At 73.5% G+C, this 56,837-nt stretch carries 49 protein-coding genes (2 of these 49 cut by a window edge); 27 read left to right on the plus strand and 22 right to left on the minus strand.

Annotated features, from left to right (window positions below; all coding sequences use genetic code 11):
• Window positions 1-1,189 carry the 5' portion of a DUF6986 family protein gene (locus AAW13_RS27800; protein ID WP_046729317.1) on the minus strand. It extends 116 nt beyond the left edge of the window, so 1,189 of the gene's 1,305 nt are visible here — the first part of the coding sequence; it begins with the start codon at window positions 1,187-1,189; its stop codon lies off the left edge, out of view.
• A gap of 193 nt (window positions 1,190-1,382) precedes the next feature.
• On the opposite strand from AAW13_RS27800, the gene AAW13_RS27805 reads away from it, so the two are divergent.
• On the plus strand, window positions 1,383-2,327 hold the full coding sequence (locus AAW13_RS27805) for an endonuclease/exonuclease/phosphatase family protein (RefSeq protein ID WP_046729318.1): 945 nt from the start codon (window positions 1,383-1,385) through the stop codon (window positions 2,325-2,327).
• Between the two features lie 61 nt (window positions 2,328-2,388).
• Here the strand turns inward: AAW13_RS27805 and AAW13_RS27810 are convergent, their stop codons facing one another.
• From AAW13_RS27810 to AAW13_RS27825, 4 genes are all read right to left on the minus strand, one after another.
• Window positions 2,389-3,351, minus strand: coding sequence for an electron transfer flavoprotein subunit alpha/FixB family protein (locus AAW13_RS27810; RefSeq protein ID WP_046729319.1), 963 nt, complete (start codon window positions 3,349-3,351; stop codon window positions 2,389-2,391).
• Window positions 3,352-3,403: 52 nt separating this feature from the next.
• Window positions 3,404-4,192 (minus strand): electron transfer flavoprotein subunit beta/FixA family protein, encoded by a 789-nt coding sequence (locus tag AAW13_RS27815; protein ID WP_046729320.1) that lies wholly within the window; start codon window positions 4,190-4,192, stop codon window positions 3,404-3,406.
• 218 nt (window positions 4,193-4,410) lie between these two features.
• Window positions 4,411-4,920, minus strand: a complete 510-nt coding sequence (locus AAW13_RS27820; protein WP_046729321.1) for a flavin reductase family protein — start codon at window positions 4,918-4,920, stop codon at window positions 4,411-4,413.
• Between the two features lie 207 nt (window positions 4,921-5,127).
• Complete coding sequence (locus tag AAW13_RS27825) at window positions 5,128-5,541, minus strand: TlpA family protein disulfide reductase (RefSeq protein ID WP_046729382.1); 414 nt, start codon at window positions 5,539-5,541, stop codon at window positions 5,128-5,130.
• Between the two features lie 106 nt (window positions 5,542-5,647).
• Here AAW13_RS27825 and AAW13_RS27830 point away from each other — a divergent pair, with 106 nt between their 5' ends.
• Entirely contained in the window at window positions 5,648-6,064 is a 417-nt protein-coding gene (locus AAW13_RS27830; protein ID WP_046729322.1) for a DUF4395 domain-containing protein, read from the plus strand.
• Window positions 6,065-6,252: 188 nt separating this feature from the next.
• Window positions 6,253-6,981 carry a lysophospholipid acyltransferase family protein gene (locus AAW13_RS27835; RefSeq protein ID WP_046729323.1) on the plus strand — a complete coding sequence of 243 codons (729 nt, stop codon included), beginning with the start codon at window positions 6,253-6,255 and terminating at the stop codon, window positions 6,979-6,981.
• A 3-nt stretch (window positions 6,982-6,984) separates the two neighbouring features.
• On the opposite strand, the gene AAW13_RS27840 is transcribed toward AAW13_RS27835, so the two are convergent.
• The 5 genes from AAW13_RS27840 to AAW13_RS27860 form a co-directional block, all read right to left on the minus strand.
• Window positions 6,985-7,686 (minus strand): B3/B4 domain-containing protein, encoded by a 702-nt coding sequence (locus tag AAW13_RS27840; protein ID WP_046729324.1) that lies wholly within the window; start codon window positions 7,684-7,686, stop codon window positions 6,985-6,987.
• Between the two features lie 10 nt (window positions 7,687-7,696).
• Window positions 7,697-8,290: a transglutaminase-like domain-containing protein gene (locus AAW13_RS27845; RefSeq protein WP_046729325.1), complete on the minus strand. Its 594-nt coding sequence runs from the start codon at window positions 8,288-8,290 to the stop codon at window positions 7,697-7,699.
• A 75-nt stretch (window positions 8,291-8,365) separates the two neighbouring features.
• Window positions 8,366-9,436, minus strand: a complete 1,071-nt coding sequence (locus AAW13_RS27850; RefSeq protein ID WP_046729326.1) for a threonine aldolase family protein — start codon at window positions 9,434-9,436, stop codon at window positions 8,366-8,368.
• Window positions 9,433-10,182 carry an SDR family NAD(P)-dependent oxidoreductase gene (locus AAW13_RS27855; protein WP_046729327.1) on the minus strand — a complete coding sequence of 250 codons (750 nt, stop codon included), beginning with the start codon at window positions 10,180-10,182 and terminating at the stop codon, window positions 9,433-9,435. Before AAW13_RS27855 ends, AAW13_RS27850 begins: the two co-directional genes overlap by 4 nt.
• A gap of 38 nt (window positions 10,183-10,220) precedes the next feature.
• On the minus strand, window positions 10,221-11,618 hold the full coding sequence (locus tag AAW13_RS27860) for a DUF6421 family protein (RefSeq protein ID WP_046729328.1): 1,398 nt from the start codon (window positions 11,616-11,618) through the stop codon (window positions 10,221-10,223).
• A gap of 412 nt (window positions 11,619-12,030) precedes the next feature.
• On the opposite strand from AAW13_RS27860, the gene AAW13_RS27865 reads away from it, so the two are divergent.
• A complete protein-coding gene (locus tag AAW13_RS27865) occupies window positions 12,031-12,714 on the plus strand; it encodes a glycerophosphodiester phosphodiesterase (RefSeq protein WP_046729329.1) in 684 nt (227 codons plus the stop codon).
• A 3-nt stretch (window positions 12,715-12,717) separates the two neighbouring features.
• Here the strand turns inward: AAW13_RS27865 and AAW13_RS27870 are convergent, their stop codons facing one another.
• Window positions 12,718-13,257: a GNAT family N-acetyltransferase gene (locus AAW13_RS27870; protein WP_046729383.1), complete on the minus strand. Its 540-nt coding sequence runs from the start codon at window positions 13,255-13,257 to the stop codon at window positions 12,718-12,720.
• Between the two features lie 118 nt (window positions 13,258-13,375).
• On the opposite strand from AAW13_RS27870, the gene AAW13_RS27875 reads away from it, so the two are divergent.
• On the plus strand, window positions 13,376-13,768 hold the full coding sequence (locus tag AAW13_RS27875; protein WP_046729330.1) for a VOC family protein: 393 nt from the start codon (window positions 13,376-13,378) through the stop codon (window positions 13,766-13,768).
• Between the two features lie 58 nt (window positions 13,769-13,826).
• Here the strand turns inward: AAW13_RS27875 and AAW13_RS27880 are convergent, their stop codons facing one another.
• A complete protein-coding gene (locus AAW13_RS27880) occupies window positions 13,827-14,495 on the minus strand; it encodes a MarR family winged helix-turn-helix transcriptional regulator (RefSeq protein ID WP_240528758.1) in 669 nt (222 codons plus the stop codon).
• Window positions 14,492-16,138: an FUSC family protein gene (locus tag AAW13_RS27885; protein ID WP_046729331.1), complete on the minus strand. Its 1,647-nt coding sequence runs from the start codon at window positions 16,136-16,138 to the stop codon at window positions 14,492-14,494. The genes AAW13_RS27880 and AAW13_RS27885 overlap by 4 nt, the downstream gene beginning before the upstream one ends.
• Before the next feature lie 198 nt (window positions 16,139-16,336).
• Here AAW13_RS27885 and AAW13_RS27890 point away from each other — a divergent pair, with 198 nt between their 5' ends.
• The 7 genes from AAW13_RS27890 (at window position 16,337) to AAW13_RS27920 (ending at window position 23,295) form a co-directional block, all read left to right on the plus strand.
• Window positions 16,337-16,882, plus strand: coding sequence for a DUF5134 domain-containing protein (locus AAW13_RS27890; RefSeq protein ID WP_046729332.1), 546 nt, complete (start codon window positions 16,337-16,339; stop codon window positions 16,880-16,882).
• Between the two features lie 95 nt (window positions 16,883-16,977).
• Window positions 16,978-17,913, plus strand: a complete 936-nt coding sequence (locus AAW13_RS27895; protein ID WP_046729333.1) for a M56 family metallopeptidase — start codon at window positions 16,978-16,980, stop codon at window positions 17,911-17,913.
• A 56-nt stretch (window positions 17,914-17,969) separates the two neighbouring features.
• The gene (locus AAW13_RS27900; RefSeq protein WP_063777060.1) at window positions 17,970-18,632 is read left to right on the plus strand and encodes a phosphatase PAP2 family protein; all 663 of its coding nucleotides are present in this window, start codon (window positions 17,970-17,972) and stop codon (window positions 18,630-18,632) included.
• A gap of 10 nt (window positions 18,633-18,642) precedes the next feature.
• The gene (locus AAW13_RS27905; protein WP_046729334.1) at window positions 18,643-19,365 is read left to right on the plus strand and encodes an HAD family hydrolase; all 723 of its coding nucleotides are present in this window, start codon (window positions 18,643-18,645) and stop codon (window positions 19,363-19,365) included.
• 137 nt (window positions 19,366-19,502) lie between these two features.
• The gene (locus AAW13_RS27910) at window positions 19,503-20,171 is read left to right on the plus strand and encodes a TetR/AcrR family transcriptional regulator (RefSeq protein WP_046729335.1); all 669 of its coding nucleotides are present in this window, start codon (window positions 19,503-19,505) and stop codon (window positions 20,169-20,171) included.
• A 184-nt stretch (window positions 20,172-20,355) separates the two neighbouring features.
• Entirely contained in the window at window positions 20,356-21,726 is a 1,371-nt protein-coding gene (locus AAW13_RS27915) for an FAD-dependent oxidoreductase (protein WP_046729336.1), read from the plus strand.
• Window positions 21,727-21,939: 213 nt separating this feature from the next.
• Window positions 21,940-23,295 (plus strand): nucleobase:cation symporter-2 family protein, encoded by a 1,356-nt coding sequence (locus AAW13_RS27920; protein WP_046729337.1) that lies wholly within the window; start codon window positions 21,940-21,942, stop codon window positions 23,293-23,295.
• Window positions 23,296-23,311: 16 nt separating this feature from the next.
• Here AAW13_RS27920 and AAW13_RS27925 read toward each other — a convergent pair whose 3' ends face one another.
• Window positions 23,312-24,637 (minus strand): SGNH/GDSL hydrolase family protein, encoded by a 1,326-nt coding sequence (locus AAW13_RS27925; protein ID WP_046729338.1) that lies wholly within the window; start codon window positions 24,635-24,637, stop codon window positions 23,312-23,314.
• A gap of 261 nt (window positions 24,638-24,898) precedes the next feature.
• Between AAW13_RS27925 and AAW13_RS27930 the strand changes: the two genes are divergently transcribed.
• Complete coding sequence (locus AAW13_RS27930) at window positions 24,899-25,699, plus strand: pectate lyase (protein WP_046729339.1); 801 nt, start codon at window positions 24,899-24,901, stop codon at window positions 25,697-25,699.
• Window positions 25,700-25,779: 80 nt separating this feature from the next.
• Here the strand turns inward: AAW13_RS27930 and AAW13_RS27935 are convergent, their stop codons facing one another.
• Window positions 25,780-26,661, minus strand: a complete 882-nt coding sequence (locus tag AAW13_RS27935; RefSeq protein WP_046729340.1) for an alpha/beta fold hydrolase — start codon at window positions 26,659-26,661, stop codon at window positions 25,780-25,782.
• A gap of 93 nt (window positions 26,662-26,754) precedes the next feature.
• Window positions 26,755-27,510 (minus strand): PaaX family transcriptional regulator C-terminal domain-containing protein, encoded by a 756-nt coding sequence (locus AAW13_RS27940; RefSeq protein WP_046729386.1) that lies wholly within the window; start codon window positions 27,508-27,510, stop codon window positions 26,755-26,757.
• Between the two features lie 72 nt (window positions 27,511-27,582).
• Here AAW13_RS27940 and AAW13_RS27945 point away from each other — a divergent pair, with 72 nt between their 5' ends.
• Both AAW13_RS27945 and AAW13_RS27950 read left to right on the plus strand, forming a co-directional pair.
• Window positions 27,583-29,292 carry a DNA alkylation response protein gene (locus AAW13_RS27945; RefSeq protein ID WP_079178998.1) on the plus strand — a complete coding sequence of 570 codons (1,710 nt, stop codon included), beginning with the start codon at window positions 27,583-27,585 and terminating at the stop codon, window positions 29,290-29,292.
• A 127-nt stretch (window positions 29,293-29,419) separates the two neighbouring features.
• A complete protein-coding gene (locus tag AAW13_RS27950; protein ID WP_046729341.1) occupies window positions 29,420-31,399 on the plus strand; it encodes a hypothetical protein in 1,980 nt (659 codons plus the stop codon).
• 278 nt (window positions 31,400-31,677) lie between these two features.
• Here AAW13_RS27950 and AAW13_RS27955 read toward each other — a convergent pair whose 3' ends face one another.
• A complete protein-coding gene (locus AAW13_RS27955) occupies window positions 31,678-32,271 on the minus strand; it encodes an Rv1733c family protein (RefSeq protein WP_046729342.1) in 594 nt (197 codons plus the stop codon).
• A gap of 272 nt (window positions 32,272-32,543) precedes the next feature.
• Between AAW13_RS27955 and AAW13_RS27960 the strand changes: the two genes are divergently transcribed.
• A complete protein-coding gene (locus tag AAW13_RS27960) occupies window positions 32,544-33,629 on the plus strand; it encodes a WD40/YVTN/BNR-like repeat-containing protein (RefSeq protein ID WP_046729388.1) in 1,086 nt (361 codons plus the stop codon).
• Between the two features lie 205 nt (window positions 33,630-33,834).
• On the opposite strand, the gene AAW13_RS27965 is transcribed toward AAW13_RS27960, so the two are convergent.
• A complete protein-coding gene (locus AAW13_RS27965; RefSeq protein WP_046729343.1) occupies window positions 33,835-34,512 on the minus strand; it encodes a uracil-DNA glycosylase in 678 nt (225 codons plus the stop codon).
• 287 nt (window positions 34,513-34,799) lie between these two features.
• Here AAW13_RS27965 and AAW13_RS27970 point away from each other — a divergent pair, with 287 nt between their 5' ends.
• Together AAW13_RS27970 and AAW13_RS27975 are read left to right on the plus strand one after the other, a co-directional pair.
• Window positions 34,800-35,819, plus strand: a complete 1,020-nt coding sequence (locus AAW13_RS27970; protein ID WP_240528759.1) for an N-acetylglucosamine kinase — start codon at window positions 34,800-34,802, stop codon at window positions 35,817-35,819.
• 142 nt (window positions 35,820-35,961) lie between these two features.
• Window positions 35,962-36,885: a sirohydrochlorin chelatase gene (locus AAW13_RS27975; protein WP_107483420.1), complete on the plus strand. Its 924-nt coding sequence runs from the start codon at window positions 35,962-35,964 to the stop codon at window positions 36,883-36,885.
• Between the two features lie 176 nt (window positions 36,886-37,061).
• Here the strand turns inward: AAW13_RS27975 and AAW13_RS27980 are convergent, their stop codons facing one another.
• The gene (locus AAW13_RS27980; RefSeq protein WP_046729345.1) at window positions 37,062-38,093 is read right to left on the minus strand and encodes a lactonase family protein; all 1,032 of its coding nucleotides are present in this window, start codon (window positions 38,091-38,093) and stop codon (window positions 37,062-37,064) included.
• 104 nt (window positions 38,094-38,197) lie between these two features.
• The gene (locus AAW13_RS27985; RefSeq protein ID WP_046729346.1) at window positions 38,198-39,685 is read right to left on the minus strand and encodes an FUSC family protein; all 1,488 of its coding nucleotides are present in this window, start codon (window positions 39,683-39,685) and stop codon (window positions 38,198-38,200) included.
• Window positions 39,686-39,899: 214 nt separating this feature from the next.
• On the opposite strand from AAW13_RS27985, the gene AAW13_RS27990 reads away from it, so the two are divergent.
• The 4 genes from AAW13_RS27990 to AAW13_RS28005 all read left to right on the plus strand — a co-directional run bounded on the left by AAW13_RS27990 (window position 39,900) and on the right by AAW13_RS28005 (window position 45,511).
• Window positions 39,900-40,376 carry an Lrp/AsnC family transcriptional regulator gene (locus AAW13_RS27990; protein WP_046729347.1) on the plus strand — a complete coding sequence of 159 codons (477 nt, stop codon included), beginning with the start codon at window positions 39,900-39,902 and terminating at the stop codon, window positions 40,374-40,376.
• 16 nt (window positions 40,377-40,392) lie between these two features.
• Window positions 40,393-41,070, plus strand: a complete 678-nt coding sequence (locus tag AAW13_RS27995) for an HAD family hydrolase (RefSeq protein ID WP_046729390.1) — start codon at window positions 40,393-40,395, stop codon at window positions 41,068-41,070.
• 103 nt (window positions 41,071-41,173) lie between these two features.
• Window positions 41,174-43,957 carry a beta-L-arabinofuranosidase domain-containing protein gene (locus AAW13_RS28000; RefSeq protein WP_046729348.1) on the plus strand — a complete coding sequence of 928 codons (2,784 nt, stop codon included), beginning with the start codon at window positions 41,174-41,176 and terminating at the stop codon, window positions 43,955-43,957.
• Between the two features lie 90 nt (window positions 43,958-44,047).
• Window positions 44,048-45,511, plus strand: coding sequence for an MFS transporter (locus AAW13_RS28005; RefSeq protein ID WP_046729349.1), 1,464 nt, complete (start codon window positions 44,048-44,050; stop codon window positions 45,509-45,511).
• On the opposite strand, the gene AAW13_RS28010 is transcribed toward AAW13_RS28005, so the two are convergent.
• Together AAW13_RS28010 and AAW13_RS28015 are read right to left on the minus strand one after the other, a co-directional pair.
• Window positions 45,508-46,539, minus strand: coding sequence for a methyltransferase (locus AAW13_RS28010; RefSeq protein WP_240528760.1), 1,032 nt, complete (start codon window positions 46,537-46,539; stop codon window positions 45,508-45,510). The genes AAW13_RS28005 and AAW13_RS28010 overlap by 4 nt on opposite strands.
• Window positions 46,540-46,801: 262 nt before the next feature.
• Complete coding sequence (locus AAW13_RS28015; protein ID WP_046729351.1) at window positions 46,802-47,581, minus strand: LysR family substrate-binding domain-containing protein; 780 nt, start codon at window positions 47,579-47,581, stop codon at window positions 46,802-46,804.
• Window positions 47,582-47,673: 92 nt separating this feature from the next.
• Between AAW13_RS28015 and AAW13_RS28020 the strand changes: the two genes are divergently transcribed.
• The 5 genes from AAW13_RS28020 to AAW13_RS28040 all read left to right on the plus strand — a co-directional run.
• Window positions 47,674-48,066, plus strand: a complete 393-nt coding sequence (locus tag AAW13_RS28020) for a DUF5997 family protein (protein WP_046729352.1) — start codon at window positions 47,674-47,676, stop codon at window positions 48,064-48,066.
• 178 nt (window positions 48,067-48,244) lie between these two features.
• Complete coding sequence (locus AAW13_RS28025; RefSeq protein ID WP_046729353.1) at window positions 48,245-49,099, plus strand: DUF4132 domain-containing protein; 855 nt, start codon at window positions 48,245-48,247, stop codon at window positions 49,097-49,099.
• On the plus strand, window positions 49,096-54,030 hold the full coding sequence (locus tag AAW13_RS28030) for a hypothetical protein (RefSeq protein ID WP_046729354.1): 4,935 nt from the start codon (window positions 49,096-49,098) through the stop codon (window positions 54,028-54,030). Before AAW13_RS28025 ends, AAW13_RS28030 begins: the two co-directional genes overlap by 4 nt.
• Window positions 54,027-55,229, plus strand: coding sequence for an ATP-binding protein (locus AAW13_RS28035; protein WP_046729355.1), 1,203 nt, complete (start codon window positions 54,027-54,029; stop codon window positions 55,227-55,229). Before AAW13_RS28030 ends, AAW13_RS28035 begins: the two co-directional genes overlap by 4 nt.
• Window positions 55,230-55,332: 103 nt before the next feature.
• Window positions 55,333-56,837, plus strand: the start of a protein-coding gene (locus AAW13_RS28040; RefSeq protein WP_079179000.1) for a vWA domain-containing protein. The gene runs 2,047 nt beyond the window's last position; the window shows 1,505 of its 3,552 coding nt (coding positions 1-1,505); its start codon is at window positions 55,333-55,335; its stop codon lies beyond the right edge, outside the window.

Genomic DNA, 56,837 nt, shown 5'->3' on the forward strand with positions numbered 1-56,837 from the left:
GTCCGCGCAGCAGATAGCCGCTGAGGGCCTTGGCGGTGGCGGGCTCGTCCATGACGTCGCCGCCGGCCCGGTTGGCGTACCGGGCGAGCCGGCCGGCTGCCTGGTCCAGACCCTCGCGGTAGAAGGCGAACACGGCCGCGTACCGGGTGGGGAGGTGGCCGGGGTGCATGTCCCAGCCCTGGTAGTAGGCGCGGGCCAGGGCGCGCCGGGTGAGGCCGTAGTGCAGCCGCCAGGCGTCGTGCACCTTGGCCGTCGGGCCGACCGGCAGCACGTTGGTGGAGCCGTCGGACACCCGGACGCCGGTGCCCGCGGCGGCGACCTGCATGATCGCCTTGGCGTGGTCGGCGGCCGGGTGGTCGCTGGCCTGATGGGCGGCCGACACGCCGAGGCAGGCGCTGTAGTCGAAGGTGCCGTAGTGCAGTCCGGTGGCGCGGCCCTCGGCGGCCTGGATCATCCGGGCGACGGTGGCGGTGCCGTCGGCGGCGAGGATGGCCTGGCTGGTCTCGATCTGGATCTCGAACCCGATCCGGCCGGGCGTCAGGCCGTACACCTTCTCGAAGGCCTCCAGGAGCCGGACCATCGCGGTGACCTGTTCGGGGTAGGTCACCTTCGGCAGGGTCAGCACCAGGCCGTCGGGCAGCCCGCCGGCCCGCATCAGCCCGGTGAGGAAGACGTCCAGGGTGCGGATGCCCCGGTCGCGCACCGGGGCCTCCATGCACTTCATCCGGATGCCCATGTACGGCGGCGCCGTGCCCTTCTCGTACGCCTCGGCGACGAGCCGCGCCGCCCGGGCCGCCGTCTCGTCCTCCTCCGCGTCGGGGCGGGGGCCGTAGCCGTCCTCGAAGTCGACGCGCAGGTCCTCGACCGGCTCGCGCTCCAGCTTGGCGCGGACCCGGGCGTGGACTGGCTCGGCGAGGTCGTCCGGCAGGCCGAGCACGGCGGCGAAGGAGGCCGCGTCCGGGGCGTGTTCGTCGAGGGCGGCCAGCGCCCGGTCGCCCCAGGAGCGGACGGTGCCGGCGTCGAAGGCGTCGCCCGGGACGTACACGGTGTGGACGGGCTGGCGGGTCCCCGGGTCACCCGGATAGCGGCGCCCGAGCTCGGCGTCGACGGGTGCGAGGGAGGCGCTGACCTCCTCGCTGACGGCGCCCGCGAGGCTCGTCGCCACCTGCTCCTGCTGGCCCTGGCCCATCCCGCACCCTCCTGTTTTCCACTGTACGGAATCAACAATCCGTTGAATGAAGTTATCGGGGAGCTTCGGGGCGGTCAACACCCTGTCCACGGGGCGACACGCCCCCATCTGGGCATGTTCACGCTCATCTCACACCTGGGTATCACACTGCTCAACGCCCGCCCGTCCGGCTTGTGCCCCTGAAGGAGCCGCCGTGCCGAACCAGCGCCGAGTCACCCGCCGGCTGGGACTGAAGGCCTTGTTGGCCGCAACGGTCACCCTGCCCCTGTCCAGTGCCGCGATCATCCCCTCCGCCGCCTCCTCAGCCGCCTCGCGTAGCCGCCGGGCGTCCACCCTGGCGGCGCCGTCCCGGCCGGCGCCCCGCCTCGACGTCATGACCTTCAACCTCCGCTACGCCAGCAGCGCCGAGCCCAACAGCTGGGCCGACCGCCGGCCGGTGATGCGCGAACTGCTGCGCCGCGCGCGCCCCCAGGTCATCGGCACCCAGGAAGGCCTCTACCAGCAGCTGCGCGACATCGACACCGACCTCGGACCGCACTACGACTGGATCGGCACCGGCCGCGAGGGCGGCAGCCGGGACGAGTCCACCGCCGTCTACTACGACATCAGGCGCCTGGCCCCCGTCGAGCACTACACCTTCTGGCTCTCCGACACCCCGGAGGTCGTCCGCTCCAACACCTGGAACGCCGCCTTCCCCCGCATCGTCACCTGGGTCCGCTTCCGGGACCTCGCCGACGACGGGCGGGAGTTCTACGTCGCCAACACCCACTTCGACCAGAGGAGCCAGTACGCGCGCGAGCGCAGTGCCGCGCTCCTGGTCCGGCGGATCGCGGAGTTCGACCGGGCGCTGCCCGTCGTGGTGACCGGTGACTTCAACGCCTACGCCCACAAGAACCCGGCCTACGACACCCTGGTGGACTCCGGGCTCGTCGACACCTGGGACGCGGCGAAGCACCGCGGCCCCCGGTACGCGACCTTCCACGGCTACCACCGCCTCAGGCCGGACGGCGACCGCATCGACTGGATCCTGACCTCGCCGGGGGTGACCACCCACCGGGCGACGATGGACACCTTCTCGATGCAGGGCCAGTTCCCGAGCGACCATCTGCCGGTGCAGGTCTCGCTGAGCCTGCGCTGACACGCCGAGGCCCCCGTGACCGGTACCGGTCACGGGGGCCTCGGACAGCCCGGCGGGGAGATCAGCCCTTGCGGGCCTTGACCTCGTCGGTGAGCTGCGGGACGACGTCGAAGAGGTCGCCGACCACACCGAAGTCGACCAGCTCGAAGATCGGGGCCTCGGCGTCCTTGTTGACGGCGACGATCGTCTTCGAGGTCTGCATGCCGGCGCGGTGCTGGATCGCGCCGGAGATGCCGTTGGCGATGTACAGCTGCGGGGAGACGGACTTGCCGGTCTGGCCCACCTGGTTGGTGTGCGGGTACCAGCCCGCGTCCACCGCGGCACGCGAGGCGCCGACGGCCGCGCCGAGGGAGTCGGCGAGGGCCTCGATGATCGCGAAGTTCTCGGCGCCGTTGACACCGCGGCCGCCGGAGACCACGATCGCGGCCTCGGTCAGCTCCGGACGCCCGGTCGACTCACGCGGGGTACGGCCGGTCACCTTGGTGCCGGTCGCCTGGTCCGAGAAGGTCACGGACAGGGCCTCGACCGCACCGGCGGCCGGGGCGGCCTCCACGGCGGCCGAGTTGGGCTTGACCGTGATGACCGGGGTGCCCGTGGAGACACGGGTCCTGGTGGTGAAGGACGCGGCGAACACCGACTGGGTCGCGATCGGGCCCTCGTCGCCGGCCTCCAGGTCGACGGCGTCGGTGATGATGCCGGAGCCGATGCGCAGCGCCAGACGCGCGGCGATCTCCTTGCCCTCCGCGGAGGACGGGACCAGGACGGCGGCCGGGGAGACGGCGGCGACGGCGGCCTGGAGGGCGTCGACCTTCGGGACGACCAGGTAGTCGGCGTACTCCGAGGCGTCGTGGGTGAGGACCTTGACCGCGCCGTGCTCGGCGAGCGCGGCGGCGGTGTCGGCGGCGCCGTTGCCCAGCGCGACGGCGACGGGCTCGCCGATGCGGCGGGCCAGGGTCAGCAGCTCCAGGGTGGGCTTGCGGACGGCACCGTCCACGTGATCGACGTAGACGAGGACTTCAGCCATGGGATTGCTCTCCTGCGAAACGAAGTTGAGGGGCGGTCGGCGACTGCGGGGCTCAGATGAACTTCTGGCCCGCGAGGAACTCGGCGAGCTGCTTGCCGCCCTCGCCCTCGTCCTTGACGATCGTGCCCGCGGTGCGGGCCGGGCGCGCGGTGGCGTCCTCGACCTTGGTCCAGGCGCCCTCCAGGCCGACCTCCTCCGCCTCGATGTCGAGGTCGGACAGGTCCCAGGACTGAACCGGCTTCTTCTTGGCGGCCATGATGCCCTTGAAGGACGGGTAACGCGCCTCACCCGACTGGTCCGTCACCGACACGACGGCCGGCAGGGCGGCCTCCAGCTGCTCGGAGGCGGCGTCGCCGTCGCGGCGGCCCTTGACCGTGCCGCCCTCGACCGAGACCTCGGAGAGCAGGGTGACCTGCGGGACGCCCAGACGCTCGGCCAGCAGGGCCGGGACGATGCCGGCGGTGCCGTCGGTGGAGGCCATGCCGGAGACCACCAGGTCGAAGCCGGCCTTCTCGATCGCCTTCGCCAGCACCAGCGAGGTACCGATCGCGTCGGTGCCGTGCAGGTCGTCGTCCTCGACGTGGATCGCCTTGTCCGCGCCCATCGACAGCGCCTTGCGCAGCGCGTCCTTGGCGTCCTCGGGACCGACGGTCAGGACCGTGACCTCGACGTCGTCGTCCGAGTTCTCAGAGATTTGCAGCGCCTGCTCCACCGCGTACTCGTCGAGCTCGGAGAGCAGACCGTCCACGTCGTCACGGTCGACGGTCAGGTCATCGGCGAAGTGCCGGTCGCCAGTGGCGTCGGGCACGTACTTCACAGTGACAACGATCCTCAAGCTCACGCCGGCTCTCCTACTGCATCGTCTTTTCTGGGCTGCCTCTTGCAGGCAGCATAGGCGCCTGAAGCGGCCGATTCCGGTCGGGGCGGCCGTGCGCTCCGAACGAAATATTACTCGTCAGTACACCCAGTCTGTTCCCGCTAAGCAAGCGCTTTGAACTGTGACCTTCGCAACGCAGCGTAACCGGAACTCGACGCCCTCGCGGAACCGGGGGCCCGTGATCAATCCCGCAGGCCGTTGAAGCCGCCCTGGTGGTAGAGGAGCGGCCGGCCGGCCCTGGAGGGGTCGCCGAGGACCACCTCGGCCAGCACGATGCGATGGTCCCCGGCCGGGACCCGGGCGACGATCCGGCACACCAGCCAGACCAGGACGTCGTCGAGGACGGGGACCCCCGCGTGCCCCTCGCGCCATTCGGTCGGCGCCGCGAACCGGTCGGCGCCGCTGCGCGCGAAGGTGGCCGCGAGCTCCGCCTGGTGCTCGCCGAGGATGTGGACGCCGATGTGCTCGGCGGTGGATATCGCGGGCCAGCTGGAGGCGCCCGTGCCGACACCGAAGGAGAGCATCGGAGGCTCGGCGGAGACGGAGACCAGGGAGGTGGCGGTGAAGCCGACCGGGCCGTCGGCGCCGGGCGCGGTGATCACCGCGACTCCGGCCGCGTGCCGTCGGAAGGCGGAGCGGAGCAGGTCGGGAGAGGCGAGCTGGGGCGTGCCGAGGTCGGGCGTGGCCGTCATGGAGTTGTCCTTCTGGGGAGGCGGTCCTGGGGTCCGAGGCTGCTCAGCAGCCCGGACAGCGCGCGCTCGCGGTGCGGGCCAGGTCCACGTGGACCCGCCCGAAGAGAAGGAGTTCCTGAGGCATACAGTCAGGCTGACGATAGGTGGTGCGCCCAGTCAAGTACGTTCCGGCATGTGAAAGCTGCCTCACCGTCATCCTCACCTCCGTCAGACCGCTTCTCCCAGCGCCGCGATGACGTCCGCCCGGCGGGGCTGGCCGGTGGCCCGGCGCACCACCCGTCCGTCCGCGTCCAGCACCAGTACGGTGGGCGTCCTGAGGATCTCCAGATCGCGTACGAGGTCGAGGTGCGCCTCCGCGTCGATCTCGACGTGGGTCACTCCGGGGACCATTCCCGCCACCTCGTCCAGGACGCGCCGGGTGGCCCGGCAGGGGGCGCAGAACGCGCTGGAGAACTGCACCAGTGTGGCCCGTTCGCCCAGTTCGCCGCCGAGTTCGGCCGCTCCGAGCCGTTTGCCGTCGTCCCGCCCGCGCACGCGTACCCTCCCGCTCCGCCGCTTGTGCAGCACTCCGAAGACGCTCGCCGCCGCGAGCACCGCCACGCACACCACCAGTCCGGTCATCACCCGCACAAGCTCTCACGAGGCCGCACCTCACCGGCATGAGCGTTCACGAGACTGCAAAGATTCCCGGCTCCCCCTGCGGCCTTCGGGGCGGAATCCTTGGTTCATGGACATCGACGCACGTGGCCCGCGGTTCGGCGCGGCCGTGACGACGGTCGTGCTGGCCGTCGCACTGATCACCCGCAGCCCCTGGATCCTGGCCTGGCAGACGCTGGCGTTCGCGTTCGGCGCGGCCGGCGGGGTGGGGCGCTCGCCGTACGGGCTGCTGTTCCGGACGGTCGTACGGCCCCGGCTCGCTCCCCCGACCGAGTTCGAGGCGCCGGAGCCGCCCCGGTTCGCGCAGGCGGTGGGGCTGGTCTTCGCCGGCCTGGGTCTGGTCGGATTCACCGTCGGCCCGGAGTGGCTGGGTCTCGGGGCGACCGGGCTCGCGCTCGCCGCGGCCTTCCTCAACGCGGCGTTCGGATACTGCCTGGGGTGCGAGATGTTCCTGCTCCTGCGGAGGCTCGCGGTACGCGCGGACTAAAGGCGCATTAAAAGTACGAGGTGGATCAATAGGCCAACGTGACGAGGATCTCGCCGCTCCCGGGCACCAGGGCTGGCCCCCTGTCCGTTCTTCGGGCACGATCTGCGAGACGCCGTAAACCTACGGCTGCGTAACTTTCCCGCCGGGAGCCCCTTTCCCAGGCAGAGCAGAAAGGGTCCGCCCCGCCCATGGCAGAGCTGGTCTACCGTCCCGTCATCGGTTTCGCCAAGACGCTGTTCAAGGTCTGGGACCTGAAGATCGACTGCCAGGGTTCGGAGAACATCCCGCGCTCGGGCGGTGCGGTGCTGGTGAGCAATCACATCAGCTACCTGGACTTCGTCTTCGACGGCCTGGCGGCCCTTCCGCAGAAGCGCCTGGTGCGGTTCATGGCGAAGGAGTCGGTGTTCCGGCACCGGATCTCCGGTCCGCTGATGCGCGGGATGAAGCACATCCCGGTGGACCGCGCCCAGGGTGAGGAGGCGTACCAGCACGCGCTGGACTCGCTCAAGTCCGGTGAGGTCGTGGGGGTCTTCCCGGAGGCCACCATCTCGCAGTCCTTCACGCTGAAGAGCTTCAAGTCGGGCGCCGCGCGTCTCGCCCAGGAGGCCGGCGTCCCGCTCGTGCCGATGGCGCTGTGGGGCACCCAGCGCATCTGGACCAAGGGCCAGCCGCGCAACTTCAAGCGCAACCACCTGCCCGTCACCATCCGGGTCGGCGAGCCGGTCGAGGCGCCGCGTGACCAGTACGCGGGCGCCATCACCCGCCGCCTGCGCGGCCGCGTCCAGGACCTGCTGGACGCCGCCCAGCGCGCCTACCCCGCCCGCCCGAAGGACACGACGGACTCCTGGTGGCTCCCGGCCCACCTCGGCGGCACCGCGCCCACGCAGGAGCAGTTGAAGGCCGCCGAGGCGATCTGACCCTCAGCCCGCCGACTCGGGCGCCCGCACCTCGACGCGTGCGCCCGGACTGAACTTCTCCAGCAGTTCGGCGAGTTCGGCGCCCGCCGCCGCAACCTCCGGGACCGGCATCGGGGCGAGGCTCTCCAGCAGGAAGACACCCGAGGTCGTCTCTTCGGTGAGCCGGGTGCGCGGGCCCTGGCGCCAGTTCCAGCGGCGGCAGGTGACGCCTGCGCCGTCGCACCACACGACCTCGCCGGCATCCGGGTGCTCGACGGTCTCCGCGCCGCCCGCGACCGTCACGAAGTCCTCCTGACCCGTGGCCCGCACCAGGCGCATCCCGCCCTCGACGCGGTCCAGGTCCTCGCCCCCGACGGGGATGAGACGGGCGACACTGACGGCGTTGTAGAGGTCCACGAGCAGGTTGATCCGGGGCAGCCCGCCGTCCGCGAGGGCCCGCCTGGCCAGTGCCTCCGCCGAGTTGCGGGTGCGCGACGGCTTGGACCCGAAGGCCGTGTAGACCGCGCGCCAGGCCGCCATGTGCGGGTCCTCGTGCGGGGCGCGCCCGTCGAGGCGTACGGCGAGACGGCGGGCCGCGTCGTCGAGGAGGGCCGAACTCGCCTCGGTGCTGGGGCCGTTGACCAGGCCGTGGGCCTCGATCGCGAGGTGCGTGAGGCCGGGCGCGAGGGCACGCACCTCGTCGGACACGGTGAGCGGAAGAGTCATCTGGCTTGCCTCAGAGTGCGGTGGGGAGCGTCTTCCAGAGATACCGGCGGTCGGGCGCCGCTCTGAGCACGCCGAGCACGACCGGATGAGGTTCAGCGTACAGGACCGGATAGTCCACCTCATTGGACTCGGGGTCGGGGACCCAGGCCAGCCGCTCGCCGTCGAGGGAGAACCGGGCGTCGACGCCGGGCTTGTTGCCCCGCGGGTCCTGCCGGTGCCAGGCGCCGTTGAACCGGACCGCGACCAGGCCGTGCACCACGTGACCCGTGCCGTCGTCGTGCGCCAGCCGCTGGTAGCACAGGGCGGTGGGGATGTCCTCGGCCCGCAGCAGGGCGGTGAGGGCGTGGGCCTTGGCGAAGCAGATGCCGGTGCGCCGCTCCAGCACGTCCGAGGCGCGCCAGGTGACGCGCGGATCGCCGGAGTCGGCGGAGTGCGGGATCCCGTCCCGGACGAACTCGTAGGCAGCCCGCGCATAGGCATACGAGTCCTCGACCTCGGCCGCCAGCCGTGCGGCCACCTCGCGGACCACCGGATGATCATGGTCGATGACCTCGTCAGCCGCTAGATAGGCGGACAGGTCGACGGTGTTCTGGATCAGCTCCATGTCCGCAGAGCATAGAAATGCGATCACCCAAGAGTCAATGACTTTTCAGGTGACCGCATATCTATGCACAATGCGCTACCGCGCCATCTCCTCCTTGAGCGCTGCCACGAACGCGTCCACGTCCTCCTCGGTCGTGTCGAAGGCGCACATCCAGCGGACGTCGCCGGCGGCCTCGTCCCAGAAGTAGAAGCGGAACCGCTTCTGGAGGCGCTCGCTCACGTCGTGCGGGAGACGGGCGAAGACCCCGTTGGCCTGCACCGGGTACAGGATCTCCACGCCGTGCACGGCACGGACGCCCTCGGCGAGCCGCTGGGCCATCTCGTTGGCGTGCCGGGCGTTGCGCAGCCACAGGTCCTTGGCGAGCAGGGCCTCCAGCTGCACCGACACGAAGCGCATCTTCGAGGCGAGCTGCATGGACAGCTTGCGCAGGTGCTTCATGTGGCTCACGGCGTCCTGGTTGATCACCACGACCGCCTCGCCGAACAGGGCGCCGTTCTTGGTGCCGCCCAGGGAGAGGATGTCGACGCCGACGGCGTTGGTGAACGTGCGCATGGGGACGTCCAGGGAGGCCGCCGCGTTGGCTATCCGGGAGCCGTCCAGGTGCACCTTCATGCCGTGCGCGTGGGCGTGCTCGCAGATCGCGCGGATCTCCTCCGGCGTGTAGAGGGTGCCCAGCTCGGTGCTCTGGGTGATCGACACCACCTGCGGCATCGCCCGGTGCTCGTCGTCCCAGCCGAAGGCCTGCCGGTCGATGAGCTCCGGGGTGAGCTTGCCGTCGGGGGTGGGCACGGTGAGCAGCTTGAGGCCGCCCATGCGTTCGGGGGCGCCGCCCTCGTCGACGTTGATGTGGGCGCTCTCCGCGCAGATCACCGCGCCCCAGCGGTCGGTGACCGCCTGGAGCGCGACGACGTTCGCGCCCGTGCCGTTGAAGACCGGGAAGGCCTCGGCCGTGGCCCCGAAGTGGCCGCGGACGATCCGCTGGAGGTTCTCCGTGTAGTCGTCCTCGCCGTACGCCACCTGGTGGCCGCCGTTGGCGAGGGCCAGGGCGGCCAGCACCTCGGGATGCGCACCGGCGTAGTTGTCACTGGCGAAACCGCGGACCTGCGGGTCGTGGTGGCGACGCGCGTCGGTCCTCGGAGGGTTCACGGCTTCTCGGTCAGCCACAGACGGTTTCCGTTCACTTCGGCGGCGGACTTGCTCCAGACGCCCTCGATGGCCTCGGCCAGGTCCTTGACGTCGGTGAAGCCCGCGAATTTCGCGTTGGGCCGCTCGGCGCGCATCGCGTCGTGCACCAGCGCCTTCACCACCAGGATGGCAGCGGCGGAGGTCGGGCCCTCGGGCCCCCCGGACTTGCGGAAGAAGTCGGCGAGGGCGAGGGTCCACGCCTCCGCGGCGGCCTTGCCCGCGGCGTACGCGGCGTTGCCCGCGGTCGGCCTGCTCGCGGCGGCGGCGCTGATCAGGACGTACCGGCCGCGCTCGCTGCGCTGCAACGCCTCGTGGAAGGCCAGGGAGGTGTGCTGCACGGTCTTGACCAGCAGCAGCTCCAGGAAGTCCCAGTCGTCGAGGCTGGTCTTGGTGAAGGTCTCACTGCCGCGCCAGCCGCCCACCAGGTGCACCAGGCCGTCGACGCGGCCGAAGTCCTTCTCGACGTGCGCGGCCCAGTCCCGGGTGGACTGGAGGTCCAGCAGGTCCACGGTGTCACCCGTGACGCTCGCGCCGCCGGACGCGTAGCGGGCCGCGTCCACGGCCTCCGAGAGCCGCTGCGGATCGTTGTCCGCGCCTACGACGGTCGCGCCCGCCTCCGCGAGGCGCAGCAGTGCCGCCCGGCCGGCGGGTCCGCCCGCCCCGGCCACCGCGATCACCGCACCACTGAGAGACCCGTTGCCCGTCATGTGCTTCCCCTCTTGAGCAGTGTTCCGGACTCCGCCGCTCACGCGGCGACCGGCTCGGCGCTGTCCGCCGTGATGCCCTTGGTCTCGGCGATCACGTTCTTCAGTTTCTTGGACAGGGCCTCATAGAACATGCTCAGCGGAAACTCGTCCGGAAGCACGTCGTCCACGAGCTTGCGCGGCGGCAGGGTCAGGTCGAGGGCGTCGGGGCCCTTGGCCCACTTGGAGCCGGGGTGCGGGGCGAGGTAGGTGGCGACCAGGTCGTAGCCGGCGAACCAGTGGACGAGCTTCGGGCGGTCGATGCCGTCCTTGTACAGCTTCTCGATCTCGGCGCACAGCTGGTTGGTGACCTGCGGGGCGCGCTCCCAGTCGATGGCGAGCTTGTTGTCGGTCCAGCGCACCACGTCGTGCTTGTGCAGGTAGGCGAAGAGCAGCTGGCCGCCGAGACCGTCGTAGTTGCGGACCCGGTCGCCGGTGACGGGGAAGCGGAACATGCGGTCGAAGAGCACCGCGTACTGCACGTCACGGGCCTGCGGGACGCCGTCGGCCGCCAGCTTCACGGCCTCCTTGAAGGCGGTGAGGTCGCAGCGCAGCTCCTCCAGGCCGTACATCCAGAACGGCTGGCGCTGCTTGATCATGAACGGGTCGAACGGCAGGTCGCCGTGGCTGTGGGTGCGGTCGTGGACCATGTCCCACAGCACGAAGGCCTCCTCGCAGCGCTTCTGGTCGTGGACCATGGCGGCGATGTCCTCGGGCAGGTTCAGGCCCAGGATGCCGACGGCCGCGTCGGTGACCCGGCGGAAGCGGGCGGCCTCGCGGTCGCAGAAGATACCGCCCCAGGAGAATCGTTCCGGCGCCTCGCGCACGGCAATGGTCTCCGGGAAGAGAACGGCGGAGTTGGTGTCGTAGCCCGCCGTGAAGTCCTCGAACTTGATGCCGCAGAACAGCGGGTTGTCGTAGCGGGTGCGCTCCAGCTCCGCCAGCCAGTCCGGCCAGACCATGCGCAGCACGACCGCCTCCAGGTTGCGGTCCGGGTTGCCGTTCTGCGTGTACATCGGGAAGACGACCAGGTGCTGGAGACCGTCCGCGCGGCCCGCGGCGGGCTGGAAGGCCAGCAGCGAGTCGAGGAAATCGGGCACCTGGAAGCCGCCCACGGCCCAGCGCCGCAGATCCGTCACCAGCGCGTGGTGGTAGTCGGCGTCGTGCGGGAGCAGCGGCGACAGCTCCTCGACGGCGGCGATCACGTCATCGACGGCCTGCCCGGCGTCAGCGCGCCCCGGCGCGCCCTCGGCGTCGAAGTCGACGGACCCGTCCTTGGACTGCCATGGCCGGATCCGTTCCACGGCATCCTTGAGCACGGGCCACGCCGGGTGCTCGACCACCCTGGTCACGGGAGGAACCTGCTCCTCCGAGCCCACCTGCACAAGAATTTCCGTCATGACCCATCCTCCACGGGAGATGCTTCCGTTAGGACACCGTATGCATACGGGCTTTCTCCCAGCAAGGGGGGCCTCAGGAAATTATCCTGCGACATCGCGTCTTCGCCGCGCTTTTTCCTGCGTGAAACCGTGAATGCGGTCACATCCACTACGGGTGGTGAGGGATCGTCAGCTCCGGGGCACCGTAGGGATCCGGCCGGTCAACGCACGGCGGGACGCGCCCACCCCCGGGTGACCGCCAGTGGGGGCACGGACCAGGCGCCGGGCGCCCGGCGCCGCAATCGCCCCGTGTAGGTACGGGTTCATCGCGACGGACGGCCATTAGGCTGCGCCCAGCCGCGTGGACAGCGACGTCCCGTCGTACGGTCCGCGTGCACCCCCACCGCCGCCGTCGACGGAAGCGAGATGAATCTTGAACTTCCTTACCATCGGTCACCGCGGAGTCATGGGCATCGAGCCCGAGAACACCCTCCGTTCCTTCGTCGCCGCGCAACAGGCCGGCCTTGACCTGATCGAACTCGATCTGCACCTCAGCAAGGACGGCGCCCTGGTCGTCATGCACGACGCCGAGGTGGACCGCACGACCGACGGCACCGGCCCGATCGCCGAGAAGACCCTGGAGGAACTGCGCACGCTGGACGCGGGCCGGGGCGAACGGGTGCCGGTGTTCGAGGAGGTCCTGGAGGCGGTGCAGGCCCCCCTCCAGGCCGAGATCAAGGACGTCGCGGCGGCCCGGGCGCTGGCGGAGGTCATGCAGCGGCGGGACCTGGTGTCGCGGGTGGAGGTGTCCTCGTTCCACGACGAGGCGGTCGCCGAGATCGCCAGACTGGTACCGGGGGTACGGACGGCCCTGATCGCCAGCCGGTACGGCACCGACGTGGTGGAGCGGGCGCGGGAGGCGGGGGCGGCGACCGTCTGCCTCAACATCCGGCGGCTGACCCTGGAGGTCGTCGAGCACGCCCGCAAGGCGGACCTGCGGGTGATCGGCTGGGTGGTGAACACCCAGGACCACCTGCGGCTGGTGCGCGCCCTCCAGCTGGACGGCGCGACGACCGACTACCCGGAGATCAAGCGCACCGCCCGCTTCACCGCGTGAGGGTCACACCAGGGGCTTGACCAGCAGCTCGAACTGCAAGTCGTCGCGGAGCGGGACACCGAAGCGCTCCTCGCCGTACGGGAACGGACTCATCTCTCCCGTACGGCGGTAGCCGCGCCGCTCGTACCAGGCGATCAGGTCACCGCGGACGGAGATCACCGTCATGTGCATCTCGGTGGCCCCCCAGTCCTCCCGGGCCTGGCGCTCCGCCTCCGCGATGACGACCTTGCCGAGGCCGGCGCCCTGGAGGGCGGGACTGACCGCGAACATGCCGAAGTAGGCGTGGGCGCCGCGGTGTTCGAGCTGGCAGCAGGCGACGGTCCGGCCGTCCCGCTCGACGGTGAGCAGCCTGCTGTCCGGCGACTTGATCACCTGGAGGACGCCCTCGGGGTCGGTCCGCTGACCGTCCAGGATGTCCGCCTCGGTGGTCCAGCCGGCCCGGCTGGCGTCGCCCCGGTACGCCGACTCGATCAGCGCCACCAGCACGTCCACGTCGGCGTCGGTGGCGGCGCGGAAGGTCAGTGCGGTGGCGGCGTTGTCCATGGACTCCATGGGCGGGGTCTCCGATCTCGGGCGCGGTGAGCCGGACACGAGCCTAACGCCGCTGGTCGGGTGCCCGTTTCCGGGGATCGCCGGCGGCCGGGCACTACGCTCCGGATCCATGGTGCACGTACTCAGCAGCCGTACCCTGGTCCACCCCACCGATCCCGAGCGCTCTCGTGCCTTCTACGGTGAGCGGCTCGGCCTTCCCGTCTACCGCGAGTTCGGTACCGGCCCGGAGCGGGGCACGGTCTACTTCCTCGGCGGCGGCTTCCTGGAGGTCTCCGGGCGCTCGGACGCCGCCGCCGCGCCGGCCGTGCAGCTGTGGCTCCAGGTCGCGGACGCGGCGGCGGCGCACGAGGAGCTGGTGGCGCAGGGCGTCGAGATCGTACGGCCGCCGGTGCGGGAGCCATGGGGCCTGGTCGAGATGTGGATCACGGACCCGGACGGGATCAGGATCGTGCTGGTGGAGGTACCGGCCGACCACCCCCTGCGTTACCGGCCGGGGATCTGACCGCAGGGCCTTCACCACGGCTGCGAAAAGCCCTGCGCGGGCTCACCGCACCGGTGTCTCAGGCCCGCAGGGCGCCCATCCTGCCCTCCAGCCGGCCCAGCAACTCGGCCAGCAGACCCGCCAGTTCGCCCTGCCCCTGCGGAGCGAGCACGGACAGGACGGCCGTCTCGTAGCCGAGTTGCTCCGGCAGGATGCCGTCGACGAGGTCACGGCCCGCGTCGGTGAGGCGCAGGTGGGCGACCCTGCGGTCCCGGGCGTCGCCGCGCCGCTCGACCAGACCGCGCTCGGTGAGCTGCTTGAGGCGTTTGGTGACGGCGGCACCGGAGGAGAAGGTCTCCCTGGCGAGTTCGCTGGGTGTCAGCTCGTGTCCGGTGCGGCGCAGCGCGCCGAGCAGGTCGAACTCGGGGCGGCTGAGTCCCGCCCGGCGCAGCGGCGCGTCCTCGGCCTGCTGGAGGAGGGCGGCGCAGCGGTTGATCCGGCCGATGACCTCCATGGGACCGGTGTCCAGGTCGGGATGGACGGTCTGCCACTGCCGCACGACCGCGGCCACGGTGTCGTGCCGGCCCGCACCACCGCCCACGACCCCTTCGGAGTCCCGGCCCGCACCACCGCCCACGTCCCCGCCGGCCTCCCGGCTCACGCCCGTGTCCGGGTCCCTGTCGGCGTTCCGGTCCGTGTCCCTCCCCGCTCTGTCGTCGGCCGCCGGTCGTCCGCTGGTCGCCGTCATGGCCGTGCGTCCTCCGTTGTCCTCGTGCCGTCCCAGGTGTGCGGTCCCTGGCGTCGTACCGTCGCGGCGAGCGTACGGTGTCCGGACTGTTCGGCGAGCACGACCCGCTCCTGGGGCAGTGCCCGTTGCCACCACTCGCCGGACGCGGCGTCGGTCGTGGCGCGCAGCTCGGCCAGGGTGGCGGCGAGGGCGCGGCGGGCGGCCTCCAGGGCACGCGGGGCCGGTCGCGGCTCGGCGAGCACGCGGGCGGCCTGTTCGCGGGCCCGTTCGACGGCGGTCAGGGCGTGTTCGATGCCGTCGCCGGCCCGGCGGTTGGTGACGACGACGGCCGTGCCGAAGCCGACGAGCGCGCCGACCACGGTGTCGACGACCCGCTCGGTGATCAGCTGTCCGGCGTCCTGGGTGCGGGCGAACTCGGTGATGAGCAGGGCCATGGGGGTGACGCAGACGCTGCCGAGCCAGTAGTTGCGGCCGATCAGCGCCTCGGCACCGAAGTTGAGGGCGAGGCAGCACAGCACCAGGGCGGCCGGGTGCAGATGGGCGAACGGCACGACGGCGGCGAAGACGAGGACCCCGAGGAGGTTGCCGACGACGCGCTGGACGCCCCGGCTCCAGGTCAGGGTGACGTTGGCCTGGTAGAGGGAGGCCGCGGTGACCAGCGCCCAGTAGGGGCGTCCGACGCCGAGGGCCAGGGAGGCGTAGCCGGCCAGGGCGCAGCCGAGCGCGGTGCGGGCGGCGAGCGGCGCGAGCGGGCCGAGCCGGTGCCACGACGGGCGGTGCGGGACGGCGAGTTCGGCGTCGACCCCGAGGAGTTCGTCGTCGGCGCCGGACACCCGGGGAACGCGCCCGGTGCCGCGCAGGGCGCGGGCCCAGCCGCGCAGCAGGGCCGGGTCCGCGTCGGCGGGGGCGGCGAGGGCGACCTCGGCTCGGACGACGAGGTGTTCGAGGGCGCGCCGGGTGCGGTCGGTACGGGCGCCGGTGGCCAGCAGCGACTGCCACGCGGCCTGCACGGCGGCGGCCGCCCCGGCCCGGGCCTTCGCGTGTCCGGCCCCCGTGCCACGGGTGTCGGCGTAGGCGGCGGTGGCGTTCAGGGCGTGGGCGGTGGCCCGGCGCTCGGGGCCGTGCGGGCGCAGCAGGCCGGGCGCCATGCCCACCAGCCAGGCCCAGGCGCCCGCCGCCAGGGCCAGCGCGACATGGCCGGGGACCTGGCTGAGACTCTGCGGGGCGAACAGGGAGGCGGAGCTGATGAAGGTGAGCACCACGTTCCCGGGCGGGCCGACCCGGGTGGCGTCGCAGAGCACCTTCTGCACGGCGGCCATCAGGGCGCCGACCGTGACCAGCACGACCGCGTTCCCGGTGAGCGAGGCGGCGGTCAGTGCCACGGCGAGGCCGGCGACCATGCCGAGGATCACCCGGACCAGCGTGCGGGCGCGCGCGGGGTAGGGGCGGTTGTGGCCGTAGAGCGCGCACAGCGATCCGGCCATGGTGTACATCGCCAGGTCGAGGCGGCCGAGGGCCAGCAGGATCAGGTTGGGCGGAGCGACCGCGGCCACCACGCTGAGGGCGGGCTTGAACCAGATGTCGGAGGGCCGGCCGAGGCGGAGTGCCCCGGCGAGGGGAAGGGGACGGGTCGCGGTGCTCATACCACTAATTTAGCATGTGTTTTACTCGTAAAACACTCTCGAACAGTCAGGGCCGCCCTCCCCGCCCGGCGCCGGGCGGTTCACCCCTCACCTGCTGTGCTCCGTCGAATGCTCCCCGTGTACATCCTTGCGCTGGCGTGCGCGCTGCATGGCCGGGGCATCGCATCCATCGATGCGACGTCGAGCGGGGAGGTGCGCGTGCACGGACCGGCTTCGCCCGGCTGGCTGCTGGTCGCGCTGTGCGCGGCGACCGGGGCCTACTGCCTGCTGCGGATGCGCAGCAGTGTCGAGGAACAGCGCCGCGCCGCGGGCGGCGAGGCACTGATGGGGTTCGGCATGGCCGCGATGGCCGTGCCCACGACCGTCTTCACGCCGCCGGCATGGGCCTGGCCGCTGTACGCGGCGGTGTTCGGGGCGGCGGCGCTGCGCGCGCTGTGGAGTGCCCGCAGCAGCCCGCACCATCTGCACCACCTGGTGGGGGCCGCCGCGATGGTCTACATGGCGGTCGTGATGGCGGCCTCGCCCGGCGCGCACCACCACGGCGGTGCCGGAGTCCCGCCGCTGACCGGGGTGTTGCTCCTGTACTTCACCGGCTACGTCCTGCTGTCCGGGGCGCGGCTGGTGCCGGTCGCGGCGGCGGCCGCCGGGGCCGGGACGGGCGGCTGGGGCGACCGGCCCGAACTGGCTCGGGCGTGCCGGTTGTCGATGGGGATCGGCATGGTGGCCATGCTGCTGACACTGTGACGAAGTGACGTCTCTCGCGGCGCAAACGTTGCCTGCGTCACTTTGGCGCGATGGGCTGTACCCCTGAGCGGCCCCCCGCTCATAGGCTGCTGGCCATGATGGTCCCCGTGGCACTGTTGCTGCTCGGCGCCCTGACCGCTGCCGTCGGGCCCCGGCTGCTCGCCCGGGCCGACTGGACGGACCGGGAGCCGGTGGTCGCCCTGTGGGTGTGGCAGTGCGTGGTGGCGGCCGTCCTGTTGTGCTGTGCGCTGTCGATGACGCTGAGCGCCGCGGCGGCCTGGCAGGCGGTGCGCGGACATGTGTTCGCGACCGCGCCGAGGGGGGTGGCGGATGCCTATCCGCTCGGTACGGCCGGCCCCTGGGCGGCGGCGACCGCGCTGGCCCTGGCCGGTGCGGGGTTGTGGAGCGGGGCGATGCTGGTGCGCGAAGTACTGCGAGCCAGGGTTGGGCGCCGTCGCCGGAGAGCCGAACTCCTGGTCCGCGCACCGCTGTTGCCCGGCGAGGAACCGACGCCCGGCCGTCTCGTCGTTCTCGAGGGCGAGCGGCCCGACGCCTGGTGGCTGCCCGGGGCGGCACCGCAACTGATCGTCACCACTTCCGCGTTGCGTCGGCTGAAGGGCCGTCAGCTGGACGCGGTGCTCGCCCACGAGCAGGGCCACGCGCAGGCCCGGCACGACTGGCTGCTGCACTGCTCGGCCGCGCTGGCCGGCGGGTTCCCGCAGGTCCCGGTGTTCGCCGCGTTCCGCGCGGAGATGCACCGACTGGTGGAACTGGCCGCCGACGACATGGCCTCCCGGCGCCACGGTCGCCTCACCACCGCCCTCGCCCTGGTCGAACTCAACGAGGACCGGGGCGTGTTCGGCCCCGGACCGAGCCCGCACGCCCATGTCCCGCAACGCGTCCACCGGTTGCTCACCGCCCCGGACCGGCTCCCCGCCCGGCGCCGACTGCGGCTGACCGCGACGGCCGCCCTGGTACCGGTGATCCCGGTGCTGGTGGCGCTCGTACCGGGCCTGCGCGCATTCGGGTAAAGCCTTGCCCATCCGGGGAATTGCTGTCCGGGCAATGATTCGGCAAAGATCACACCATGCCACCCCCACCCAGCGACCGCCCTGCTCCGCTTCTCACGACCGCCGTTCTCGCCCTTGCCTCGGCGCTGCTGCTCGCCCTCGTCGCCGGCGAGTGGCCGCCGCTGGTCGCGGCGGACGAGGGCATCGCGGGCACCGCGCACCGCTGGGCCGTGGCGGACCAGGGCACCACCCAGGTCCTGCGCGTCCTGACCGACTGGGTCTGGGACCCGCTGACCATGCGCCTGCTCTGCGCGGCCGTCGCGGTGTGGCTGGTGTGGCGGCACGCGGCGTGGGGGACCGCTCTCTGGCTGGCCGTGACCTGCGCGCTGGGCACGGCAGCCCAGCAGTCCCTCAAGGCGGCGGTCGACCGCCCGCGCCCCGAGTGGCCGGACCCGGTCGACTCCGCGCACTACGCGGCGTTCCCCTCGGGGCACACGATGACCGCGACGGTGGTGTGCGGGCTGCTGCTGTGGCTGCTGCACCGCTGCGGCACCGGTCGCGTGGTGTGGCGTACGGCGCTCGCCGCGGCCTGGGTGTCGGTCACAGGCGCCGGTCTGACCCGGATCTGGCTCGGTGTCCACTGGCCCTCGGACGTGCTCGGCGGCTGGCTGCTCGGAGCGCTGGTGGTGGCGCTGGCGGTGCTGGCCTACGAGTGGGAGCGGGGCGACCGGCGTCGGTAGAGTCCCGCGCATGACTGCTGTGCTCTTCGACTTCTCCGGGACCCTCTTCCGTGTCGAGTCCACCGAATCCTGGCTGCGGGCGGTGCTCGCGGCTTCCGAGGTGACGCTCTCCGAGGGGGAGTTGGCCGAGGCCGCCCGGGCGCTGGAGGTGGCCGGGGCGCAGCCCGGCGGGGCGAACCCGGTCGCGCTGCCCGAGGAACTGGCCGGGGTGTGGGCGGTACGGGACGAGAGCGCGACATCGCACCGGGCCGCGTACACCGGCCTGTCCCGCCGGGTGCCGCTGCCGGACCCGGTCCTGCACGACGCGCTCTACGAGCGGCACATGTCCCCGGCCGCCTGGGCGCCGTACCCGGACACCGCCGAGGTGCTGCACGCCCTGCGCGCGCACGGCGTGGGCGTCGGCGTGGTCAGCAACATCGGCTGGGACCTGCGGCCGGTCTTCCGCGCGCACGGGCTCGACGCGTACGTGGACGCGTACGTCCTGTCGTACGAGCACGGTGTCCAGAAGCCGGATCCGCGACTCTTCACGGTCGCGCTGGAGGCGCTCGGGGCGGAGCCGGGCGAGACCGTGATGGTCGGGGACAGCAGGCCCGCGGACGGCGGGGCGGCGGCGCTCGGCTGCCGGGTGCACTTCGTGGACCATCTGCCGGTGGGCGAGCGGCCGGACGCGCTGCTGCCGGTCCTGGACCTGGTGGGCGTGGCCCGCCGACCGGCCACGCCCACGCAGGCCTGACCTGCGGCGCCGTCCGCCCGAGACGCTCCCCCGTGTCGCCCCGGACGGACGGCAGCCCTGAGCAGGCCCCGCACAGCGGCGGGGACCGCTGCGTCGATTATAGTTGGCTGGCAGCCAGTCAACGCAGGAGTTCCAGGATGTCCCCGCGCAGCGCATCGGTCAATGAAGAGTTGCGGAGGCGTTCCCGCGAGCGGCTGCTACAGGCCGCGGTCGAGCTGGTCGACGCGCACGGTTTCGAAGCCACCACACTGGGCGACATAGCCGACCGGGCGGGCTCCGCGCGCGGGCTGGTGTCGTACTACTTCCCCGGCAAGCGCCAGCTGGTGCAGTCCGCCGTGCACCGGCTGATGCACCGCACGCTGGAGGAGGCGCTGGAGCACGAGCCGCACACCGAGGACGGGCGGGAGCGGCTGGCGCGGGCCATCGACGCGATCCTGGGCCTCGCCCACGACCGGCCGGTGCTGATGCGCCAGCACATGGCGGGGCTGCTCCAGGCCGAGGGGTTCGTGCAGTGCCCGGAGCAGCGCCGGCTGTCGGAACTGCTGGGCGACACCGTCGCGCGGTACGGCTCGCAGGACGTGACGGCCGACTACCCGATGCTGCGGGCGCTGCTGATGGGGGCGGTGTACGCGGCGCTGGTCCCGGGGGTACCGATGCCGGTGCCGGTGCTGCGCGCGGAGCTGTTCGAGCGCTACGGCCTCGACCGGGGGCTGGGCCTCCCGCCGGAGTCCGCACCGGCGACCGAGCGCCAGGACCTGTCCCGGTTCTTCGCCACGGAGGACCGGACGGAGCCCCAACAGCCTTAGCCAGCAAGGTGTGTGACGGCGTGTCAGTCCGGCCTGCCGCGCCTCCCCGGTGACACGCCAGGTATTCACATCATCACATTCCGCAGCGGTGAACGCGTGCGCGCTTCACCCCTGCGGCCCCTGTCGAGGCGACCTGGCCGGTGGGATGCTGGAGCCACCAGCCCCTCGGGCAAGGAGTCTCCTCGTGTTGCGTGTCGCCGTCGTCGGCTCCGGTCCGAGCGGGTGCTACACCGCCCAGAACCTCGTCCAGCTCGACCCCACGGTGCGGGTGGACGTCCTGGACCGGCTGCCGTGCCCGTTCGGACTGGTGCGGTACGGGGTCGCCCCGGACCACGAAAAGATCAAGTCGTTGCAGGGCAACCTCCGCGCCGTCCTGGAGCACGAGCGGGTGCGGTTCCTCGGCGGGGTCCGGGTCGGCGGGCCGGGCGGGCTGCCGGTGGCACGCCTGCGGGAGCTGTACCACGCGGTGGTGTACTGCGTCGGGGCCGCCACCGACCGACGGCTCGGGATCCCCGGCGAGGAACTGCCGGGCAGCTGGTCGGCGACCGAGTTCGTGTCCTGGTACAGCGCGCACCCGGACGCCGTCGACGCCGGGTTCGTGCGCGACGCCCGGTCGGCGGTGGTCATCGGCGTCGGCAACGTCGCGGTCGACGTGGCGCGGATGCTGGCCCGGGGCGTGGCGGAGCTGAGCCCTACGGACATGCCGCAGGCGGCCCTGACCGCGCTGGCCGGGAGCCGGATAAGAGAGGTCCACGTGGTGGGCCGGCGAGGCCCCTCGCAGGCCCGGTTCACCACCAAGGAGCTGCGCGAGCTCGGCGGCCTGCCGGACACCGGGATCATGGTGGAGCCGGGCGAGTTGGCGCTCGACCCGGCGTGCGCAGACCCGTCCGCGCTGCCCGCCGCCCAGCGCCGCAACGTGGAGGTGCTGCGCGGCTGGGGCGAGCGCCGCGGGCGGGGACCGGAGCGCCGGATCCGGTTGCGGTTCTTCCTGCGTCCGGTCGAAGTGCTCGCCGACGGCGGCCGGGTGGGTGCGGTGCTCTTCGAACGCACCGAGCCGGACGGGCTCGGCGGGGTGCGGGGCACCGGGCGGTACGAGACGGTGGAGGCGCAGTTGGTGCTGCGCTCGGTGGGTTACCGCGGAGTGCCGCTGGACGGGCTCCCGTTCGACGAGGAGAGCGGCACCGTGCCGCACGAGGCGGGCCGCGTCCTGCACGGCTGCTTCGACGTGCCCGGCGACTACGTGGCGGGCTGGATCAAGCGGGGCCCCACCGGCGTCATCGGCACCAACCGGCCCGACGCCAAGGAGACGGTGACGTCGCTGCTGGCGGACGCCCCCGTGCTGGTGCGCCGGGAGGTGCCGGAGGATCCGGTCGCCGCGCTGCGCTCGGCGGGTGTCGAACCGGTCGAGTGGACGGGGTGGCAGGCGATCGAACGGGCCGAGGCGGCGCTCGGCGCCCGGCTGGGGCGGGGCGTGGTCAAGCTGGCCGACTGGGACTCCCTGCTGGCGGCGGCGCGGGCGGGTGCGGGACGGACGGCGGTCGGGACGGAGTCGTAGCGGCCGCGTACGCGGGCACGGCGGTCGGGACAAAGTCGCGGCACAGTCGTGGCACGGAGTGGTGGCACGGAGTGGTGGCACGGAGTGGTGACGGGGAGTCGATCGCGTCCCGGTGGGCATGACACGTATCGGCAACACCGCGGAAATCAACAAACTGTGCAAGCCGCTTACGGTCTCGTGCTGTCCGGATGTCGTCCCCGCTCTGGAGTCCCCATGGCCACGACCACCGCCCCCGTCCACCCCGTCGACGAGGTCCCGCCCGTACGGCAACTGGCCGCGTTCGGGCTGCAACATGTGCTCGCGATGTACGCGGGGGCCGTCGCCGTTCCGCTCATCGTGGGTGGCGCCATGAAGCTGTCGCCCGCCGACCTGGCCTATCTGATCACCGCCGACCTGCTGGTGTGCGGGATCGCGACCCTCATCCAGTGCGTCGGCTGCTGGCGCTTCGGCGTACGGCTGCCGATCATGCAGGGCTGTACGTTCGCGGCGGTGTCGCCGATGGTCCTGATCGGTACGACGGGCGGCGGACTGCCCGCGATCTACGGCTCGGTGATCGTGGCCGGCCTCGCGATCATGCTGCTGGCGCCCGTCTTCGGCAGACTGCTGCGCTTCTTCCCGCCCCTGGTCACCGGCACCGTGATCCTGATCATCGGGGTCTCGCTGCTGCCGGTCGCGGGCAACTGGGCGGCGGGCGGCGCGGGCGCCAAGGACTTCGGGGAGCCGAAGAACCTGGCGCTGGCGGCCTTCGTGCTCGCGGTGGTGATCGGCGTGCAGCGGTTCGCGCCCGCCGCCCTGGCCCGGATCGCCGTCCTGATCGGCATCGCGGTCGGCCTGGCGGTGGCCGTGCCGTTCGGGTTCACCGACTTCAGCGGGGTGCGGGACGCCGACTGGCTGGGCATCAGCACGCCGTTCCACTTCGGCACCCCGACGTTCCGCGCCTCGGCGATCGTCTCCATGCTGGTGGTGGCCCTGGTCACCATGACGGAGACGACCGGTGACCTGATCGCCGTGGGCGAGATGACCAGCCGCCGGGTCGAGCCGCGTTCCCTGGCGGACGGCCTGCGCGCCGACGGGCTGTCCACCGTCCTGGGCGGTGTCTTCAACACCTTCCCGTACACGGCGTACGCGCAGAACGTCGGCCTGGTCGGGATGACCCGGGTGCGCAGCCGCTGGGTGGTCGCGGCGGCCGGCGGCATCCTGGTGCTGCTGGGCCTGCTGCCCAAGCTGGGCGCGGTGGTCGCGGCGATTCCGGCGCCGGTGCTGGGCGGTGCGGGTCTGGTGATGTTCGGGACGGTCGCGGCGAGCGGTCTGCGCACGCTCGCGACCGTCGACTTCAAGGGCAGCCACAACCTGACGGTGGTGGCCGTCTCGGTGGCGGTCGGCCTGCTGCCGGTGGGCGTGCCGACGGTCTACGAGAAGTTCCCTGACTGGTTCCAGACGGTGATGAACAGCGGCATCAGCGCGGGCTGCCTGACGGCGATCGCCCTGAACCTGCTCTTCAACCACCTGCCGGCGGGAACGGGTTCGTCCCCGCGGACCGTGCCGAGCGAGGCCGGCCCGACGGCCTAGGGGGCCGCCTGCGGTGTCAGGAGCTCGGGTCGAACAGCCGGGTCGGGATCGCGGCCGCCAGTGCCCCGTAGCCCGTCGGGTTGAGGTGCAGCCAGTCCCCCACCTGGAGGTCGGCCCGCAGCCGGCCGGGGTCCGCGGGGTCCCTGACCACCTGGTCGAAGTCCAGCAGCGCGTCGAAGTGTCCGGGGCCGCGGATCCAGGCGTTGACGCGCTGCCGGGCCGTCTCGCGGACGCCCGCACCGTCGTCGTACGCGTTGCCACCGAAGGGCAGCAGGGTGGCGCCGTAGACCCGGATGCCCTGGGCGTGGGCGCGGACGACGATCTGCCGGTAGGCGGCGATCAGGTCGTCGGCGACGGCCCGCTGGGCCTGCGGGGTGGCGGCGGCGGTGCCGATGTCGTTGACGCCCTCGAAGACGATCAGCCAGGAGACTCCGCTGCGGGACAGCACGTCCCGGTCGAGGCGGGCCAGGACGTTGGGGCCGAGGCCGTCGTTCAGGACGCGGTTGCCGCCGGCCGCCTGGTTGAGGACCGCGAGGCGCGGATCCCCGGCACGGGTCCGGAGCCGGTCGAAGAACTGGTCGGGCCAGCGGTCGTTGCCGTTGGTCGTGGAACCGCGGCCGTCCGTCAGGGAGTCACCGAGGACGGCGACGGCACGGGTCGCGGCCGGCGCCGGAACCTCGACGTCGCTCAGCAGGTACCAGTGGTCGACCGGGGTGGCACCGGCGAGGTCCTGGTCCCGGACGTGGTCGCCACGCAGCAGGTACGACGTGGTGCGCGAGCCGGGGTGCGAGGTCAGCGCGTGATCGGGCTGGCCCTGCGCGGTGTACGCCGTGACGGCGAGCTCGGCACCGGGGTCCAGTTCCATCTCCACGGGATCGGACACGACCTCGGCGCCGACCGGCACCACGGTGGCGGCCCGCCCGGAGAAGGTGACGGGCTCGACGCTGCCGGGGACGACGGCGCTGACGCCCGCCCGGCCGCCCTCGGGGAACGCCGCGGTCACCGAGGTGAGCGGCAGGGGGGTGTCGCCGTAGGCGTTGGAGAAGCGCAGCCGCAGCCGGTGTCCCCCGGCGGTCACCCGGACGGTCTGCCGCAGCGTGGTGTCGGCCAGGACCGAGGCCTCCCCCGTGAAGGGCGCCGGCGGCAGATTGCCGGGCTCGGTGAGCTGCGGCATTCCGGTCCAGGCGGTCACCCAGTGGCCGCCCCGCGCGGTGTGCGCGGCGGCCTGCCGGGGGCCGCGGACCAGCGCCGTGACGGCGGTGACGGTCACCACCAGGGCGAGGGCGAGGACACCGGCGCTGAGGAGCGTGGCGAGCGGGGTTCTGCTGGGCTGCGGCTTCACGGGGGCCTTCCTGACGAAGGGCTGCGGGACACCTCCGGCATCGTGGCATGGACACGGCTCTCCTGGAAGCGCTCCCACAGCCCTTGACTAGAAAGCGCTTTCACCCTACGTTCCGTTCAGCACCGTGACCGAGGGGCCGTAAATCGACCCCTTTTGAGCTGGTCTCCGTACAAGACGTTCAAGGAGCTGTACGTCGTTCACGTACAGAGCCGACTTCTTGGCGTACGCAAGACCCCCCACTCGAAAGAAGGCACACGGGACATGACTTCACGAGCACGAGCACGGACCAGTGCGCGCGCACTGGCGGGCGGACTGGCCGCCCTGGGACTGTCGATTGGCATGATCATGACAGACGGATCCCGCGCGGACGCGGCCACCTGGCCGACCGCGAGCGGCAGCCAGGCCGTCAGCGCGACGATCAAGCTGTCGGGCACCAAGGACTACGGGATGCTGCGCCTCTACGGCAGCGGCGACCTCGGCACCGGCGGCCAGAGCGAGGACCAGGACCCCCTCCTCGACCTGGCGGCCGGCACGGTCCTCAAGAACGTCATCATCGGGGCGCCCGCCGCGGACGGCATCCACTGCGAGGGCAGCTGCACGCTTCAGAACGTGTGGTGGGAGGACGTCGGCGAGGACGCGGCGACCTTCCGCGGCTCCTCGTCCTCGAACGTCTACACCGTCTCCGGCGGCGGCGCGAAGGAGGCCAGCGACAAGGTCTTCCAGTTCAACGGCGCCGGGACGCTGAACGTGTCCAACTTCGCGGTGCAGACCTTCGGCAAGCTGGTCCGCTCCTGCGGCAACTGCTCCACGCAGTACAAGCGCACCATCAACCTCAACACGATCGAGGCGACGTACAAGGGCAGCGCGCTGGTCGGCATCAACACCAACTACGGCGACAGCGCCACCCTGAAGAACATCACGATCGTCGGGGACAGCAGCAAGAAGATCGTGCCCTGCCAGAAGTACATCGGCAACAACACGGGCGCGGAACCGACGACGAACGGGAGCGGCCCGGACGGGACGTACTGCAAGTACGCGAGTTCGGACATCACCTACAAGTGAGCCGGGCGACCGGGCCGTCGCCGCTCATCGGGCGGCGACGACCCGGTCGCGCGCTCCCGGACCTGTCCGTGGAGCGGGGCTCAGCCCGTGTGGGCCGCCAGCGCGTCGATGAGCTCGGGCCAGAGCGGGCGCGGGCGGTCGTGTCCCATGTCGGGGATCAGCAGGAGTTCGGCTCCTGGCACCAGGTCCGCCGTGCGGCGCCCACCGCTGACGTCGATCAGCGTGTCGTCCAGGCCGTGGATCACGAGGGTGGGCACCCGCAGCTCCCGGAGCGCGTCCGCGCGTGAGCCGCCGAGCACCATCGCGCCGAGCTGACGCCCGATCCCGGCGGGGTGGAGGCCGCGGTCATAACTGGCGGCGGCCAGCTCCCGGAGCGCCGCCGGGTCGCCGTACCGCCTCGACGCCCACGCCAACTCCCGGTCCGCCGCGGCGATGTACCCCTCGCGGTCGGTGGGCTTCGGGCCGAACAGGACCGCACGGGCCTCGGGGCTGGACCTGCCGTACTCGCTCTCGCCGGTGGAGGACATCATGGACGTCAGCGTCAGCACCCGCTCCGGGTGGCTGATGGCCATCGTCTGGGCGATCATTCCGCCCATCGACGCGCCGACCACGTGGGCCCGTCCGACACCGAGCACGGTGAGCAGGTTCAGGCCGTCGTCGGCCATGTCCTGCAAGCCGTAGGGGACCATGGCGAGAGCGGCGGCCATGTCTCCCGAGCGGACCGTGGCGATGAACCGGCCCACCTCGACGGGATGTTCGTCGAACTTCGTGGACAGTCCGCTGTCGCGGTTGTCGTAGCGGATCACGTACCGCCCGCGGTCCGCCAGCGCCTGACAGAAGTCCTCGTGCCAGGCGATCATCTGGGCGCCGAAACCCATCACGAGCAGCACCGGGGGGTCACCGGGATCACCGAAGACCTCGTGGGCGATGGACACTCCGGGTGACACTTCGGCGACGGGCATACGCGGATCCTGCCAGGCCCGAGCCACCTGGCGCACCCGGATTGCCGACGGGCGGCCAGGGGTTCCGCCGTGCCGGTGTGGCACTTCGGGGTGTCAGTCGCCCGGGGGTGGCGTCGGCTCGCCCAGTTCCGCACGGTAGGCCGCGTAGGCCGCGCGCAGGCGGTCGGCCGGCCAGTCGGGCGGCAGCAGTTCCGGGGGCAGGACCGGGTCCGTCAGCAGGTGGCGGACGGCCGCCGCGAAGACCGTGAAGCGGTCCGGCGGGAGCGGGGATTCGGCCGCTCGGGCGAGCAGGGCCCGGGCCCGGGCGGACCAGGTGGTCAACGGCCAGAGGGAGGCCGCCAGTTCGGGTGCGGGACGGGCCGGCCGGCAGGTGTACGACTCGGTGGTCGTCAGCAGGTCCGCGGGCAGGGCCCGCACCAGGTTCGCCGGGCGCAGCCAGACCCCCTCGCGCAGTTCGGCGAGCCGCAGGGCGGTCAGCCGGGTGCGCAGGTCCGCCCGTTCGGCGGGGCCGCGGCCGGAGGCCGTGACGACCAGCATCTCCCAGTCGCCGTGCCACGCGCGCGTACGGGGTCGTACCGCCTCGTCCTGGCGTCGCTGGCGGGTCAGCAGCCGCTCGCTGAGGCCGTAGACGGCGTCGTCGGTACGGCGGAGGTCGCCGGACGCCGTCATACGGCTGAGGGCGGCCCTGAGCGTCGAGCCACCGATCCCGAACGGTTCCACGAGCCGCACCAGGTCCTTCACCGGCAGCTCCGGCGGATGCGTGCCCAGCAGCAGGCTCAGCACGACCGACCGGGCGGACAGCGGCCGCAGGTCGGTGCCGGCGGCCTCGGCGGACACGTTCATGTGCATGGTCACGTACTGTACGGGCGGCAGCGTATTGCAATATTTCTGCGATCGCAGGAAGAGTGCAACATGGAGGTCATGGACTCCACCGCCTCGCTCCGCGGGCCGCAGCGCACCACCGCCATCGACCCCATTGGCGCCACCGCCACCGCCACGGCCACGGCCACCCACGACGTCACGAACCAGGCGCCGCCCCTCGCGCCCTACGACGCCTCCGACGACCGGGCCCTGCTCGAAGGGGTGCGCCGGGAGGGTGCCGGGTGGGCCGAGGAGGGGATCCGGCGGCTGGGGGTCCTGGCCGGCAGCGCGGAGGCGCAGGAGTGGGGTGAGCTGGCCAACCGCCACGAACCGGAGCTGCGCACCCACGACCGGTACGGCAACCGGATCGACGAGGTCGCCTTCCACCCCGCCTGGCACCACCTGATGCGGACGGCCGTCGCCGAGGGACTGGCGGGGGCGGCCTGGGGGGACGACCGGGCCGGCGCCCATGTGGCGCGGACGGCGGGCGGGCTGGTCTGGGGACACACCGAATCCGGCCATGGTTGCCCGACGTCGATGACCTACGCCGCCGTGCCCGCGCTGCGCGCCCAGCCCGAACTGGCGAAGGTGTACGAACCGCTGCTGACCAGCAGGGTCTACGAACCGGGGTTGCGGGTGCCGGCGGACAAGCCCGGACTGCTCGCCGGTATGGGCATGACAGAGAAACAGGGGGGTTCGGACGTACGGACGAACACCACGACCGCCGCTCCGACCTCCGAGCCCGGCGTCTACACCCTGCGCGGGCACAAGTGGTTCACCTCGGCGCCGATGTGCGACGTCTTCCTGGTGCTGGCGCAGGCGCCGGGCGGCCTGTCGTGCTTCCTGGTGCCGCGCGTGCTGCCGGACGGAAGCCGCAACGCGTTCCGCATCCAGCGGCTGAAGGACAAGCTGGGCAACCGGTCGAACGCGTCCTCGGAGCCCGAGTTCGAAGGGACCGTGGCCTGGCTGGTCGGACCGGAGGGGCGGGGCGTGAAGACCATCATCGAAATGGTCAACTGCACCCGGCTGGACTGCGTGATGAACTCGGCGACCCTGATGCGCAGGACACTCGTCGAGGCCGGTCATCACGTGCGGCACCGCAGCGCGTTCGGCGCGCGCCTCGTCGACCAGCCGCTGATGCGCAACGTCCTGGCCGACCTGGCGCTGGAGTCGGAGGCCGCGACCACGCTCACGCTGCGGCTCGCGGGCGCGGCGGACCGCGCGGTGCGCGGGGACGAGCAGGAGCGGGCGTTCCGCCGGATCGCGACGGCCGTCGGCAAGTACTGGGTCACCAAGCGCGGTCCGGCCTTCACCGCGGAGGCCCTGGAGTGCCTGGGCGGCAACGGCTACGTCGAGGACTCCGGCATGCCCCGGCACTACCGGGAGGCACCCCTGCTGTCGATATGGGAGGGCTCCGGGAACGTCAACGCACTCGACGTGCTGCGCGCGCTGTCCCGCGAACCCGGCGCCGCCGACGCCTTCTTCGGCGAACTCGCGCACGCGCGCGGGGCGGACGCCCGGCTGGACGGCGCGGTCGCCCGGCTGAAGGCCGGACTGGCGGAGACCGATCAGGTGGGCGCCCGCCGGCTGGTCGAGCGGATGGCGCTGGCCCTCCAGGCCTCGCTGCTGGTCCGGTACGCCCCCGTCGCCGTCGCCGACGCCTTCTGCGCGACCCGGCTGGACGGCGACTGGGGGTACGCGTTCGGCACGCTGCCCGCCCGGGCCGCACTCGACCCGATCCTGGAACGGGCGCTGCCCGACGCGAACTGACCGCTGCTCGCGCGTCGTTGGCCGGTGACCGTCGACGGATCGCACACAGTCGCCGCCCGATTCCGCATTGTTGTCAGTGCCGTGGTGCAGACTCCCGAACAGGTGGTACTCGCCTGGGGAGGACAACGTGTTCACGGGGATCGACGAGGTCGACTGGACCTCGCTGCGGCACGCTCACGGCAGCGCGGCGGACGTGCCCGCCCTGCTGCGCGGACTGGCCTCGGCGGACGCGGCCGAGCGGGAGGCCGCGCTCGACGGGATGTACGGCTCGGTGCACCACCAGGGCAACGTGTACGACTCGACGCTCGCCTGCGTCCCTTTCCTGTTCACGCTCGCGGCCCGCGTGGAGGTCCGCGACCGCGGCGCCATAGTGGAACTGCTGGTCAGCATAGGGGCGGAGAGCGCGGGCGCGCGGGCCCAGGGCGCGGTGCGCGCGCGAGCCGAGGCGTTCGTGGCGCTGGCCGAGGACCCGTGCCCCTGGGTGCGGCGGGCGGCGGCCGGGGCGCTGGTCCGGTTCCTCGACGAACCGGCGCGGGTTCTGGAGCTGCTCGCCCGGCGGATCACGGCAGAGGCCGACGAGCAGGTGCTGGGGTCGCTGACCGCGGCCCTCGGCCAGTTCGTCCTGCGCCATCCGGAGCGGGCGGCCGCTGCGGTGGACCTGCTGGCCGCGCAGAGCGAGCCGCCGTACCCGCCGGGCGCCCGGCTCGCGGCGCTCGGGCAGCTGGCCCTCGGCGCGCCGGAGCGGCTGCCCGCCGGGCTCGTACCGACCGCGGTCCGGCTGCTGAGGGAGCGGACCGAGCACCGGTCGGCCGGCCCGGACCGGGCGGAGACGGACACGCTCGTCGGCCGGATACGGCGGCTACGGCCGTCGGACGAGGAGGGCTCGTCGCTGCTGCGCACCCTGCACCGCGCGCTGGACGACCGGGTGGCGGACCGGATCGCCCTGCTCGTGGGTCAGTTGAGCAGCCCGGGGGCGATGGACCGGTGCAACGCGGTGCGGATGTCGGCCGGGCTGTTCCGCGAGTGGCGCGCGGACTTCACGGCTCCCGTCGCCCTGATCGGCGCCCAACTGCGCCCTGAGGAGGACCAGTTGCGGGACGCGGCCGTCTCGGTCCTCGCGGAGCTGTTCGCGCTGGCCGCGCCCGCGGCCGACGAACTGCACGCCCTGGTGACGGTACGGCCCGACCTGTGGGTGCGCACCTGGGAGCGCGGCAGACCCTCCCTGGGCGGACCTCTCAAGGCCCTGGCCAGAAGCGGCGATCCGCGCGCGGTACCGGCACTGGCCCAGCTGCTCGCGGGACCCGTGGTGCCCGGCGGTCTGGGTTTCGAGGTGGCGCACCTGGGCCGGGCGGCCGCCCCGCTCGCCCCCGCGTTGCGGCACCGTCTCGGCCGGGTCCCGCTGGACTCGCCCGAGGCCGCCGAGCTGGCCGCACCGCTGCTGGCGGCGGTCACCGCGCTGGCGGATCCCGCGGCGGTGCCGGAGGTGCTGCGGCTGCTGCGCGGCGCGCCGGACGGGCTGGGGGCGCGGGAGTCCCTGGCGGGGCAGGCGGTGCGGGCGCTCGACGCGCTGGGTACGGCCGCCCGGGCGGCCGCGCCGGTGCTGCGCGCGCTGCTCGACACCCGGCACGCGGCGTCGGCGGCGGGGGCCCTGTGGGCGGCGGAGGGCGACGCGGAGGCGGTACTCCCCGTGCTGTTACGGGAGTTGACCTTCGGCCGGAGCCGGGGTGCCCGGACCGCGGCCGAGCAGCTGGGGCGGCTGGGCGGAGCCGCACGGCAGGCGCTGCCCGCGCTGCGTGCGCTGGCCGGGTCGGGCCGGGTGTGGGAACGGATCTGCGCGGCGGGGGCGTTGTGGCGGATCGAGGGGGATCCGGAGCCCGTGCTGCCGGTGTTCCGGTCCGCCTGGTCCCAGAACCCGTACACGCGCTGCGCGATCGCCGAGTACCTGGCGGCGATGGGCCCGGCGGGTGCCCCACTGCACGACCTGGTGACGGCCGAACTGGCCACCGCCCGGCGGCACACGGCGCGGCCGGGCGGGTACGGCAGCCATGACATCGCCCAGGACGAGCACCTGCTCGCCACCTGCCGAGGGCTGCTGCCGAGCAGCTGACCGGGGCACGGCGGCGGGGCCCGGCACCGCCGACCGCCAGGCACTGACGAGCCGCTCACCGGGGCAGGGCGGCCTAGGACGGGCACCGCCGGCCGGAAGGTGCTGACGAGCCGCTCACCGGGGCAAGGCGGCCGAGGACGGGCACCGCGCCGGCCGGAAGGTGCTGACGAGCCGCTGACGGCGGCACGGGTGTCGGGGTGGGTGTCGGCGGCGGGCGGGGCCGGGCGTCGCGTCGTCGCCGCCCCGTGGCCCCGCGCCGTCGGGCCGGGTGCGGGGCCTCAGCCGGTCGTGCGGCCCCACTGCGGCCCGAGCCGCGACCACTCCGCGTCCCAGCGGTCCATCCGCCGTCGCTCCAGCCGGCCCCGCGCCACCAGTCCGGCGACGAACGGCACGGCCGCCCCGCTCAGCCCGACCAGGCCGCCGATCAACGCGGCACGCAGGTGGGCCTCGGAGGCGGTGGCGGGCCGGGTGACGAGGTGGCCCCGCGGGTCCGTCCAGACGGTGACCGGAGTGCCCTCCCTGCTGCCGGCCGCCACCCGCGCCTGGCCGGTGTGCACCGTGCCGTCCTCGACGGTCCAGCCCACTCTCGCCCAGACCCGCTCACCGCCGGCGGAGCCGGACCCGTCCCGGGGTGTGCCCGGGGCCTTCTCCATGACATGGGCCACGACCGGGTGCCATTCGACGCGCTCGCGGGCCAGCCCGCCCTCGACCGACCGGGCCGCCGCGAGCCCGGCGAGCACTCCGGCCAGCAGGGTGAACAGCCAGGCGCCGAGCAGCACCCAGGCCTCCACCGTGTCGGCGCGACGCTTCAGCGGGTTGCGCCGCCAGCGCCACAGCCAGACCTTCGGACCACGGAACGCCTTCAAAGGCATCCTCCTCACGCGCGCACGGACAGCCCGGACCGCCCTCCCATACGGCAGAGGCCGCCTTGTTGCTCACGGCGAACCTCCGAGTCGACGGTCGCACGAGTGACCCCGGTCGCGCAGGCGTCTTCCGGAACGCGTTCCGTCACCTCGTTCGACCGACCGACACGACGGCTCTGAGCTGCGATGACGCCCGCACGGGGGTGACTGTCAGTGGTGGGGTGCAGACTGGCCGAAAGGTGAGGGTCTGCTGTGACAAGGACGTCATGGAGGTGATCGGCATGACCGAGGTACTGCTCGCCGTGGGCACCCGTAAGGGCCTGTTTCTCGGGCGGCGACGAGGTGGCACCTGGGAGTTCGACGAGAGTCCCTACTTCAACGCGCAGGCGATCTACTCGGTCGCCATCGACAACCGGGGCGGCCGGCCCCGGCTGCTGGCGGGCGGCGACAGCGCGCACTGGGGCCCGTCGGTCTTCCACTCCGACGACCTGGGCCGCAGCTGGACCGAACCGGCCCGGCCCGCCGTGAGGTTCCCCAAGGAGACGGGAGCCTCGTTGGAGCGGGTCTGGCAGCTGCACCCGGCCGCCGCGGAACCGGAGGTGGTGTACGCGGGCACCGAACCGGCCGCGCTGTACCGGTCCGAGGACCGCGGGGAGAGCTTCGAACTGGTCCGGCCGCTGTGGGAACACCCCACGCGTGACAGGTGGGTGCCGGGCGGCGGCGGTGAGGGCCTGCACACGGTCGTCACGGACCAGCGGGACCCGAAGGCGGTGACGGTCGCCGTCTCCACCGCGGGCGTGTTCCGCACCACCGACGGCGGCGCGAGCTGGAAGCCGTCCAACTCCGGTGTCTCCGCGGTGTTCCTGCCGGACCCCGACCCGGAGTTCGGTCAGTGCGTGCACAAGATCGCCCAGGACGCGGGCAGCCCGGACCGGCTCTACTTGCAGAACCACTGGGGGGTCTACCGGAGCGACGACGCCGGCGCGCACTGGACCGACATCGGCGAGGGGCTGCCGTCCACGTTCGGGTTCGCGGTGGCCGGCCATCCGCACCGCGCGGGCACGGCGTACGTCTTCCCGATCAACGCGGACGCCGACCGGGTCCCCGCACAGCGCCGCTGCCGGGTCTTCCGCACGGCCGACGGGGGCCGGACCTGGGAGCCGCTGTCGGCGGGGCTGCCCGCGCAGGACCACTACGGCACGGTGCTGCGCGACGCGCTGTGCACGGACGACGCGGACCCCGCGGGGGTGTACTTCGGCAATCGCAACGGCGAGGTGTTCGCCTCGGCCGACGACGGGGACAGCTGGCGGCAGCTGGCCTCGCACCTCCCGGACGTGCTGTGCGTGCGGGCGGCGGTCCTCGGCTGAGGCCGGGCATCAGGAAGAACAGGAAGAACGGGAGAGTCCGCCCGCCGGGTCCCGCACACCCCGGCGGGCCGGGCCGTCACCGATCGCCCGAGGCGGTGCGCCGTTCCCGAGGCGGTGCGCCGTTCCCGAAGCGGTGCGCCGTTCCCGAAGCGGTGCGCCGTTCCCGAAGCGGTGCGCCGTTCCCGAGGCGCGGACCCCGTCGGGCTTACGGCAGTCGCCAGTCCACCGGCTCGGCCCCCTGCTGGGCGAGCAGGTCGTTGGCCCGGCTGAACGGGCGGGAGCCGAAGAAACCGCGGTCCGCGGACATGGGCGAGGGATGGGCGGACTCGATCGCCGGGAGATCCCCCAGCAGCGGCCGCAGATTGCGCGCGTCCCGCCCCCACAGGATCGACACCAGCGGCTTGCCGCGCGCCGCCAGCGCCCGGATGGCCTGCTCGGTGACCTCTTCCCAGCCCTTGCCACGATGGGCGCCCGGACTGCGCGGGGCCGTGGTGAGCGCCCTGTTGAGCAGCAGCACCCCTTGTTGGGTCCACGGCGTGAGGTCCCCGTTGGAGGGCCGGGGCAGCCCCAGGTCGGAGTGCATCTCCCGGAAGATGTTCTCCAGGCTGCCCGGCAGCGAACGCACCTCCGGCGAGACCGCGAAACTCAGTCCGATCGCCATCCCCGGCGTGGGATAGGGGTCCTGACCGACTATCAGGACGCGGACGTCGTCGAAGGGCTGCTGGAAGGCCCGCAGGACGTTCGCGCCGGACGGGAGATAGGTCCGGCCGGCCGCGATCTCGGCCCGGAGGAAGTCCCCCATCGAGGCGATCCGCTCGGCCGCGGGTTCGAGGGCCTTCGCCCAGCCCGCTTCGACAAGTTCGTACAAGGGTCGTGGTGCCACAGCAGGTCACCCTACTGGCACCCTCGGGCGCCCCGCACAGAGCCAGAAGTCCCCGCCCGCGGAAGCCGTCGGCGGCGCTACTCTTCTCTTCTCGCCGAGGTCGTCGAGTTCCGCTCGCCGAGGTCTTCTCGTCGAGGTCGTCGAGGTCTTCTCGCCGAGATCGTCAAGGTCGTCGAGCCGGTCCCGCGGAACGCGCGGGCGGCCACCGGGCAGGAGGGCAGCCTGTTGCGTCCGGCTGTCGAGCCGCTCAGCCACGCCGGCCCCGGGCCGGCCGGCCGGTGGCTGCCGTGACCGCCGCGGCCGGCGGGATCCGCGGGGCCGCCGGATCGGAGCGGCCGGTGTCCGGGTTCCTCGCCGTCGACTCCGGTGGCTCCGGGCTGCGGGCCGTCGTCGGGGTGCCGGGGCGGGAGCCGTCCGTGCCGCGGGAGTCGCGGGTGCCGGTACGGACCGGGGCGCGGGGCATCGACCCCGGGCATCTGCTGGAGCAAGTACTGCCCATGGCACGGGCGTCGGCCGCCGAGTACGGCCTGGACCGGATGGACACGGTGGTCGTCGGCGCGGCCGGACTGGCCACCCTGGGGGACGCCCTGCGGACCGAGCTGCCGGGTGCGCTGGCCCGGGAACTCGGCGTGCGGACCGTCGCGTTGGCGGCCGACGCGGTGACGGCGTACGCCGGTGCCCTCGGACCCCGCCCGGGCGCGGTGATCGCCGCCGGCACCGGTCTGATCGCGATCGGTACCGATCTGAGCGGCTGGCGGCGGGCGGACGGCTGGGGGCACCTGCTCGGCGACTGCGGCGGCGGCGCCTGGATCGGCCGGGCCGGGCTGGAGGCGGCGCTGCGCGCCTTCGACGGGCGGGACGGCGGCTCGGCCGTGCTGCGGGCCCGCGCCGAGGAGCGGTTCGGTCCGCTGGCCGGGCTGCCCGGCCTGCTCTATCCACGTTCCGACCGGTCCGCCGTGCTGGCCTCGTTCGCCCCTCAGGTCGCCGACAGCGCCGCGGACGACCCGGTGGCGGCCGGGATCCTGCGTGCGGCGGCCCGGCACATGGCCGAGTCGGCCGCCGCCGTCTGTCCCGCCGAGGGTGCGCCCCGAGTCGCCGTCACCGGTGGCCTGTTCAAGCTCGGCGATCCGCTGCTGGTTCCGCTGGCCGAGGAGTTGACCGCTCTGCTGCCGCACGCCCGGCGGGTGCCGGCGGCGGGCGATCCGCTGCACGGAGCGGTACGCGTCGCGGGTGACCTGGCCCGTGGGCGGCTCACCCTGCCGGGTGATGAACGGCTGCTCTGCGTGGTGCGCACAAAAGCGGATTGATCCCACTGGGAGCCGAAGTGTCCGACAGATGGCCGGATCACCTCCGAATCATGCGTAACTCATCAGACAAAACCGGACGGATACCGCTCACCTGCACCCTCCCCGAACAGCAGAGCCCAGATAGCCAGTAACATGCGGCGCCATGAGCTCCCCCACTGGGCCCGCCGGCCTGCCAGTACGAATGCCGCGCCCCCGCCAGCCCGGACGGCACCGCCGTCCCGAGCCGCTGGTGGCCCCCGATGACGCGCCCGCGCTCGTCCTCGCGGTGCCGGGTACGCCCAGCGCGGCCACGCGCGGCCTCGCCGAGGAGGTCGTGAGCATCGCCCGATCCGAGCTGCCCGGCCTGGACGCCCGGATCGGGTACCTGGACGGGAACGACGAGGAGTTCCCCACCCTCCAGTCCGTGCTCGCCCGTGCCGCCGAGGAGCGCACCGCCCGCTACGAGCAGGCCGTCGCCGCGGGTGTCGAGGGCATAAAGGCCCCCGACGGCCCGGTCGCCGTCGTCGTGCCGCTGCTGGCCGGCCCGGACAGCGCGCTGCTGCGCCAGGTCCGCCACGCGGTGATGGAGAGCCGGGTCGCCGCCGACCTGACGGATGTCCTCGGCCCGCACCCGCTGCTCGCCGAGGCACTGCACGTGCGCCTGTCGGAGGCCGGTCTGGCCCGCGCCGACCGGGCGCGGCTGTTCACCGTGGCGACGGCCGCGGACGGCATCATCCTGGCGTCGGTGGGCGGCGACGAGGCGGTGCAGGCCGCCGGGATCACCGGCATGCTGCTCGCCGCCCGCCTCGCCGTGCCGGTGATGGCCGCGGCGCTGGACCAGGAGGGTTCGATCGCCTCCGTCGCCGAGCAGCTGCGGAACTCGGGCTCGCAGCAGCTGGCGCTGGCGCCCTATCTGATCGGGCCGGAGATCGACGCGGCGCTGCTCGGCGCCGCCGCGGAGGAGGCCGGCTGCGCCACGGCCGAGCCGCTGGGGGCGTATCCCGCGATCGGGAAGCTGGCGCTGGCCAAGTACACGACGGCGCTGGGGATCGCTCCGCAGCAGCCGCAGGGCACGCCGGTCCGCTGAGCCGGCGGCACGCCGGTCCGCTGAGCCGGCGGCACGCCGGTCCGCCGAGCCGGCGCAAGCCCACGGCTCCCTCTCCCGGAGAGGGAGCCATCGGTCTTTCCGGGGGTGCGATCCGCCTCCGGCCGCGGGCCCGTGGGGGCTGAGCGCGCGGTTCCCCACGCCCCGGACGGGGTGCCTCAGCCGAAGACGACGCAGGACGGTGCCGGGAGTTCCACCTGACCGTCGTAGCGGGGCAGGCCGGTCTCCTGGTCGACGGTGAACCAGGTGATGTTCCCGGAGCGTTCGTTCGCCGCGTACAGGTGGCCGTCGGACTCGGTGAGCGCCCGGGGCCAGTGGCCCCCGCAGGGGACCGTCGCCGTCAGGCGCAGGCGGTCCTCCTCGATCGTGAACGTGGTCAGGACGTCCTCGCCGCGGGTCGCCGTCCACAGGAAGCGGCCGTCGGGCGACACGGTGATGCCAGAGGGGTACGCGTCGCCGGCGGGCGCGCCGGGCAGGACCGGCGTCTCGCTCAGCGGCCGCAGGGTCCCGGTGCCGGCGTCCCAGCGGCAGACGGTCACGGTCGGGGTGAGTTCGTTGACGACGTAGGCGTACCGGCCGTCGGGGTGGAACACCAGGTGGCGGGGGCCGGAGCCGGGGCGCAGCGCGAATTCGCGGTGCAGGACGGGAACACCCTGCTCCAGGGTGCAGACGCGGACCGAGTCGGTCCCCAGGTCGACGCTGACCGCCCAGCGTCCGCTCGGGTCGGGCTGTACCTGGTGGGCGTGGGGGGCCCGCTGGCGCCGCTCGTGCGGGCCGGAGCCGGTGTGCTGGAGCACCCCCGAGGGGACGGGGGCCGGTGTGCCGTCGGGGCGGACGGGGACGGCGCTGACGCTGCCCGAGCCGTAGTTGGCGGTCAGCACGTGCCCGTCGAAGACGCTGAGGTGGGTCGGGCCGCTGGCGTCGACCGGCACCGGCGGACCGGCGAGGCGCGGCTTGTCGTCGTGGACGTGGTACGCGGCCACCGCGCCGTCGGCGGTCTCGCTGACCGCGTACAGGGTGCGTCCGCCGGGTGCGAGCGCGAGATACGACGGGTCGGGGACGCCGTCGACGCTCTCCAGGAGGGCCAGGGCGCCGCTGTGCGGGTGGACGGCGGCCGTGACGACCCCGGGTCCGCCCGCCGCCGTGAACGACCCGATGAACGCCCTGCGCCGCCTGCCGCCGTCTGTCACCGCTGTCCCCTCTCGATACGGGCCGGTACGAGTCGGTACGGGCCGGTCCGGGGCCGACGGTAGCAGTTTGCGGTCTAGACCAAGACGTGCGGGCGGGGCGCGTCTCAGGCGGCGGCCAGACGCGGGCGGGCGGCCGGGCGCAGCGGGTCGGCGAGTTCGGCCAGGGCCCGCTCCAGGCCGTGCAGATGGGCGAGGGCGGGTTCGGTGGGCGGTTCGGCGGGGGCGGTGATGTGCTCCGAGCCCCGGGTGAGCGCCTCCACGGCCGCCTCGACGCGCCAGCAGGCGGCGGCCAGCCGGGCGTCGTGGGAGGCCTCCGGGTCGGCGGCGACGGCGACCAGGCCGCGGACCTCGCGGGCGCAGTCGTCCAGCAGGGCCAGGACCCGGCGGGCCCGGCGCTTGCGGCCGGGCGCCGGGGCGAGCGGGTGCACCAGCGGGGCGACCGAGAGCCGTACCCGGCCGAGCAGCTGTTCCAGTTCGGCCACCCGGAGGGCCGGGTCGGCGGTGGTGGAACCGGCCAGCCGGGCGGTGGCCTCGGTCGTGCAGGCGTGCACGCAGCGCAGGGCGCGCCGGATCCAGGCGTCGGTGGTGAGGTGGGTGGTGACCGGCAGCACGAGCAGCACGGCGAGGACGGCGCCGAGGGCGCCCACCGCCGTCTCGGCCAGCCGCAGGGCCAGCAGGTCCGGGGTGAGGACGCCGAGGAGGCCGTAGAGCAGTTCGGCGAGGAAGGTCACCCAGAGCATCATCCAGGTGTAGGAGACGGCGGCCGTGTAGAAGATGCCGAAGACGGCGGCCGCGACCAGAACGGCGGTGGGGACGGGGGCGCCGTGCACGGGGGCGGCGACCAGCAGGCCCAGCGCGATGCCGATGACCGTGCCGAGGACCCGGCGGAAGCCGCGGACCAGCGTCTCGCCGCGCGAGGCGGTGTTGACGAAGATCCACCAGGTGGCGCCGACCGCCCAGTACCAGCGCTGGCCGGACACCAGCTGGCCCGCCACGAGCGCGAACCCCGCGCCCGCGGTCGCCTGTACCGCCTGCCGGGTGGTCACCCGGGCCAGGCCGGAACCGGCGGGCGGGGCGGGCGCCGGCGACGGAGGCAGTCCGCGTTCGTAGCACCACAGGCCGAACCGGACGAGGGCCGCGCCGGACACGGACAGCAGGACGGCGGCCGACAGCTCGGGCAGCTGTCCGGGGGTGGCGTGCAGGAACTGGGCCACGAAGTAGGTCATGAAGGCGAAGACGCCGAGGCTGTGGCCGCGCGGTCCCCAGCGGCGCGCGTACACGCCCGCGCCGACCACGGCGAGGAAGACCAGGTCCCGGGCGACCGGTACGCCGTGCAGCCAGGCCGCGGCCGTGAGGACCGGCAGACCCACGACGGGCAGCAGCGCGGTGGTGACGGCCTGCGCGCGCACCGTGGGATCGGTGACCGTGAACAGGGCGAGCAGCGCGGCGAGACCGCCGGTGACAGCGCCCGTGAGGGAGTGCCCGACCGCTCCGGGGACCGCGACGGCGAGCCCGATGCCGAGCACGGCACGCGCGGCGAAGCGCAGCCGCACCCGCCCCGGGTCCGGAGCCGTGAACACCCTCTTCAGCACTGCTTCCCCTCCCACGGGCGGCACGGAAAAGGCGCCGCGGGGATCCGCAGCGCCATCGACACCGCCATGAGAGCATCGCCGGGGCATCTGGCTCAAGTGGACTCGATTCTGCTGGGCCATTGGCTCAGTAGTCGCGGAGACTGTCGAACAGCCGAGAGGCCATTGGCCCAGCTCGCCGCGGCGCAGGTCTGGGCCATTGGTACAGTCGTGAGTGATGACCGTGGACGAGCTCGACACCCGCATCCTGCGGCTGCTGCTGGAGCAGCCGCGGACCAGCGTGCGCGAGTACGCCCGGATCCTCGGGGTCGCCCGGGGCACCCTCCAGGCCCGGCTGGACCGGCTGGAGCGGGACGGCGTGATCACGGGGACGGGCCCCGCCCTCTCCCCGGCCGCGCTCGGCCATCCGGTGCTGGCGTTCGTGCACATCGAGGTCACCCAGGGACATCTGGACGACGTGGGGGACGCGCTGGCCGCCGTACCGGAGATCGTGGAGGCGTTCTCGATCACGGGTGGCGGGGATCTGCTGACCCGGGTGGTGGCGCGGGACAACGCGCATCTGGAGGACGTGATCCAGAAGCTGATCAGCCTGCCGGGCGTGGTGCGCACCCGCACGGAGGTGGCGCTGCGCGAACGTGTCCCGCACCGGCTGCTGCCGCTGGTGGAGTCGATCGGCCGGGCCGCGCGTGGATGACGGCATCCTGGCTCCCATGAGCGATCTCGGCAGCCTCGCGGTCATCTTCGATCTCGACGGAACACTGGTGGACAGCGAGCCCCACTACTACGAGGCGACCCGGCGGACGCTGGCCGCGCACGACGTCCGGGACTACACCTGGGCGGAGCACGAGAAGCTCGTGGGCATCAGCACCCTCGAGACGCTGCGGCTGCTGCGGGAGCGCCACGGCCTGCGGCCCCCGGTGGCGGAACTCCTCGCGGAGACGAACCGGTTCTATCTGGAGCTGGCCCGCACCGGCACACGGGTGTACCCGGAGATGCGCAGGTTCGTGGAGCTGCTGGCGGCCGCGGGCGTCCCGTCCGCGGTGGCCTCGGGCTCCTCCCCCGAGGCGATCGAGGCCATCCTGGCCGGGACGGGCCTGGACGCGCATCTGCGCACGTTCGTCTCGGCCGACGAGGTGGCGCGCGGCAAACCGGCACCCGACGTCTTCCTGGAGGCGGCCCGCCGTCTCGGGGCGGCCCCGGCCGACTGCGTGGTCCTGGAGGACGCGACGCCCGGCGCGGCGGCGGCGCACGCCGCCGGGATGCGCTGTGTCGCGATCCCCTATGTCACCGCCCAGGCCGGCCGGTTCACCACGGCCGACCTGGTACTGCACGGCGGCCAGGCGGAGTTCACGGCCGACGCGGCCTACGACTGGCTGACCACCCTCTGAACTGCCGTCCCGGTCAGAAACGTTGACGCTCCCTCGCCGGCTGCCTAAGGTCTGGACGATTTCACGAACGCCGTCCGGTATCCCGAACATTTGCGAGGTGCCCATGCCGCAGCCGCTCTCCCGAAGGACCCTCCTCCAGGTGACGGCCCTGGTGGCCGCCGCCGGCGGGACCGGTGCCGCGACCGGCGCGGAGGCGACGGCGGCCGCAGCGGCCTGGACGGTGCAGCCGTTCGGGCTGGGGGACGTGACCCTGCGCCCCGGACTGTTCGCGGACAAACGGGCGTTGATGCTCGACCACGCGCGCGGCTACGACGTGAACCGGCTGTTGCAGGTGTTCCGGGCCAACGCCGGACTGGACACCGGCGGCGCGGTCGCGCCCGGCGGCTGGGAAGGACTGGACGGGGAGGCCAACGGAAACCTCCGCGGGCACTACACCGGTCACTTCCTGACCATGCTCGCCCAGGCGTACGCGAGCACCGGCGAGGAGGTGTTCGGGGCGAGGATCCGCACCATGGTGGGGGCGTTGGCCGAGGTGCGCGAGGCGCTGCGGCACGAGCCGTCGGTGCTGAGCACCACCGGGCCCCTCGGCGGGCCCGCGGTCGAGAACGAACGCGGGTCCCACCAGTACGTCGACCTGCCGGCCGGAGTGCTCCAGAACGCCTCCGCCGTCACCCTGGCGGCCTGGGTGCGGCCCGGCCACGAGGACGCCTGGGCGCGGGTGTTCGACTTCGGTGACGACACCACCCGGTACCTGTACCTCGCCGCACGCAACGCGAACGGCGTGCCCCGCTTCGCCATCACCACCGGCGGGGCGGGTGCCGAGCAGGGCCTCGACGGCACGGCCCCGCTGCCCCTGGACCGGTGGAGCCACCTCGCGGTCACGATCGCCGACGGCACCGGCACCCTGTACGTCGACGGCACGGCCGTCGCCCGCGACCCGGCCATGTCCCTCACCCCGGCCGCTCTGGGCCCCCTCGCCCAGCACTGGCTCGGCCGCTCCCACTACCCGGCCGACCCGGTCTTCGCGGGCGCCCTCGGCGGATTCGACGTGTGGTCGCGGGCGTTGGGCGCGGACGAGCTGGCCGCGCTCCAGCACGTGCCGGCGACCGGCGACCTGGTGTCGTACTCCTTCGGCGAGACGACCGGGTCGGTCCTCGCGGACGGTTCGGGACGCGGTCTCGACGCGGCCCTGCGGCGCACCTGGGGCGGCCCGAGCCATCCCGGCTTCCTGGCGGCCTACCCGGAGACCCAGTTCATCCTGCTGGAGTCGATGACCGGCAGCGACTACACCAAGGTCTGGGCGCCGTACTACACCGCGCACAAGATCCTCCGGGGCCTGCTCGACGCCCACACCGCCACCGGCGACGAACGCGCCCTGGACCTCGCGTCCGGCATGGGCGACTGGATGTACTCCCGGCTCTCCGTGCTGCCCGCCGCGACCCTCCAGCGCATGTGGGGGATCTTCTCCAGCGGCGAGTTCGGCGGGATCGTCGAGGCGGTCTGCGATCTGCACGAGCTCACCGGGAAGGCCGAACACCTCGCGCTGGCCCGGCTGTTCGACCTCGACAGCCTGATCGACGCCTGCGCCGCGAACACCGACACGCTGAACGGGCTGCACGCCAACCAGCACATCCCGATCTTCACCGGACTGGTCCGGCTGTACGACGCCACCGGCGAGGAGCGCTACCTGACCGCCGCGAAGAACTTCTGGGGCATGGTCGTACCGCATCGCACCTACGGCATCGGCGGGACCAGCACGGCCGAGTTCTGGAAGGCACGGGACGTGATCGCCGGGACCGTCGGCGCGACCACGGCGGAGACCTGCTGCGCGTACAACATGCTGAAACTGAGCCGGGCGCTGTTCCTGCACGAGCAGGACCCGGCGTACATGGATTACTACGAGCGCGCGTTGTACAACCAGGTGCTCGGCTCCAAGCAGGACCGGGCCGACGCGGAGAAGCCGCTCGTCACGTACTTCGTCGGGCTGACACCCGGTCATGTCCGGGACTACACGCCCAAGCAGGGCACGACCTGCTGCGAGGGCACGGGCATGGAGTCCGCCACCAAGTACCAGGACTCGGTGTACTTCGCGGCGGCCGACGGCAGCGCCCTGTACGTCAACCTGTACAGCCCGTCCACGCTGACCTGGGCCGAGCGGGGCATCACGGTCGAGCAGCGCACCGCCTACCCGCGGGAGCAGGGCAGCACGCTCACCGTGGGCGGGAGCGGCCGGGCCGTCCCCTTCGAACTGCGGCTGCGGGTGCCGGGGTGGGCGACGGCCGGGTTCCGGGTGACGGTCAACGGGCGGGCGGTGCCGGGGACCGCGGTGCCGGGGAGCTACTTCGGCGTGGCCAGGACCTGGCGGCCCGGCGACACCGTGCGGGTGTCGATCCCGTTCCGGCTGCGGGTGGAACGGACGCTGGACGATCCGTCGGTGCGGGCCCTGTTCTACGGCCCGGTCAACCTGGTCGGCCGCAACGCGTCCACGGAGTGGCTGGAGTTGGGCCTGTACGGCAACGCGGGGCTCTCCGGTGACCTGCTGCCGTCCGTCACGCCGGTACCGGACGCCCCGCTCCATTTCACCGTGTCGGGCACGGAGTTCGCCCCGTTCTACGAGGGGACCGAGGACCCCGGCCACGCCTACTTCCGGCGCTCGGAGCCCACGGTGGTGTTCGGCGGCCTGGACTCCGGCGTCGCCGACCCGGTGGGGCCCGACGGCGGCTCGCTCCTGGACGCGGTGTGGGCCGGGGCACCGTTCCGCGACAAGGCGGCGCTGGTGACGCGGGTGCGGTCGGTCGTGGACACGTGGGTGGCGCGGGGACTGCTGGACGGACCGGCGGGCGACCGGGTGGTGGCCACGGCCCGGAAGGCGTCGTACGCGCGCTGACCGAAGGGCCGTTCACCCGTCGGGAGCAGTGCGCCAGCCGTTCGCTCCGCCGGTCGTGCGATGCCCCGGATGCCTGCATAGCGTGTCCGTATGACCACGACCTGGGCAAAGCCGCAGCGGCCGGCCACCGAAGACCGGCGCTGGAAGGCGCTCGGGGTCTGTCTGACGGCGGGCTTCATCTCGCTGCTCGACACCTCGATCGTCAATGTGGCCCTGCCCTCCATGGAGCACGGGCTGGGAGCCACGGAGGCCGCCCAGTCCTGGGTGGTCTCCGGGTACGCCCTCACCTTCGGACTGGCCCTCGTCCCGGCGGGCCGGCTCGGCGACATGCGCGGCCGCCGCCAGGCCTTCCTGATCGGGCTGGCGGTCTTCACGCTGGCCTCGGCGGCCTGCGGACTCGCCGCGAGCGCCGACTGGCTGGTGGTGTTCCGGCTGATCCAGGGCGCGGCGGCGGGCATGGTCGCGCCGCAGACCTCGGGGCTGATCCAGCAGATGTTCCAGGGCGCCGAACGAGCCAAGGCCTTCGGTCTGCTCGGCAGTGTCATCGGGGTGTCGACGGCGGTGGGCCCGCTGGCCGGCGGCCTGATCATCGACGCCGTCGGCACCGACGACGGCTGGCGCTGGGTGTTCTTCGTCAACCTGCCCATCGGGGTGGCCGCGCTGGCCGCGGGGCTGCGGCTGCTGCCGCGGTTCCCCGTCGTCGGCAGACGGGAGGAGTTCGACCCGGTCGGGGTGCTGCTCCTCGGCTCCGGTGTGCTCGCCCTCATGCTGCCGCTGGTGCAGGAGCAGCAGTGGACCGGACGCGCGAAGTGGGCGCTGATGCCGCTGGGCGCGCTGCTGCTGGCCCTGTTCTGGACCTGGGAGCGCCGGCAGGGCCGGCTCGGGCGCGCGCCGCTGGTCGATCTGCGGCTGTTCGCACTGCGGTCCTTCACGCTCGGCGCGCTGGTCAGCCTGACCTACTTCGCGGGCTTCACCACGGTCTTCTTCGTCCTCGCCCTGTTCCTACAGAACGCGGCGGGGTACAGCGCGCTGGCCGCCGGTGTCACGGTGCTGCCGTTCGCGGCCGCCTCGGCGGTGGGCGCCGCCCTCGGCGGCCGGCTGGTGGTGCGGCACGGACGCAAACTGGTCGTTCTCGGCCTGTCCGGGGTGGCGCTCGGGCTGCTCGGGATCATCGCGGTGGTACGGCTGGTGCCGCTGGACAGCTTCGGGTGGGCGGCCGCACTGCCGATGGTCGTCGGTGGGATCGGCTCCGGCATCACGGTCTCCCCCAACACCACGCTGACGCTGACCCGGGTGCCCGTGAAGCGGGCAGGCGCGGCCGGCGGGGTGCTCCAAACGGGCCAGCGCGTCGGCTCCGCGGCCGGGATCGCCGTGGTGGGCTCAGTGTACTTCGCGCACCTCGCCAACCGCGGCCCGGCCGTCGAGGCACTCCAGCTCGGCCTGCTGACGTCCGTCGGACTCATCCTGCTGGCCCTGTGCCTGGCGGTGGCCGACCTGCGGGAGCGGGCGAAGGCGCCGGAGGCGGACGCGGAGGACCTGGAGCCGGCCGCCTAGACGGCCACCGCCTCCACCACCGAGAGCACCGTGGGCGTCGGCGTCACCCGTGCCGGCTTGAGGCCGGCGGCCTCGAACAGCCCGGCGAACTCCGGCGCGGTGCGTTCCCGGCCCACCAGGGCCGCCATCAGCAGCAGGTCGAGCGCCTTGGCCTGATGCGGTGCGTTGCCCGGCGGGACCACCGCCTCGACGACCAGGATCCGCCCGCCCGGTGCCAGCGCGGCACGGCAGCGGTCGAGGAGGGCGACGCACTGGTCGTCCTCCCAGTCGTGCAGGATGCGCTTGAGGACCAGCACGTCCCCCTCCGGTACGGCGGTGAAGAAGTCACCGGACTCGGTGCTCCAGCGTCCGGCCGTCCCGGGCGTGTCCAGCCGGTGGCCGGCCAGCACGTGCGGCCGGTCGTACAGGATGCCGCGCAGGGCGGGGTGACGGTCGAGGACCGTCAGCAGGAAGCCGCCGTGGCCGCCGCCCACGTCGACGACGGTCCCGGTGGGCGGGAAGTCGCAGGCGTCGGCGATGGGCCCGTTCTCGGCGTCGGACATGGCGGCCATGCCCGTGTGGAAGACGTCCGCGGTGTCCTCGTCCTGCGCGAAGTACTCGAAGAACGGCAGTCCGAAGAGGTGCTCGAACGCGGACGTGCCCTCGGTCACGCACCGGCTCAGGTCGGCGGTGGGCAGCCACATGCTGCGGTCGGTGTTCATCAGGACGGCCGAGCGTGCGGAGCAGGGCGCGTCGGTGCGCAGCGCGTCGCCGGCGGCGGTGAGGCGGAAGCGGCCGACGGCGTCCTCCTCGAAGACGCCGCGGGTGGCCAGCAGCCGGAGCACCCGGTACAGGCTGCGCGCGTCGGTACGGGTGGCCCGGGCCAGTTCGGCCGCGGTCCGGGGCCCGTCGGCCAGGTGATCGGCCACCCCCACCACGGCGGCCGCCCGCAGTGCGGCGGGGAACAGGTAGCCGAGGGATTCGTTGACGAGGAACGCGGACGAGGCACGGGCGTCGACCACCTCGTCCGCAACTGCTTCTGGGCTCACGGCGCCTCCAGCGCTGGATGTCCGGGATATCCGGGATGTCCGGATGGCATCGTGACATCGCACGGGCCCCGGGAGGGGGAGGCGCCGGGGGTGTCCGGAAGCAGACCGGGGGCGAGCGGGGGCCCGCCCCCGGGCGACCGGTGAGGCGGCGGAGAACAGGCGCGGAGCCCAGCCCCGGAGCCACGACCGACGGCGGAGAGCGGGCGCGGGGGGCCTGGGGTCAGGAACGGTGGCGGGGGGAAGGCGCGGGGGCGGTCCTGGGTCAGGAACGGCGGCGGGGCTTGCCTCGTTTCGCGGGCTTGGCGGACTGGGTGCGCTTCGCTCCGCCGGTGCGCGACTGCGCCGCCTTGGCCGAGGCGGGCTTCTGCGACCGCTTGGGCTTCTCCTGCGAGCCCTGCGAGCCCTGTGCCGACCGGGACGCCTGTGCCGGCTGCCGGCCGCGGGTGCTGTTCACGGTGCGGCCGCGGACGATGCCGATGAAGTCCTCGACCAGGTCCGTGGTGGCCGCCTCCGGCCAGGACAGCGCGACGGTCGACTCGGGACCGTCGACGAGCGTCCGGTAGGTGAGGTCCCGGCGGTGGTACAGCCGGGCCAGGGACTGCGGTACCACCAGGAGGCCCACGCCGGCGGCGACCAGCTCGACGGCGTCCTCGGTGGTCGCGGGGCGCTCGAACGCGGGCTCGCCGGGCGGGGCGTCCCAGTCGAAGACGTCGTCGAGGGGGTGGCAGAGCACCTCGTCGGCCAGGTCGGCGACCGTGACCTCCTCGGCCGCGGTGATCACGTGGTCCTTGGGGACGACGACCACCGTGGTCTCGGTGTAGAGGGGGATCGCGCTGAGGAACGCGCGGTCCACGGGGAGCCGTACGAGACCGGCGTCCGCCTCGCCCGCGCGCAGCAGTCCGGACACCTCGGCGGCCGGGACCTGGTGGAGGGTGAGGGGGATGCCGGGCAGGCGCTCGTTCCAGATCCTTGCCCATTTGGCGGGCGTCGCGCCGGGAACGTACGCGAGCCGGAACGACGGTGTTTCCTCCGAGCCTGTCACCAGGCAAGGTTAACCGGCCGTGGCCGGGGGCGGCGGACGGCCCGGTACGTACGTGGTCCGCACCCGCACGCCCGGCCGATACCCTTGACCTCATGAGTTCGCACCAGACCGCCCAGACGATGAAGCCCGCGACCGCGGCGAAGAAGCTGGGGGTGTACCTGCCCGCCACGCCCGCCGCCTTCCAGGAGGGTGTCGTCTCGCGCGCCGAGCTGACCGAGCTCCAGGCGAACCCTCCCGAGTGGCTGCGCGAGCTTCAGGCCAACGGGCCGCACCCGCGTCCGGTGGTCGCGGCCAAGCTGGGCGTGTCCATCGCGGGGCTGGCGCGCGGCGGGGTGACGGAGGCGCTCACCACCGAGCAGATCGAGGAGCTGAAGCGCGAGCTGCCCGCGTGGCTGGAGAAGGAGCGCGCCACCCAGGCCGAGGTCCGCAAGGAGGGCGCACGGCTGAAGAACCTGAAGCGCGCGAAGGAGGCGGGCGAGGACTGACGTCCGGCCCGCCCGACCTTTCCCACGGCCCCGGCCGAGGCCCACCGCCTCGGCCGGGGCCGTGGCCGTACCCGTCCCGGCCTGCTGCTTCCCTCGCGGGCAGGGCCCTCGAAGGGTGTTGTCAGTGGCCTCCCCTACAGTTCCCAGCACTTGATCACTGCGGTGCGGGGAGGCACGCATGGGGTGGGTGACGGCCGGGGACTACGAAGTGGCCCTGGACGACGGGAAGGTGGTCTGCCGCAACGCGGCGGGGCGGCGGCTGAAGTCCGTGCCGGCGAAGCTGGCGGACGATCCGGCCGTGATCGGACTGCGGCAGCTCACCGAGTGGCTGGAGCGGCACGAACGGCAGTGCCTGGCCGACGTGGAGCGGTGGATGACCCGTTCGCTGCCGGTACCGCTGGCCGTCCTCACCCAGGTCTGGCCGGACCCGGCCTGGCAGTCGGCGCTGCGTGACCTGGTCGTCACCGGCGCCGACGGGGAGGTGGCCGGGTTCCTCCGGGACGCCGACACCGGCCGCGGGCTCGGGCTCGTCGACCTCGACGGCGACACCGTGCGCATCACGCCCGAACTGGTCCGCCTGCCGCACCCGGTGCTCCTCGACGACCTGGAGGAGCTGCGGGAGTTCGCGGTGGAGCTGGGGATCGAGCAGAAGGCGCAGCAGCTGTTCCGCGAGGTCTGGCACCGCCCGGCGACGCTGGACGCGGAGGGCACCCAGGTCGAGGAGTACGCGGGCGGGGTCTTCAAGGAGCTGCGGTTCCTGCACGGCCGGGCCGGCTCACTGGGGTACCGGGTGCGCGGCGGACACGCGGTGTGCTCCGTGCTGGAGGCGGGCCGCCAAGTGGAGGCCCGGGTCTGGGTCGGCGACTTCGACGGCTACTACGAGACGGAGACCGGTCCGCTGGCGTGGACCGACCCGGCGGGGCGGCCGCTGAAGCTGGGGCAGGTCGGCCCGGTCGCCTGGTCGGAGGGCATGCGGATGGCGGCGGCGCTGTACGCGGGGCGGGACATCGAGGACGAGGAGCGGGCCGCATGACCACGTACGACGAGACCACCACCGCCGCGTTGCTCGACGCCGGCGCGATCCTGCCCGCGGGCACCACCGGACGCGAGGACGCCGACGTCCTGACCGCCCGCACGTACACCCACCCCGCCCTGGACGACCGCCGGGTGGTGCGGCTGGTGCCTGGCACCCTCGGTGAGGCCGAGGACCTGGCCCTGGACTTCCTCGGCCTGGCCCGGGACCCGGAGGCGCCCGAGGTGGGCCAGGTGCGCCGGGAGACCCTGGGCTTCCCCGCCTGGGCGCTGGTCCACGACCCGGCCAACGGCCACCATGCCCTAGCCCTGGTCAAGGACGTGGAGCGGCTGGCCCGGCAGGCGAAGTCCAAGCCGGGCAACGCCAAGGAGGGTTTCGAGACGCTCGGCGAGCGGCTGGGCCGTGCGGTCCCGCAATTCCTGCCCACGTTCTACGAGCAGGCCGCGCGGGTCTTCCTCCAGCACGAGAACACCACGTACGCGGCCGCCTTCTTCGGCAAGGCCCGCGAGGCGGAGCGGGTGCACGCCCTCGCGGTCGACGAGGAGCGGCAGCGGGCGGTGTTCCTGGAGTTCGCGTTCGCCGGTGCGCTCACCGTGAAGGCGCTCAAGGAGTACGTGCGGGACCTGGCGCGGCGGCTCGAACCGGGCGTCGCCTGGGCGCAGTTCCGGCAGCTGACGGTGGAGCGCTGCGCGGCCGGGATGCCGCCGTACGCCTCGCTGCCGCAGGACGCGCGCGGCCTGGTCAAGGCGGCCGGTCTCGACCGGGTCACCGAGGAGTGCGCCCTCGTCGCCGACCTGCTGGTGTCCCCGGCGGCGGTACGGGCGCCCGCCTCCTTCTGGAACGCCTACCGCACGGTGCTGCCCGTCCTCGCCGAGCGGCGGCCCGAACTGCGGGTGCGACTGCTGGAGATCATGCCGGCCGGTCTGGGCCGTGAGGTGGCGGACGACGAGTCCTGGCTGGCGCTGCTCGCCGAGTGCGGGGCCGACCTGCTGCTCACCGAGGAGGGCGGCGAGGCCGACGCGGCGGACTGGCTGACCCGGTGGGCCCAGCACCGCAAGCACGGCGCGGCGTACTCGCACCGCTCCCCGGCGACGCTGGCGCTGGTCGAGCGGATGGTGCCGCGGCTGCGCGCGGCCGGCCGGCCCGTCGACCTGTTCACCGGTCGCTGGCGGGCGGGGGCCGACCTCGACCTGCTGGACCTGTGCGTGGCGGAGGGCGTCGCCCTGACCGTCCCCGATCCGGACGAGGAGGTGTACCTGCCGCTCGGCACGTGGCTGGGTGACGAGCGGCCCGGCCGGCGTGACCTCCGGGCCGTCGCGGCCGAACCCCGGTACCGCTCCCTGCTGTCCGCGGCCGTCGAGGGGCTGGGCCGCGGGCAGGGCAAGGACCTGGCCGCGGCCGCCGCGCATCCGGTGCTCGGTGAGGTGCTGCGCGAGTGGCTGCGGGAGGCGGCCGCGGAGTTCGCCGCCGCCGCGGGACTGCCCGCGGTCGAGGCGCGGCTGGAGCGACTGCGCCCGTTCCGGGCGGTGTTGCAGGAGAGTCCGCAGGCGGTCCGCCTGCTCGGCGGGTACGACATCCTTCCGGTCCTCGGCCGCACCCTGCGGGCCGGCGTCCTGGACGAGCTGGGCTGGGCCGCCCTGGACGAGGCGCTCGAACAGCTCGACACCGAGGTCCGCAAGGACCGGGACAACTCCCTCGCGGTCACCGAGGCATGGCCCGCGCTGATCCTGGCGCGCGGGCACCGTGCCGTCGTCGTCGGCCCCGACGGGATCCTGCTCACGCACGAACTGCGGCTGCCCATCCAGCTGGACCGCTGGCAGCGGCCCCGGTTCCGGTACACCGACGGCGAGTTGCTGGTGATGTGGCGCGACGGAGCCAAGCAGTACGGCTACTGGTCGAACCGTCCGGCCGAGGTGTTCCCGGTCGGCGGCGAGCAGATCCCCAGCTGGTGGTCCGGCATGGACGCGGCCAACGCGTCGATCCCGCTGCCCGGTGGCGGCCGGGCGACGGGTGGGCGCACCCTGCACGCCGGGGACACCGTCCTGCCGCCGAGCCGCCCGGTGATCGGCGACGGCGTCACGTACTGGCGTCAGGGCCGGCAGGGCACGCAGTCGGTGTGGCTGGAGTACGACCCGGCGACCGGTGAGCACGGACGTGCCTCGCTGCCCGCGCTGCTGGCGTCGGCCGTCCGCGAGGACGCCTCGCTGCGGCACGGCTCCTGCGAGGTGCTGCCGCTCCAGCCCGGTCTTGAGACCAGCCCGTTCGGCACCGACGGCACGGTGCTCGGGCGGTGGGTGCGCACGGAGGGCGAGGGGGCCGAGGCGCGCACCGTCGCCGGTACTCCGGACGGGCGGACGGCCACGCTGCGGGCCGCGGTCAACGGCCGGGTGCCGCTGGGGGCGCTGCGGCTGCCGGGCGGGGCCGAGCCGGTCGTCGCGCAGACGTACCAGAGCGTCGCCCTGCACGCGGGTGACGGCACCGAACTCGGCCGGGTGTCGTTCGGCGAGTCGGGCGGGGCGTACGCGGCGGGGACCCGGCTAGTGCCGCCGGTCCCGTTCTGGCACGCGCTGCGCCCCCGCGACGAGCGCGGATCGGCCGTGCTGCGCGCCCTGACCGACGAGTCGGCAGGGGAACTGCTGCGGACCACGGCGACGGCACTGGCCGAACGGCGGGAGGCGCTGGCCCGGGCCGGTGAGGACGCACAGGCCAGGGCCGCGGTGCCGGCCGCCGACCAGGTCGCGGTGACCGCGGTGGCGCGGGCCCTGCCCGAGCTGACCGACCGGCGGCTGCTGGCCGGGGTGGCCGCACTCGTCCACGCGGCCCTGCGCGCCACCGAGTCGGCCTCGAACCTGGCGACCCCGCCGCGGGAGCTGCCGCGACAGCCGCGGCAGCGGACCGAGGGCATGTTCGCCGACTACAGCCCCGAGCACGGCGGTGACCGCGCGCTGCACGACGCCACCGCCGGCGTCGTGGCCGTGCAGAACGCGTGGCACAGCGGATTCGCCGCGCTGCGCCAGATCCGCTCGGTGAACCACGTGCTGTCCGGCAGGCCCGCCGACGGCAAACCGCTCGCCCACCGCGAACAGCACGCCGTGGGTGACGGCTGGCTGAGCGACGAACACACCGTCCCCGCCATCGGCGCCGTGTGGACGCCGGTCCTCGGCGTCCTGCGGGCGCTGGCCTACCGGGCCGCCTCGCCCGCGCTCTCCGCCGTCCAGCGCGAGCCGCTGCTCCTGCTGTTCGAGGCGCTGACCGAGGGGCCGCTCGCCGGCCTCGGGAGCACCCTGCGCGAGGTCGTGCTGGGCGAGCCGCACGACAAGCAGCAGCGGGCGGGCCAGGTGCTGCGCCGGGACGGCCGCACGGTGGTCGTGCTCGGCTGCCAGAGCGTGGACCCCCAGCTGGACAAGGTCGAGTGGCTGGCCCTGGACCACGACCCGTCCGGGGCGTTCGGCGCGGTCGGGCACTTCACTCTGGTCCACGAGACCCGGTACACCACCGGGACACCGGCGGACCGGCTCGCCCGGCTCACCCGGCTGGTACGGGAGAAGGGCGCCGCGCCCTGGCGGCCCGAGGCCCCCGCGGAACTGGTGTCCGCTACGGACGGCGGCCTGGGCCCCGTCCAGGCCACGGTGCTGCTGGCCGGCCTGCCGCAGGCACCCGCCGCCGAGGAGCTGACCACCATCGGGCTGAAGCCCCGGCAACGGGCCTTCGGCGCCGGACTGCTCACCGCGCTGGGGGTGGACGAACAGCGGGCGCTGCTGGGCGCGCTGTTGCCGGACGACCCCGCGGACCTGTGGACGGACGGCCCCCGCACGGCCGCAGCGGGCCGCCTGTGGGCCGAGCGGCTGGGCACCCTGGTACGGCCCCCTGAGGACCTCAGCACCGAGCTCGCCGGCATGGGGATCAGCCACGCCGAGACCGTACTCAACCCCGCCCGGGTTCCCTGGCTCAGCCGCACCACGGTGTTCCGGCCCGACGCGGACGGCGACCTGGCGCCCGCCGACCCGTCGGCGGTGCCGAGCTCGTACGCGCTCACCGGGGCCGTGGACAGCCTTTCCGCGCTCGCGTACGTCCTGCCGTACGGGCATCCGCTGCGGGCCGGGCTGCCGGACGGACTGGCCGCGCTGCGCCGCCGGCTGACCGACCCCGAGCTGCTGCTCGACCTGGGCCTGGACTGGACCGAGAAGGGCGGCCCGACCTCCGTCCAGCTGCGCAAGGTGTACGGCCTGCCCGAGACCGGCGGCGCAGACGCGCACGGGGTGACCCGGGCCGGGGACACGCTGGTCCTGCGCCCCTGGTATGCGGACACGGAGCACGTCATGCTCCGGCCGGCCGCGCTGAGCGGCCCCGACGACCCCGTCCTCGGGCTGCTGGAGGGTCTGGTCGGCGCCGGGCGCGGGGCCGCTCTGGGCACCGTCCGCACGCTCCTCGGCGACAACCTCGCGCGTGCCCTCGCTGCTCAGGGGCCCGCGGGGCACCCCCAGGACCCCACGGTCAGCGCGCCCGGGCTGGTGACGGAGGTCGCCGCGGCACACGGTCTGGGCGAGGACGCGGCGGCGCTCTACCTCCAGTTGCTGGCGCTGCCCGACCCGACCGACCGCAACTGCGCGCGCTGGACCGGCTGGAAGCCCGCCCGGGCGAAGAAGGCGCGTGCCGAGCTCGCGGCGACCGGCCTGGTCGTCGAGGCGAAGCGGCCACGTGCGGGCCGCACCCTGTTCCTGCCCTGCGGCTGGCGTGACCTCAGGGCCCCGGCCCTGCCGGTGGAGACCTGGAAGGAGGCCCTCTACCCGGTCTCCGACGGCGACCGCACGCTGCCGCTGGTCCCCGTGCCGGAGCTGTTCGCCCGCGCCTGGGAACGCGTACAGGCCGGGGACGCGCCCGCGTACGAGCAGCTGACCACCCGGGCGACCCGCCGAGGCCGCCGCCGATGACCACGATCCGCACCACCGCCGAGGACGACCCGTCGATGACCGTCACCACCGCCCCGCTCCGCCAGATCGTCCCGCCCGAGGACCGCTACGCCACCGAACTGGCCTTTCTCGCCGCGTACGACGCCGGGCCGCGCCCGCCCGCGTGGCGGCTCACGCCCCGGGCCGTCGTCACCTTCGTCATGGGCAGCGACGGCCGGGCGCTGCGGCTGCCCGACGACGCGGAGGTGCCGGCGGGGGTGCCGCGCCGGCTCGTCGTGGCGGGCAAGTTCGTCGGCGACCGGGCACTGGTGGAACGCTGTGTGGTGACGCTCGCCGGTGAGCGGGGGCTGCTGCTGGTCGGCGAGCCAGGCACCGCCAAGTCGATGCTGTCCGAGCTGCTGTCGGCCGCGGTGTGCGGCACCAGCGGTCTGGTCGTGCAGGGAACGGCGGGCACGACGGAGGACCAGCTCAAGTACGGCTGGAACTACGCCCTGCTGCTCGCGCAGGGCCCCAGCAGGCAGGCTCTCGTCCCGTCCCCCGTGCTCACCGCGATGTCCAGGGGTGCCGTCGCGCGGGTGGAGGAGGTCACGCGGTGTCTGCCCGAAGTCCAGGACTCGCTGGTGTCGTTGCTGTCCGAGCGGCGTATCGCGGTGCCCGAACTCGCTGGCACCGAGGACGCGTTGGCGCATGCCGCGCCCGGCTTCACGCTCATCGCCACGGCCAACCTGCGGGACCGGGGCGTCTCGGAGATGTCGGCGGCGCTCAAGCGGCGCTTCAACTTCGAGACGGTGGGCCCCATCCCGGACCTGGACGCCGAGACCGCGCTGGTCCGTGGGCAGGCCCGGGCGTCGGTGGAGCGGGCCGGGGCGCCCTTCCAGGTCGACGACGCGGTGCTGGAGGCTCTGGTGACCGCGTTCCGCGACCTGCGCGAGGGGCGGTCGGCCGAGGGCTGGGAGGTGGAGCGTCCGTCCACGGTGATGAGCACGGCGGAGGCGGTGTCGGTGGCGGGCGCGCTGGCCCTGGCCGCGGCCTACTTCCCGGGCGACCGCGACGTCCTCGGCCTGCTGCCCGGCCATCTCCTGGGGGTCGTGCGCAAGGACGACCCCGCCGACGCGGCCCGGCTGCGCGGCTACTGGGACGGCCCGGTCCGACGGCGCGCGGAGCAGGGCTCGGCGACCTGGCGCACCCTGTGGGACCTGCGCACGGTCCTGGAGGCGTGACGCCGTGCCCGACACCCCCGAAGACGCCGTGGCCGCCATGGCCGACTCCTCCGAGGACGCCGTGGCCGCCGTGCCCGACTCCTCCGAGGACGCCGTGGCAGCCATGGCCGACTCTCTCGAAGACGCCGTGGCCGCCGTGCCCGACTCCTCCGAAGACGCCGTGGTCCACTCCCCCGGGGCTGCACTCGCGGCCCTCACCGATCCGGCGGGTCCCTATCTGATCGGTGTACGGCACCACGCGCCGTCGCTGGCCGCGGCCGTGCCGGCCCTGTTGGACGGCGCGAAGCCGGACGTCCTGCTCGTGGAGCTGCCGGCCGAGTTGCAGGAGTGGCTGCCATGGCTCGCCCACGAGGAGACCCGGGCGCCGGTGGCGCTCGCCGCGGCACCGGCCGACGGCGGCGGTGGCCCGGCGTTCTACCCGTTCGCGGACTTCTCCCCGGAGCTGGCGGCGGTGCGGTGGGCCGCACGGCACCAGGTGCCGGTGGTGGCGTGTGACCTGCCGCTGGCCGACCGGGGGTGGCAGGAGCGGGAGCCCGCGGCGGCGCAGGGTCCGGGCGGGCTCTCGGCCGCCCTGCGCTCCCGGCTCACGGGCCGTCCCGGGGACGACCTGTGGGACCGGCTGGTGGAGACGGCCGCGCCCGGATCGACCCCGGAGGCACTGCGCCGGGCGGCCCTGCTGGCGGGGTGGGCGCTGCGGACGGAGTCGGCCGTGCCGGAGGTGGATCTGCGGCGGGAGGAGTGGATGCGCGCACGGCTGGCCGAGGCGACGGCGAAGGGTGAGCGAGCGGCCGCGGTGGTCGGCGCCTTCCACACACCCGCGCTGGTGCGCCCGGCCAGGGGTGCGGGGCCGCGATCGACGTGCGGCTACCGCCGCGCGGGCGCGACGAGCCCCGGCCGGCCGGCACCCGAATGGACCACCTCCCTCATCCCCTACACCTACGCCCTCCTGGACGAGCGCTCCGGTTACCCGGCCGGTATCCGCGATCCCGAATGGCAGCACATGGTCCTCGAAGCGGCCGGTGAACCCACCGCTCTGGAGGACACGTTGACCCGCGCGGCGGTCCGGATCTGCGCCGCCCTCCGCGAGCAGGGCCACCCCTCGGGTCCCGCCGACGCGAAGGAGATCATCCGTCTCGCCGGGGACCTGGCGCGCCTGCGCAACCTGCCCGCCGCGGGCCGCGGCGAGCTGGTCGAGGCGGTCCAGACGGTACTGGCGCAGGGCGAACCGTACGGCCGGGGCCGAGCCGTCGCACGGGCGATGGAGACCGTCCTGATCGGCGGCCGCACCGGCCGGCCCGCCCCCGGCGCACCGCGCAGCGGCCTCGTCCCCGCGGTGGAGGCCGAGATCGCCGCGCTCGGTCTGCCCGGCCCGTCCGACGGCGCCCCCGGAACCGTCCGGGACCTGCGCCTCGACCCCCTCCGCTCGGATCTCGACCGCCGCCGTGAACTGCTGCTGCGCCGCCTGGCGTTGTGCTCGGTGCCGTACGCCGAGGCCAGGTCGGTGACCGGTGCCGGCGGCGCCGACGCGCTGACCTCACGCTGGGAGGTCCGCTGGACGCCGGCCACCGCCGCGATGCTGGCCGCGGCCGGGGTCCGCGGCGTCACCCT

This window comes from Streptomyces humi (assembly GCF_001005085.2).
In the GTDB taxonomy this organism is placed as follows: Bacteria; Actinomycetota; Actinomycetes; order Streptomycetales; family Streptomycetaceae; genus Streptomyces; species Streptomyces humi.

Coding starts and splice junctions, on each gene's coding strand:
- AAW13_RS27810 (WP_046729319.1), bottom strand. CDS start 3,351: ATGGCTGAAGTCCTCGTCTACGTCGATCACGTGGACGGTGCCGTCCGC.
- AAW13_RS27820 (WP_046729321.1), bottom strand. CDS start 4,920: ATGACGGCCACGCCCGACCTCGGCACGCCCCAGCTCGCCTCTCCCGAC.
- AAW13_RS27825 (WP_046729382.1), bottom strand. CDS start 5,541: ATGACCGGACTGGTGGTGTGCGTGGCGGTGCTCGCGGCGGCGAGCGTC.
- AAW13_RS27830 (WP_046729322.1), top strand. CDS start 5,648: ATGGACATCGACGCACGTGGCCCGCGGTTCGGCGCGGCCGTGACGACG.
- AAW13_RS27835 (WP_046729323.1), top strand. CDS start 6,253: ATGGCAGAGCTGGTCTACCGTCCCGTCATCGGTTTCGCCAAGACGCTG.
- AAW13_RS27840 (WP_046729324.1), bottom strand. CDS start 7,686: ATGACTCTTCCGCTCACCGTGTCCGACGAGGTGCGTGCCCTCGCGCCC.
- AAW13_RS27845 (WP_046729325.1), bottom strand. CDS start 8,290: ATGGAGCTGATCCAGAACACCGTCGACCTGTCCGCCTATCTAGCGGCT.
- AAW13_RS27855 (WP_046729327.1), bottom strand. CDS start 10,182: ATGACGGGCAACGGGTCTCTCAGTGGTGCGGTGATCGCGGTGGCCGGG.
- AAW13_RS27860 (WP_046729328.1), bottom strand. CDS start 11,618: ATGACGGAAATTCTTGTGCAGGTGGGCTCGGAGGAGCAGGTTCCTCCC.
- AAW13_RS27870 (WP_046729383.1), bottom strand. CDS start 13,257: ATGGACAACGCCGCCACCGCACTGACCTTCCGCGCCGCCACCGACGCC.
- AAW13_RS27875 (WP_046729330.1), top strand. CDS start 13,376: ATGGTGCACGTACTCAGCAGCCGTACCCTGGTCCACCCCACCGATCCC.
- AAW13_RS27880 (WP_240528758.1), bottom strand. CDS start 14,495: ATGACGGCGACCAGCGGACGACCGGCGGCCGACGACAGAGCGGGGAGG.
- AAW13_RS27885 (WP_046729331.1), bottom strand. CDS start 16,138: ATGAGCACCGCGACCCGTCCCCTTCCCCTCGCCGGGGCACTCCGCCTC.
- AAW13_RS27895 (WP_046729333.1), top strand. CDS start 16,978: ATGATGGTCCCCGTGGCACTGTTGCTGCTCGGCGCCCTGACCGCTGCC.
- AAW13_RS27900 (WP_063777060.1), top strand. CDS start 17,970: ATGCCACCCCCACCCAGCGACCGCCCTGCTCCGCTTCTCACGACCGCC.
- AAW13_RS27905 (WP_046729334.1), top strand. CDS start 18,643: ATGACTGCTGTGCTCTTCGACTTCTCCGGGACCCTCTTCCGTGTCGAG.
- AAW13_RS27910 (WP_046729335.1), top strand. CDS start 19,503: ATGTCCCCGCGCAGCGCATCGGTCAATGAAGAGTTGCGGAGGCGTTCC.
- AAW13_RS27920 (WP_046729337.1), top strand. CDS start 21,940: ATGGCCACGACCACCGCCCCCGTCCACCCCGTCGACGAGGTCCCGCCC.
- AAW13_RS27930 (WP_046729339.1), top strand. CDS start 24,899: ATGACTTCACGAGCACGAGCACGGACCAGTGCGCGCGCACTGGCGGGC.
- AAW13_RS27935 (WP_046729340.1), bottom strand. CDS start 26,661: ATGCCCGTCGCCGAAGTGTCACCCGGAGTGTCCATCGCCCACGAGGTC.
- AAW13_RS27940 (WP_046729386.1), bottom strand. CDS start 27,510: ATGCACATGAACGTGTCCGCCGAGGCCGCCGGCACCGACCTGCGGCCG.
- AAW13_RS27945 (WP_079178998.1), top strand. CDS start 27,583: ATGGACTCCACCGCCTCGCTCCGCGGGCCGCAGCGCACCACCGCCATC.
- AAW13_RS27955 (WP_046729342.1), bottom strand. CDS start 32,271: ATGCCTTTGAAGGCGTTCCGTGGTCCGAAGGTCTGGCTGTGGCGCTGG.
- AAW13_RS27960 (WP_046729388.1), top strand. CDS start 32,544: ATGACCGAGGTACTGCTCGCCGTGGGCACCCGTAAGGGCCTGTTTCTC.
- AAW13_RS27975 (WP_107483420.1), top strand. CDS start 35,962: ATGAGCTCCCCCACTGGGCCCGCCGGCCTGCCAGTACGAATGCCGCGC.
- AAW13_RS27990 (WP_046729347.1), top strand. CDS start 39,900: ATGACCGTGGACGAGCTCGACACCCGCATCCTGCGGCTGCTGCTGGAG.
- AAW13_RS27995 (WP_046729390.1), top strand. CDS start 40,393: ATGAGCGATCTCGGCAGCCTCGCGGTCATCTTCGATCTCGACGGAACA.
- AAW13_RS28000 (WP_046729348.1), top strand. CDS start 41,174: ATGCCGCAGCCGCTCTCCCGAAGGACCCTCCTCCAGGTGACGGCCCTG.
- AAW13_RS28005 (WP_046729349.1), top strand. CDS start 44,048: ATGACCACGACCTGGGCAAAGCCGCAGCGGCCGGCCACCGAAGACCGG.
- AAW13_RS28020 (WP_046729352.1), top strand. CDS start 47,674: ATGAGTTCGCACCAGACCGCCCAGACGATGAAGCCCGCGACCGCGGCG.
- AAW13_RS28025 (WP_046729353.1), top strand. CDS start 48,245: ATGGGGTGGGTGACGGCCGGGGACTACGAAGTGGCCCTGGACGACGGG.
- AAW13_RS28030 (WP_046729354.1), top strand. CDS start 49,096: ATGACCACGTACGACGAGACCACCACCGCCGCGTTGCTCGACGCCGGC.
- AAW13_RS28035 (WP_046729355.1), top strand. CDS start 54,027: ATGACCACGATCCGCACCACCGCCGAGGACGACCCGTCGATGACCGTC.